Genomic DNA, 51,270 nt, shown 5'->3' on the forward strand with positions numbered 1-51,270 from the left:
TAATCAGCGAGTCAGCTTGGGAAGAAATGACCTGCTTATTCGCACCTTCCTTAGCGATCGCCGTCAGGGGGATTAATGGTCATATCTTTCTGACGTTATTCTCTTTTACCCATAGTTAGGTCAGCTCTCGGCATCCGCGGGATAGCGGATATAATAAGTGGCGTTATGTGTTAGTGCCCATCTGTAAAAAAAGGGCCAGCAAGTGCTGGCCCTTTCGTATTATGCGTCTGTATCCGGCGGTGCGATAAGATGATCCAGTTCGGCAATATCATGCGCGTTCCAGGTCTCTCCACTACCGCCACCCGAGCTTTCAGCCGGTACGTCCTGAACGTGTCCTGCCGCTGGCTCACTGCCCGATGGCCCCGTCACCTGAATGAGCGCGCTAAGATCTTTGGCGTCATCATCATGAATAATGTCGCTGAGATCGATTACGTTCTCGTGATTCGGCTCGTCTGTCTCGGACTGTGCGGATGTCGCCGCCTGTGTCTCCTCTGCCTGCGCGGTATCGGTAGCGTTCAACTGGCTATCGATATCGCCGAGCAGCATGTTGAGCGATGTTTCCGGGCTTTCGTCAGCGCTTTGCGCAAGCGGTGCGTTCTGCTCTACGCTGCTCAAATCAAGGTCATCATGATCTACCAGCAGGATGGCGCCGTCCTGATCCGCCGATGTGTGTTCATCTGCGGTCTCGGCCAGGCTGGCGTCAGCGGTGCGATCGGCTGAGCTATCATCCTCACTATGGTCTATCGCCGTTCCTTTATCGGCTTCTGTACTCTCGTCTAGCGTGTGAGCCGTACTGTCGCTGTCATCAGCGTTATTCGCTAACGCCTCTTGCTGCACGTCATCGTGAGTTTCCTGGGTATCCACGCGATCGTCGAGCGAGTGATGCCCGTCGTCCTCGATGCTCATCAGGCTTACCGTTTCGCTGTCGGCGTGGTTTTCTTCGCCGCCGGTAAGATGGATATCATGATGATCGCCGTTGGCGCTAAGATCGCCAGACGTGTGCGTTGAGCCTTCACCGTTATCGATATTCGTGATGACATCCACTTTAATCGACGTCAGATCGCTTATCTGCGTTTGCGAGGTAAAGGTCAAATCAGCTTTGAGGTCGCTCCCATCGGCTACATCAATAATAATCTGGCCCGTGTTGTCGACGGTATAGCTTTTGCCGTCATAGCTTAACGTGGCGCCCGGCGGCAGGCCGGTCAGTTTAATGGATGTGATGTGATCGCCTTCCGCCGCACCATCAAGGCTGGCATCAAGACTCAGCTTGTACTCCCAGGAGGTGTGGCTATCCGGGTGTGAAGGATCCAGGCCTTCTTTACCATCACCCGAGATCACTTCGCTCACCCGGTTGTTGCCGCCATAGGTTTTGCCGTTGATGGTGACGTTGACGCTTTCGTAATAGTTAATGCTGTTATTGACGTTCGCAGAACCGGCACTTGAGCTCCAGTTCGACGTCCCCGCAACGAAGATATAGTCGTGCGCGTCGCTGGACGTGGGTTCCCGGTTCCCATTGACGGCATTCATGGGCTGCTTATGGCCGTCACTCTGCGTGTAGGTACTTTGATCGTGCAGCACAAAGATATCGGTTTTGCCCGGCGTGCCCTGCGCGTTGCCCTGGTCGTAGACGTGGATATTTTCCGCCGGGATATTACTGGAAACGTATTTCCCTATATCGCCCGCAGAGACCCAAAGCACGACGTTTGAGCCAACGGCGGTGATAACCCCGTTGCTATCGACATCGAAACCGTTCGGATTACCGCTGCCGCCGTTCACCTGCGTGGTTTTAGTCGATTCGGAGGCGGTGAAGTCGACTTTAAGAGTGATGTCGGAATCGGCGTCCGCGTCCGAATCTGCGTCGGCATCGGCATCGGCGTCCGCATCGGCATCGGCGTCCGCATCAGCGTCGGCATCTGCATCCGCATCAGCGTCTGCATCGGCGTCTGCGTCTGCGTCGGCGTCCGCATCCGCGTCAGCGTCGGTATCATCCCGCTCGGCTGCGTTTTCGCTCCGATCAAGAACCGTCAGTTCTTCTTCAATGGGGGTATTCGGGAAGTCGAGCCCCTCGGTGGGGTATCCGGCGGAGGGATCGACGCGCTCGCCGGTGAGGTCCAGAATGACATGCGTATGGGCGCCGCCGGCGCCAGGCTCGCCGCTGCCGGTAGTCGTTTGTGGACCTGCTGCCGTGGCCTCAAGCGTTTGTGTCGGGTCCTGGCCGTCGGCAATTGCCTGCTGGATCGCGGCAATGTCGGTCTGGTCCGTAGCCTGCGGGGTAGCGGCAAGGCTGTGGCTGCCGTCCCAGTGGCTATCGCGGCCGAGATCGAGGTGTTTTCCGTTTGGGAGGGTGAGCGTGACGGCACCGTTTGCGCCGGTTTCAATTTGCTCTCCGGTGAGAATTTTATCGCCTTCTACAAGCAGGCGACGGCTTCCATCTGGTGAAATAGCGAAAACCTGACCGATGATCGCTTTAATTGTCCCGGCTATACCGTTCATCTGGCTCTCCCATTTATCTTGTACCGGCTTTTCCATTGCCGCTGGAGTATGTATTAGATAGGGTCTTTATCTCTGATATTCAGAGTGACAATCAGCTGTATTGATTAATAATACTGATAATTCCTTTTCGGGAATATACCTGTATTTAGTGTGAGTTCACCAATTAACGATACCCTATAACAAATTGAGAATTTATTCTTTGATTTTAATGTCGTTTTAATGCGATGGAACGATAAAAAAACCACCTAATATAGGTGGGTCAATATTAATACTTAGAACGCTAATTATATTTAAGGCGCAGTATTAACATGCCTTAAATAATCAGTTTTCTTGAGGGTTTAAATCAATCTTTCATCGTCATCGCCGATCAGTCCTTCCAGCCCGCTCAGTGCCTGACGCGCCTGAGCACGGTTCAACAGCTTGCTTTGTGCTGCTGGCGGCAGGTCGGTGATGCTAATGATACCTTTGCTCATCAGCACTTCAATCAAGTCTTCCAGTACGCGGACCATATCCAGGTCGCTCTGCTGAAGGCGCTGGAGCGTGGCTGCACGGAGACCTTCAACCTTAAGCCACTCGTTAATTTCTGCCGTGGTCTCCGCACTTTTTTCGGTCATCCCGCTAAACTCCACGGCTTCAACCCTGACGATCCGTCCTTCACCATCGCGTTCAATAAAATGCATGGCCGTTCTCCTGAAAATGATTATAGGGTGCTGGCATCGCTAAAATAGCGGCCCATAGCGCCGTAGAGGCCAATTTTTTCCAGCACTGCCAGTTCGCCTTCGGTTTCAACCCGCTCGGCGATAAGGGGTAAATTAATCTGTCGCGTTGCCCAGTAAATGGCCTCGATAAAGAGCTTTTTGTCTTCTTCTTTATTGATTTGATGGATATAGCCGCCGTCGACTTTAATCCAGGCAAGCCCCCACTGCGGCAGGTTGCCAATCAGGTGGAAGCGGCCGCCGAAGTGCTGGAGCCCCAGGCCACAGCCCAGTTCTTGTAGTTTTTTCACCAGCAGGTTTACGCGGTCTGGTTCCGGAAGTTCGTTCTCGTCCAGCTCAAGCGTCAGACGCGACGCCAGATGGCGTGCGGCTTTGAGCGGTTGGAGCAGCGCGTTCAGGTTGTCATCGTCGGCAACGCTTTCACCGCTGATGCTAAGCGCAAAGGCATGGCTGGTGCTTTCCATGGCGCGCAGCGTCTGTTTGAGCATGACGACGTCCATGCGACGGCCGAGCGACAGGCGGCGAACCCAGGGAATAAAGCGGCCTGCTGGGATGATTTCGCCGTCGGCGGTTTTAATGCGAGCCAGTATTTTTCTATGTAAAACAATGTGTTTAGTATTGCATTCGTAAACCGGCTGCGAGTATAGCTCGAAGGCTTCTCTGTCCAGAATGTCCGTCAGACGCTGATGCCAGTGGTGGTGATCTTCGTCGGTCACCTGCTGTGCGTTGGCGTTAGCATCGACGAACGTGCGCATGTCGGCTTCTGCCGCCACCAGGATTTGATCCGCCTGACGCAGCAGATGTTGTGGGGTATCGCCATAGTGGAAAGCGACTTGGGCAAAGTGCGCCACCGGGGTGACGTCGCTCAGGCCGGTTTCGTTCAGTGATTTTAGCTGTGTGCTGAGGGCGCTGGCGAAGCTCTCCATTTCCGTCGGCAGCACCGGCGCGGTGATGATAGCAAACTCACCGCCGCGCACGCGGGCGACGAAGCCTTCTGCGTGGAAGAAGCGCTGCTGGAGGTTGTTAAGAATATCGGCCACCGCTTTAAGCAGGGTGTCGGTGTTGGCGCCGCCAAGACGCTGGTTGAGGCCCATCAGATCCTGGACGCGCAGCAGGATCAGGTTGCCGTCGGCGTGATCTTCATCGCTCAGGCGGGTCTGGAATTTAATGTCAAAGGCGCGGCGGTTGTTCAGGCCAGTGAGGCTGTCGTTATAGGCTTCCTGACGCAGAGACTCGGTCCGTTTAGCCTGTTCGCTGAACAGTGCTTTGAGCTGCGTGACCATCATGTTTGTGGCTTCTACAACCCGGCGCAGTTCCGGCGTTTTTGGCAGCGCGGGCAGGCTCAGGAACTCGCGACGGCTGATGGCGGTGGCCTGTTCAACGATGTAGTTCAGCGGGCGCAGGCGGTTGCGCAGCAGGAACGTGGCGCCCAGAATACACAGCACGCTACAGCCGGTCAGCCACAGGAAGCTGGCGACGAGGCTGCTCCACAGGCGTGAAAGGGCAAACATCGGGTGGCTAACCACCTCCACGCGCGCGGCCTGCGTCCAGCCTCGCATGACGATGGCTTCCCCCTGGCCGGGGTTCAGGTGCACCATCCGGACAAACCAGCCCGGCACGTTAGCGCTGGGCGGAATGTTCTGGCGTTCGATAATCGGGTGGCCGGTTTTGATATCGACGACCTGAATGCGGTAGAAGTAGCCACTGTCAAAAATCGAGTTCACCATCAGCTCCGTCATGACGGGATCGTCGATGTGCGCGGTCAGCGACAGGCCGAGCGCTGTGGCGGCGTCCTGGGCATGGGCGCTCAGCTGGTTATGGTACTGTTCGCGCGAGCTTTCCAGCGTGGCGAAAAAATTCCCGCAGAAGATCGTCAGCGTAAACAGGCAGATGCCAATCAGTAGCTGTTTATAAAGGGACATGACCGCTTCCTATTCATTAATTACAAATCCTTCTGCACGCATCCTGGTGAGAAGATCCTGCCAACGAGAGAGCCTTTTGCTGTCGCCCACGCGCTTGCTGCCGCTGGCCTGTGGGATCCATAAGCCTTCCCCGTTAAAGGAATACACGGGGAGCAGATCGCTGCGGGCGGTAGCGGGTAAGATGGCGGGCTTAAGGTTATCGAGGACCAGCGGAATTGCATCCGGCGTCGAATACCAGGTGACAACCATATGTGCCTGATTTAATTGTAAGGCTTTAACATAGGTAATGCGCAGCTGGCTGGCCGGAACGCCTAATTCACGTAGGGTGAAATACTTCGCCAGTGCGTAATCTTCACAGTCTCCCGCACCTTTACGCAGCGCCTCTACCGGCGTTGCCCAATAATCTTCTTGCCCCCACACCGTCATATCATCGACGAAACGGATCCGCGAATTAAAAAACTGGTTTACGCGGTTCAGCGTGGCCTGAATATTGCCCTGCGTCGGTTGTTTTAGCAACGCCTCCCAGGCGTCAATATTACGCTGTGCGGCAGGCGTCGCCGGGCCATACAGGCGCTGAGTTCGCTGATTGATGGTATTGAAATCCCAGCCCGCGCCCAGCTCCGGAGGCACAAACAGCAGCAGCGCCAGAAACAATGAGAACCATCGTTTCCAGACAAACGGATGCGCGCGATCCCGCAGGCGCTTCATTCAGCGAACGCTCATCATCAGGAGTTTATGCCGTATAGCCATGTCGATGACGCCAGTGTTTTCGGTAAGCGACATAGCCAGACAGGTAATGTTCTACGTCGTCGATGCGTACCCGGAAGCTGTGATGTCGAATGAAAAAGCTGCCCACGATGCGGGCCGGGTTCTTGAAGAACATGGCCAGTTCTGGCCAGAAAAAGCCGTTGGCCAGGTAGCGCGCCCGTGTTTCCAGCGCGAGGTTGAACTGGTCGAGATCAAAACCGTCGAGCAGATGACGATGTTCTGACTCCGCCAGCCGGGCCAGCATACGGGACGCGGCCATCATCAGCTCAAGCAGCGTGGGGTAGGTGGTGACCCGATGCATGACGAAGTCGAGATGATCGCGCACGTTGTCCAGACCAAACTGATAGTAGCGCTCAAGCGGACGGTACAGCGTGAGCTCGTTTACACAGTAGCTTAGCCAGTGGTCGTGAGCCTGCCAGTGTTTCTGCGCGATAAAGTGATCCATGGCGCGTTCCACCATCGCCAGCCAGCGCGGCGCTTTTGTGAGCCCGTACAGACGCATCAGCGCAAAGGCGGCTTCGCCGTCATAGTAGATGATGCGGTGCTCCGCCTTCAGCGACAGGTCCGACGCGTGCAGGACGTGGTTAAAGCCGCCGGTTTCTGGTTTCTGCATAAAGCCGATGCCGTTGGCCAGCCGCTGCATTTGTGCGAGGTAGCGCTCGTCGCCGGTCAGTTCGGTATATTTCGCCATCGCGAGGATGCAAACCGCATTGCCGCCGAGTTTAATTTCACCGCCGGTGTCGATCAGGAAATCGGCGTCGCTGCCGTCCGGTAGCGTGCGGGTGGCAATCAGCTCGGTAGAGAGATCGTTCAGCGCGCGTTCAATGGCGGCAAACTGCGCGGGGGCCTGGGTAACTTCCCAGCCTTCCAGCAGTGCGTAGGTTGAACTGGCATGGCGCAGGGCATTGTAGGTTGGAATCGCGCGATCGAAGCAGGGAAACCAGCCGTAATCGTAGCGCCCTGAGGGGGTGACCTGACGCGCCAGGTAGTCCGTTGCGGAGCCGATCATCGGATCGAGCGCCTCTTCCTGCCAGTGTGACAGTTGGCGATAGCCGGCGTTGCGCCCCGTTGACTCGATGGGGTAGACCCGCTCGCCGTCGCAGAACAGGCTGCGGGTCGTAAAACGCCAGATTAGCTGCTCGGGCTTTTCCGGCCAGCGTAAGACAGTGGCAAAGCGCCAGCGAGAATAGTGGGCCAGATTGGCGGCATTGGGCGTCGCAACGCCTTCTGCACCGTGGTACAGCAGCGCGTTGGCGTTAATTTCCTGCTCGAGAATCGGGCGCTGGAAGTCGGGCGTCAGGCTCAGGCCAAAGCGGAAATAATTCCGTTTGGTTTTGCCGAGCTTCTCTTGCAGCGCATCCCAGCGCAGCGTCTGAATTTTGTCGACCAGATCGGCACGTAGCCAGATAGGCTGATGCGGCTGTTGTTGCGCCCAGCGCTGTAGGTCATCCTCGGCGCGCTGCCAGGCCTCTTCCAGAGACTCGGCGCTGGCATAGGCGGTATAGCAGCGGCTCTGGCCATTCGAGGCGCTGAGAAACAGAATATAGCCCGGAAAAGGGGACGGCTGCGCGGCTGCGTTAAGCGCTTCCAGCTTAGGGCGCACATGCGCAAGTAGATGGCTCAGCGACATTTAAGCTCCTTGTCATATTGTGACGCCCTGTCTGAGATGAATCGCATTAAAATACCATTACGTATTGCGATTTATGTATTCTACATTTTTACTATATTGCTCTGAGAATAGAAAGTTACCTTACCGGGAACCGTTAATTTGGGCATAACGTATTGAATCATTACGCGTATCTTCTGCCCGTATCGCTGCGTCAGAATAAAATGTATCTGGAGTAAAAAATTAAAAATGGGTCAGACAAATGAAAAAGGAATTTTAGCGGCGAGCTGTTGGACGCGTGAATCCTTTATGGATGCCGCACCGGGGCGCTGGCTGAACCCACCGCCCGATGGTTGGCAAGCTTCGGGGGTTTCCATTTTTGCGCCCGCCATGCAGCCCGGTAATATGGTTTGCGTGCGGCCGGAGAATGAAACCGGTGGCATCCTGGCAGAACGACTCGAGACGTTGCCGTATCCCCCGACGGCCCTTATCGTCGATGATCCACAATGGCCTGTCGATGGAACTACGCCGGTTTATCTGGTTGAAGACCGAAACGAGACGCTGATGCGTTTAGGACGATACGCGCGTGACAGAATGCAGGGTAACGTCGTCGGCGTGACGGGCAGCGCAGGAAAAACAACCTGCGTCGCGATGCTGACAGCCGCACTGGCCGAGTGGGGACCGGCGCTTGGCAGCCAGCAAAATGCGAACCTGCCGCGCGGTATTGCGTGGAATATAGCGTCAATGCCGTGGAATACGCCGCAGGTGGTCGTTGAGATGGCGATTGGTCGTATGGATCTCAGCGCGCGGATGGTGCGCCCGACCGTGGCGGTGGTGACCAATATTCAGGCCGTCCACCTTCGCGATAACCAGTCGCTGCACGATATCGCGCGCACGAAGGCGATGATTTTTCTCGGTATGAAGCCCGGTGATATTGCGGTACTCAATCGCGATATGCAGGAATGGGACTGTATTTATGCGGCGACGGTGAAGCAGGGGCTGCGCATCGTGACGTACGGCCAACGGGAAGGCTGTGATTGCCGTCTGCTGACGCACGATCCGGCAACTAACGGGGTCACGGCGCAGATATTTGGCCAGCCGTTTAGCTATGCCCTCCAGGCGGAGGGCCTGCATATGGCTCTCAACAGCGTCGCCGCGCTCGCCGTTGTTTCTGCGCTTGGCTATGACCCCAACGCTGCGCTAACAAGGTTGACGCGTTTTCAGGCGCTACCGGGGCGCGGAGAGGTGAATCACCTGACCGTGGCCGCCCACCCGATCACGGTGATTGATGATGCCTATAACGCCAATCCGGGTTCGATGATGATGGCGGTATCACAGCTCAGTGACTCTGTTCTGCCGGGGCGAAAAGTGCTGGTTCTGGGCGAAATGGCTGAGCTGGGTGATGGATACGATCAATATTATCGTGCGCTGGTGGCACATATTGCCCGCAGCAAGATTGATACCGTTTATCTGATCGGTCAAACGTATCAGGACTATGCCGGCGCCATTTCCGGTGCCCAGCGTTGCATTCTGCTTGAGGGCGTTGATACGTTCAGAACCTCGTATCTGCGTGATATCCAGGACGGTGATACCGTTTTATTTAAAGGGTCGCATTCGGCAAATATCTGGAAATTAGTGAACTGGCTGAAGCTGCTGGCTTCCCGTTAGCGCCTTCGCCACCGGCTGTGATTCGCCCCTCCTCCGTACGGCAAGAGGGGCGCTGTATTACAGCGGCTGTAGCACGCCGGATGCATTGACCATTTGGTGTTCTTCATGAAGATATTGTTTGTCTAAAATCTTCACGAACGGCAGATAAATGGCGGTCGCGATAATCAAATTCACCGCTTGTAAGATGACCCCGGAAAATCCGGTGGTCAGAAAGCCAGAGACAAAAATCGGCGTCGTCCACGGAATGGAAATGCCGGAGGTCGGCGGTACCCATCCGAGGGCAATAACCGCGTAAGTGATCGTGCACAGAACGATCGGCGTAATCAGAAACGGAATCAGCATCAGCGGATTGAGAACGATCGGCAGGCCAAAAATAATCGGCTCATTGATGTTAAAGATGGCCGCAGGTGCCGCCAGCTTTGAGAGCTGTTTTAACCGCGTGCTTTTGGCCACCATAAAGATGCTGATCAGCAGCGCGCCGGTAAAGCCGGTGCCACCGGCGATTAAATACACGTCTCTGAACTGCTGAGTGATGATATTCGTTGCTGCCAGCCCTTCCTGCGTTTGTGCCAGATTTTGCGCGCTGAGCGTCTGCCAGATTGGCCCCATGACGGAGGTCACGATAGAGTCGCCATGGATGCCGAAGAACCAGAACAGGCTGATCATCGTTTCGGCAACCAGCTGTGAGAAGATCGAGTTGCCTAAATACAGCAGCGGTTCTTGCAGCATGACGCTGATGAATTTACCCGGCGTGCCAAAATGGGTGGCTGCAAACAGCGTTTTGACGATGATCCAGAACAACAGCACCACTAAAATGGGCACCAATGATTTAAACGATTTCGCAATTTCGCTCGGTACGCTCTCCGGCATTTTGATGGTAAAGGCGTGGTTTTCCAGAAACTGAACCATCTTGATGGTGATGACGGTGACGATAATGCCTAAAAACATCGATTCCGAGCTGAAATCAAGCAGCGCGTAGGCATCGGCAACCAGGCCACCCGATTCCGTCGTCACGCTGCCCGGCAGCATCAGGAAGAAAATCGCCACGGGTAAAATCGCGGTACTCTGGCTGAGATTGAGCTTGTCGACCAATTCCTTAGAGAAGGTGATTATCACCAGCAGCGTCATCAAGCCATAGCTGGCGTTGATGCCGTAGTTGAGTTTATCCAGCGTGCCTTTACCCAGCAGCGAGGTCATTAACTCGTTGTAGCCCGCAATGGGAAAGTTGGTGAGCAGCAGGAAAAAAGAACCGACAATCAAAAACGGGATCAGGGCAATAAAGGCGTTCTTAAGCGCCGTCAGGTAGATGTTTGCCGAAATTCTCTCGGCCAGTGGCAACATCTTTTGTTCGAGTAGAGAGGTTATGCTCATCGCCGATTACCCTTCAAGGTTTTTGGTCACGTAATAATGAACGTGCGGGAATTGTTTTAGGTAGATAGCAGGAACCTGAGTCCGTTGAGCATCGCCGTTGACGATAGTCTGATAAATGTCTTTTTTCGCTTCGTGGTTGATGATGACAATCACCTTTCCGGCCTTAATAATTTTGTTCAGCCCTACGGTAATGCCTTCGGTGAGCGTGACCTCTGCCGAGAAATATTTCTGGCTGGCGACGCGAATTGTGACGTCGTCGAGTTGCGTTTGCAGATAATCCGCAGCAAAGGACACGCCCGGTTCGTTTAAGCCGATATGCCCGTTCATGCCCACGCCCAGAATCACATAGTCAAACTCCTGGCCCTCAAGCGCCGCCTGGTAGTGGGCAATATTTTGCGCCGTTGCAGCAAAGGGATCGAAATGCACTAACCGAACCGGATGCGCGCACTTGTGCACAAAGTCCTGATTAATCATGCTTAAGCAGCTGCCGTCAGATTCGCTGGGCACGTTCACCCACTCGTCGAGCGCAAAAAAGGTCAGGCGTTCGGCGATAGGCGTTGCCGCCAGCGCATCGTAAACCCAGCGCGGCGTGCTGCCGGAGGGGATCAGCACGCGGGAATGCGGCTTGAGCGCGGCGAGTTCGCTGACAATCTGAGCGGCCAGCGCGGATTGACTATCAAAAGCTGTAGAATTCATTTGTATCGTCCTGCCGTTAAAGTGTCGCAATCGTGTTGGCAAACAGCGGCAGGTACTTTTTGTTGGCCCGCAGCATATCTTTAACCAGCGCAACGCCCGTGTTATCGCTGGAGCATAATGGGTTGAAAATAAACCCGGCGATAAGCGCCTGATAATCGCCGGTGGCGGCGGCTTTGACGATTTGCGCTTCGTAGTCTTTCATCATGGCGACGATGCCTTTGGCCGGAGACGGGATCTCGCCGGTGCAAATGGGCATGGGCCCATTGCGGGTCAGCACGCAGTTCACTTCCACCACCGCGTCGGTCGGTAAATTGGTGATAGCGCCGTCGTTGCGCACGTTAACGGTCTGAATACTTTTATCGTCCAGGTAGATGGCGCGAATGACGTTCAGCGCTGCGGTGGAATAGAGTGCGCCGCCACGGGCTTCCAGCTCTTTCGGTTTTTCCTCAAGGGAAACATCGCTGTACTTTTTGAACAGTTCCGCTTCGATATTTTTGACGACTTCCCCGCGCGACAGCTCGGCAGCAGCCTGCTCGGCCAGCATTTCAGTGGTTTTGAGGTAGTATTTTAAATACGACGATGGGATCAGGTGGGTTGCAGCCAGCAGCTCTTTATTAAACTGTTCGTTGCTGACGTTTTTAAAACTCAGGGTGTCGACATCCGCCGCGTTGATTAACGCAATAACTTCACGCGTGCGGTCTTCGCCGTTGTGCAGAATTTTGGTAATAAAGTTCATATGGTTGGCGCCCTGAAACTCGACGTATAAATCGTCAATGCTGGCGTTCAGCAGCGCGGCAACCTGATGGGTCATGTTGATAGGGCCATTGCACAGGCCAATAACCCGACGGTTGCGGCTGTATTTGAGCACCGCTTCAGTGACCATTGAGGCCGGGTTGGTGAAGTTAATCAGCCAGGCGTTTGGGCAGATGTCGTGCATTTCATTGGCAATATCAATGATGACCGGAATGGTGCGCAAGGCTTTGAACATTCCGCCAGCGCCGTTGGTTTCCTGGCCGATAAAACCGTATGATTTTGGCAGCTTTTCATCGACGATTCTGGCGTCGATACCGCCAACGCGCAGCTGCGTGACCACGAAATCCGCATCCTGCAGGGCCGTTTTCCGCTCCAGGGTTTGGGTCACGTCGATGGCTAAGCCCGCTTTGGCCAGCATTCGTTGGGTCAGTTGGAAAATGATGTTCATTTTTTCTTTGCCCATCTCTACGTCAACTAACGCAATATGGGAGACGGGGAGCTGAGCGTGGTTTTTAATCACGCCTTCAATTAGTTCTGGCGTGTAGCTGCTTCCTGCGCCAATGACGACGAGTTTAACGGTTTTCATTAATCTTCTACCTTTGAATTAAATTTTAATGATACTTTTCTGACGTTCGATAAATGGAAAAGCATGATATCTATGATGGCTATTTGTATCGGGTAGCTAATATTTTCAAATGCCGTATCTTTAATAATGGCATTTTTATAGAGCAATACGGCATCGGCGTTCAGTGCCAGCGTTGAATTGGAACGACTGGTGATTGCCGCCACTTTTATGCCGTTTTTCCGGGCGTTCAGTATGATTTCTTCCAGCATTTCAGATTCACCACTGTTGGAGACAATCAATACGCAATCATTTTTAGTCAGAAAACGGCTGCGCACATTACAGTTGGTGTAGTCCGTTTCATTAAGAATATTAAAACCCAGCACCATCAGGTTATAGCTGACATATTTAGCTACGCTATCAGAGGTGCCATATCCCCAGGTGATAATTGTGTTGCAGTCGGACAGAAAATCACAAAATGCTTTTACTTTACTTTCAGATATTTTGGTTAAGGCGTCCTGCATCTCCTGCATGTATTCACTGATAAAAGTATTGTGTTGTTGTGAGTGGTTCGCCCTTGAGAACACATGTCGAATGTCGACCTTAAACTCTTGATAATTATTAAAACCCAGCTTTTTTACCAGTTTAGAAATGGAGGGCGCGGTGGTATATACGCGTTCGGCCAGTTCGTGAATCTTCATCTTATAAACGTCAGCAGGGTTTTCCTGGCAGAATTTATAGATACGTAACTCATTGCTGGTTAAATCTTTTCGCATGGAGTGCACCTTTTAATATACCGTGCGGGCACGGCATTGGCTCTCGGAGGGGATCTTAACAAGGTGGTATTGGAAATAGGTTTTATGATTTAGAAATTAATTTCCGTGATCTAAGTTATAAATTTCCTTGCCGCTGGCTTTCTCCTTTGCGGATTTGTGCCAGGGCCGTGTAGCAATGACAACCACGGGGCAGGAGAGGGGACGAGTGTTCAGCAGAGAGAACGTCTGACGGGTGAATGTATTCGATGATTATCGGGTAGCCATTGGATGGTTTTGAGTCATTTTACCTATGGCAGGGGAGCCATCAATCTTATGATTCATAAAATAGGCGTAGAGGTCGTCTTTTTTGATGGGCTTGGCCGGTGATTTTACGTAATTTATCATATATTCTAAGGCGGATAATGCTCGCGAATACGTTAACTATGACATTAATTTACACACGACTTGCAGAACTCTAACTCATCACGACTATAATGCACCGGCGCGAAGGGACGGGCGATTTATTCAGAATTTAATAATGCCATCATCATCACTGTTCAGATGATGACGTTATTTTTAATTTAACCCATGATGCTTATATTTAAAGGACTAAATTAGATGATCAAAATATCCTTCTGGAAGGGTGTTCTGGCTTGGGTGAAGCTATCCTCACTGATGTTCTTTGCCTTCAGTGTTGTGTTGTTGTTGCCACACTTGGGTTTTGAAGACTTCAACATTTCCAGGCGTTTCCTGTCAATGAAGCTGTTTGTTATGGTCGCTATCGCCGCCTACCTGATCTACGTTTTTTCTTACGGAAAATTTCGACTGAAACGGCGTGGATTCCTCCTTGCGGGTCTCGGCCATATTCTCTCCTGTCTGCTATTTGGGTTTATGTTCTATCCGATCGTCGGTTTTGCCATGGCCGTGTTCTACGCGATTGCGGCATATAAATTAGCGCAGACCAGGATAGGCTGTCAGTGCCATCATATGGCATAACCGGTTCACCGTCGTTTTTATCCTCTCAGTAAACGCGACGGTGCGACGTCTTGACCATGGAGGGTTGATGATGACCAGAATCGCGTTTGTTTTCATTTATTCGCTGTTGTTTACCGCTCTTATTATCGCTTTCTCAGAGGTTTACCTCTTTAAGGCACAGCATCTCGATATTTTCAGAGACAACATCAGAGAACTTAGCCAGGTCTTGGATCTGTAATCGCTACGTAAGCTGTGTGTAAATTCCAGACAAAGAAAAGCCGCGGGCTGACGTTTGTTTGATGCATAAGATACGATTCCGGCAGTGCCTTCCTTCTGGGGCTGTATGTAAACTAACCATACGTTCATGTGTGGATACGTCAGTTTTAATTATTGTTCTATAGTAATAATCTTAGCCCTGGTATTAATAATCCTATTTGAAATCGCGTTTCTTATTTTTTATAAAGAATGACGCTATATTTTGAGAGTTTTTTTCCATTTTTATAGGGCGGATAAGATTATTGTCCTATATGTGGTAGAGCCGTTTGTTGTTATGTTTATGTGCAGGGATTTCCGCCTTGACAACTTTTTATGTTGATGAAAATATAAAGTTTTCAGGGGGAGATAGCCGCGGTTCTGCCCTACTATAGCATCGGCAAAATGAGTGATATTAAGCCGGTAGTATCCTATGGTGAGAAAAAATGATGAATACAGGCATCAATGAATATGCTGTCGTTGCCGTCGAGGGTTAATGGCTTAAGCATATATTGTAGATGCATGCATTATATAATGACAAATACGCTGTTTGTACACTGATAACGTTGCTGGTCAGGCATAGTGCTACACCTGAATTTAAGCCTCTGGGCGCGTGAGTGGCAGGATGCCAATAGGCAACACGTTAAAATAAATGGAGATTATGATGCGAGTACATTCCAGCACGCATGTTGGCGACCGCCATTGCCTTATCACCGTCAATCCTTTTTTGCTAATAGCATCGCTTACCCTTCTTATATCAAAAAACAAGTTATGCGCCGTCAATAAGTCCTCAGCACTTTTTGACTGAAAAATTAATTAATTTGGAAATATTTGGAAGGTGCAATATGCGCATGTTATTTAGTAAAAAAATTCTCGCGATGGTGATATCTACGATCCTGTTTCCATCCGTCACATTAGCGAGTAGTGATACCGTAATATTGGATGGTACAGGTTTGCCCGATCGTAACGATTCCATTCTTCAACAGGGTGGCTCAAGCGGTGTGCATAATCTGGTGGTAAAGAATTACAATATTATCGACTTTCAGTCAGGTAACACGTTTAAGGGGATGAATATCCCTAGCATTATTAGTCTGGGGGTAGGTAATAGCACGGAAAGCAATCCCAATTATGGCGATCTGAGTCTTACAGTATTAGATTCCGTCATTAAAGGCCGAATAGATAATGAATGGCTCTGGGGCGGTCTCTACCTGCGCAGCGACACCGAAGGATCGACCATCGTCACCACAAGCAATTCGAATATCGATCTCACGGTGAGTCAAAGCCCCGGCGGTTGGCTTCAGGGGGCGGCGATTTATACCGAACATAAAGGTGAAGAGGGGCATTCAGAGGTTGTTCTGAGTGAAGGGTCTGATATTACCTTGACGCTGGAGGCACCGGGTGTCGCCGCAGACTATAACCCGGCGGTATTGGCTTATGCGAACCTGGGCACCACGGCGGTCACCGCTGAGAAAAACACGTTAATCACGACGCAGGGTCTCGGTGCGACCGGGATTAAAACCTATTCCCGCGATGGCAGCAACATCGTACATGCAGGCACGATCAACAGCCTGGGAGATGCGGGCAACGGGATTTCTGCGCATGCGGCAGAAGATAGCAAGGGCGTCATTTCTATCGCTAACCTGGCCGACGGCGTCATCAATATGGCAGGCAATAGTTCCTCGGGGATAAGAGTTTTTAGCGCGGGAACGGGCGATATCAGCATCTACAATGCCGGGAAGATTACGCTCGAGCAAGGCTACACGGGCGATTACGGTAATACTGAGTCCAGCGCTATCCTCATGCAAACCTATGCAGACCAGATAGCCGCTGAAAATATCACCATGACGGCGGTGAATGACGGCGAGATCGTTGTTAAGGGCGTTACCTCACATGGCATTCATGCTGAAAGTAATATGGATTCCGGGACGATGGATATCCGCAATAACGGACTGCTGACCGTTGATGGCAGCGATTCCTTTGGGATTAAGGCGATGATTGCCGAGCGTCTCAACGTGTCTGGCACTGCGGAAATGCTGATCGTCAACTCGGGAACGCTGTCGCTGGGTGCGGGAGCGGCAAATTCCAAGGGTATCTTTGCCCGTAACTCAGAAATGCTGGGTGATGCGACGGTATGGAACCAGGGTAAGCTGACCATCGCGGGCAGCAACTCCGATGCAATTTCTATGTTTGGCGGCAATAATGCCACCGTGATCAACCAGGGGCTGATCGCGACCGCTGACGGTAGTGCGATACTGGCGGAAAGTAACCACGGCGAAACGCTGGTGGTCAACCAGGGCGATATTCTTGCGGCGTCGCTCACCGGCAGCACGCCGGTATATGGCATTAATGCCATCAGTTACTATGGCACGGCGGGCGTCTACTATGAGACCGGCACGCTGAAGGTCAGCGGTGAAAACAGCACGGCCATTGCCGTCAGCGGGTCGAACGGTCAGTCCGTTCAGCTTGCATCCGGTACGCATGTGGATGCGGCCGCCGGGTTAGGCGGGGTGGCGATGACGGGCAGCGGCGAAGGGGTGATTGCCATTGCCTCCGGGGCCACGGTTTCCGGCGGGGCAAAACAGGGTTACGGCGTGAAGTTTGCCGATACCACCTCCACGTATGCACTCGGCTCTGGCGCGCAGTATACGCTGGAAAACGCTGGCAGCATTGGCGCGCTGAGTGATTTGGCTATCGCCATTGACGACACCAACGGGCGTCAGGTGACGCTGAACAACTACGGCGATATCACCGGCTATCTGAACGCCGTCAACAGCAATACCACGCTGAACAACTACCACACCCTGAACCTGCGCAGTTTTTCCGATACCAACGGCGATGGCGAACGGGATACCAAACAGGTTGCCCTGCTGCAGTTCGGTGAGGGGGATAATCAGGTCAATAACGCGGCGGGAGCGCTGATTCAGCTGGCTGCCGTGCAGAATGCCGGTGCGGTCGATACCACCGGGATGTACAGCGCGCAGGGCACAAAATCCATCGCCACGGCGGGGATTAATCAGGCGCAGCTGCTGAACGTGGACACCTTCCACAATGCGGGCACGCTGAACCTGGCGGTGAATCAGCTGGCGGGTGACCTGCTGGCGATCACGGCGAACAGCGAGCTGAGCGGCCAGTCGGCCCACGCCGGGGGGGCGGTGACATCCGGGGGCGGCAGCTTCATCTCTGACGGCGGCTTCCTGCTGGTCGATACGGTGCTCAACGAAGGCGGCAGCGCCTCGCAAAGTGACGTACTGGTGGTCGACAATGCGCAGACCGGCAGCGCGGCGACGCGGATTCGGGTGAACCAGGTGGGCGGTAAAGGGGCCGTGACCAGCGAAGACGGGATCCTGGTGGTAGACGTGCTCGGGGCGTCTGAGCAGAACGCCTTTACGCTGGCGGGCGGGCCGCTGAAAGCGGGGGCCTATGAATACACGCTGGAGCAGGGCTCACTGCTGGATCCGAACAACCAGAGTTTCTATCTGCGTACCAGCCAGCAGCAGCTCAACCCGGATATCGGCAGCTACCTTGCCAACCAGGCGATGGCGACGGGGTTGTTTATGCACTCGCTGCATGACCGTCTGGGGGAGCCGCAGTACCTGGAACGCTTTAAAGGCGACGAGCGCGCTGAGCCGGGGATGTGGATCCGTGCGGTGGCGAGCAATACCAAATCGGATGCGGCCGGACGGTCGCTGAGCGTCGACAGTAATAACCGGGTGGTTCACCTGGGCGGCGATCTGACCCAGTGGGACACTGAGCATGGCGATCGTTATCACTTTGGTCTGATGGGCGCATGGGGCCGCGCGGACAGCGTCAGCCGTAGTAAAAGCACGGGGTCTTCGGCGCGCAGTAAAGTTGAAGGCTACGGCGCCGGGGCGTATCTCACCTGGTACGACAACGCAGAGCAGGCGGAAGGCTGGTACAGCGATCTGTGGAGCATGTACAGCTGGTTTAATAACAGCGCGGAAAATACGAAAGATTACCGCAGCCGCGCCTGGACCACGTCGCTGGAAACGGGCTATGCGAGTACGGTGAAGCCGTTTGAGAAATGGCGCTGGATGGTGGAACCGCAGGGGCAGATCAGCTACACGCACTACAGCGCATCGACCATTAATGACCGCAACGGCCTGCTGGTGAACAACGATGACGCCAGCGGCGTGGCGACGCGGCTGGGCATTCGTACCTACCTTCAGCCGACGGACGGCAACGAGAAGGCGCAGTTCCAGCCGTTCCTGACGGTGAACTGGTTATGGTCAGACGCGAACAACAGCATGAGCTTCAACAATACGACCTATTCAAGCGATATCCCGAAAAACCGCTTTGAAGCCAAACTGGGTCTGCAGGCGGAAGTGCGTCAGAACACCCACATTTATGGTCAGATTTCCGGGCTGGTGGGCGAGAATAACTACACGCACAAAGCGGCTCAGCTTGGGCTGCGCTACGAGTTCTGAGTGTGTTAAGGCGAAAAATCGGCGCGTTGCGCCGATTTTTTTTGCCCGTTCCGCCATTGAGGGCGCTGAAAACAAACGGCGAAGGCGATCTTTGCCAACCACAGGCAGCCATAAGCGCGATGCTGACTTAGATGAAGTTCAACAATACAAAGCCGTAGGATGGCAAAAGGCGAGGCGTATAGCGCCTTTTGTGGCTGAAAATACAGCAAATTAGCGCTTTGATAGCCATCAACCCCTCTGCACGACTAAACGTCTTTCCATCCACATGGCTAAATAGCAGGTCATATTCCAATTCGCGCTAACGGGCAGATAAAGGTTCTTTATCATCCATTTTTTGCAGTCCTACACTCTGGCTATTCCCTCTATATCAGGATGAAAGTGTATGACCGTTTACCATTCCGTCACCGAGCTGATCGGCCAGACGCCGGTACTGCAGCTGCATAAGTTGGATACCGGCCCGTGTGACCTGTTTCTGAAGCTGGAAAATCAGAACCCCGGCGGCTCCATCAAAGATCGGGTGGCGCTGTCGATGATCGACGAGGCGCAAAAGCAGGGGCTGCTGCTGCCGGGCGGTACCATTGTCGAAGCCACCGCGGGCAACACCGGGCTTGGGCTGGCTTTGATCGCCGCCCAGCGCGGGTACAAGCTTATCCTTGTTGTGCCGGACAAAATGAGCCGGGAGAAGATTTTCCACCTCCGTGCCCTTGGCGCTCAGGTGGTGCTGACCCGTTCGGACGTTGGCAAAGGCCACCCGGCCTACTATCAGGACTACGCCCAGCGGCTGGCGAAAGCGCTCCCCGGCGCGTTTTACATTGATCAGTTCAATAACGCCGCCAATCCGTTGGCGCACTCGGCGACCACCGCGCCGGAGCTGTATCAGCAGCTCGACGGACAGATTGATGCCATCGTGGTCGGCGTGGGCTCGGGGGGGACGCTTGGCGGACTGCAGGCATGGTTTGCCGAACACTCACCGCAAACCGAGTTTATCCTTGCCGATCCGGTCGGATCGATCCTCGCCGATCGGGTTGAGAGCGGTCGCTATCAGGAAGCTGGATCGTGGCTGGTTGAAGGCATTGGTGAAGACTTCATTCCCCCGCTGGCGCACATTGACAGCGTGCATCAGGCATTACGTATCAGCGATCGGGAGGCCTTCACGACCGCACGCGAGCTTCTGTTGGTGGAAGGCATTCTGGCGGGCTCTTCAAGCGGCACCTTGCTGGCGGCAGCGCTGCGCTACTGTCGTGCACAGACTACGCCTAAGCGGGTGGTGACTTTTGCCTGTGATAGCGGCAACAAGTACCTGTCGAAAATGTTCAACGATGACTGGATGCGCCAGCAGGGTCTGCTCACCCGCGAAAATCGCGGCGATCTGAGCGATTTTATCGCGCTGCGTCATGATGACGGCGCTACCGTCACCGCCGCGCCGGATGACACTCTGGCCACCGTGCTGGCGCGGATGCGCCTTTACGACATCTCGCAGCTACCGGTACTGGAAGCGGGGCGGGTCGTGGGCATCGTTGATGAGTGGGATCTGCTGAGCCACGTGCAGGGCGACAGCCAGCGCTTTGGCCTGCCGGTTCGTGAGGCGATGACTCATGAGGTGGAAACCCTCGATATCACGGCCCCCGAAAGCGCGCTAAAACCGATTTTTGATCGCGGCCAGGTCGCGGTGGTCGTGGATAACGAGCGTTTTCTTGGCCTCATTACCCGCAGCGATCTTCTCACAAGCTGGCGCAATCGTCTTGCGCAGTAAGGAATAAATGATGAAAACCTTCGATACGCTGAGCGTACACAGCGGCACCTTCACCGATAGCCACGGCGCGGTGATGCCACCGATTTACGCGACCTCGACCTATGCCCAACCTGCGCCGGGACAGCACAACGGCTATGAGTATTCGCGTAGCGGTAACCCCACGCGCAGCGCGTTAGAGACCGCGATTGCCGAACTGGAAGGCGGCAGCCGCGGCTATGCTTTCGCTTCCGGGCTGGCGGCTATCTCTACGGTGCTGGAACTGCTGGATAAAGACAGCCATATTGTCGCCGTAGACGATGTCTATGGTGGGACGTACCGGTTGATTGAAAACGTGCGTCGCCGTAGCGCCGGGCTGCAGGTGAGCTGGGTCAAGCCTGGCGCGCTGTCGGAACTTGAAGCCGCTATTCGCCCGGAAACCCGCATGATTTGGGTCGAAACGCCGACCAATCCATTGCTGAAGCTTGCCGATCTGGAGGCGATCGCCAGGATCGCCCGCCGCCACAATCTGATCAGCGTGGCGGATAACACCTTCGCCTCGCCGGTTATCCAGCGCCCGCTGGCATTCGGCTTTGATATTGTGGTGCACTCCGCCACCAAGTACCTGAACGGCCACTCCGATGTGGTCGCCGGTCTTGCGGTGGTGGGCGATAATCCGGCGCTGGCCGAGCAGCTCGGCTATTTGCAAAACGCCGTTGGCGGCGTGCTCGATCCGTTCAGCAGCTTCCTGACCCTGCGCGGGATCCGTACGCTGTCGCTGCGTATGGAACGTCACAGCAGCAACGCGCTGGCGCTTGCCCAGTGGCTTGAGCAGCAGCCACAGGTGGAAAAGGTCTGGTTTCCGTGGCTGGAATCTCATCCCGACTATTCGCTTGCTCGCCGTCAGATGGCGCAGCCGGGTGGGATGATCTCCATCGTGGTCAAAGGGGATGCCGAACGGGCAGCGGCGGTGATCAAAAAGCTGCGGCTCTTTACCCTCGCCGAAAGCCTTGGTGGTGTGGAAAGTCTGGTAAGCCAGCCGTTCAGTATGACCCATGCTTCTATTCCGCTGGCACAGCGGCTGGCCAACGGCATTACGCCGCAGCTGATTCGCCTCTCGGTGGGCATTGAAGGCGTGGAAGATTTGCGCGCCGATTTGCGCCAGGCGCTGGCAAAATAACGAGATTAATCGCCGTCAGTCTGACTTAAGTATATACATCATATCGAAAATCTAAGCGACTGAAATAACGTCACTTATAATATGACATAGCGGCTGACGGCGCACCGGAACGAGTGCTACTCTGCCATCCATTCCGACGGTCAGGACGCCGAGCACACGCCCCATGAGTAAACCCATCAAGCGGCTGGAAATCATCAAGAATGCCATTGAACTGGAAGATGATGAGATCATTGCCAGTCAGATTTCACACCTGAAATACGACATTGACGATCCCGCCATTGACGCCATTATCCAGGCGCTGGAGACCCGGCGCTACGGCGAGGCGATGAACGCTATCGTCAGCTGGTTGCAAAGTCAGCGGACGATGACCCACTGGCAAGATCCGCGCATTGCGGCCAGCAAGCTGGAGCTAAAAGCGCTGGAAACGCAGCTGCAGGCGCTGATTGATGCCAGAAACGCGCGCCTGAGCAGGCTTGATGAGTTTAACGATCTCTATATGCAGCATCTGGGACATCTGATGGCCGAGGTGTTGAGGCTGCGCAAGCTCCTGGCCGAAGCCTCACTGCGCAGGCAGGCCGAAATGAACCTGCACGACGATGCCAGTGAACGCCGTGCGCGTGATGAAGCGCGCGAACAGTATGAAACCTGGCGCGATCAGCAGCAAAAAGCAGAGAAACGCCGCGAGCGTCAGGAAAATATGGCGCAGGAGGATCGTCAGGAACTCAAACGGCTGTGGCGTCAGGCAAGTAAACTTTGCCACCCCGATTTGGTGGACGATGCGTTAAAGGCAGAAGCGAACGAGATGATGGCCCAGCTCAATCAGGCCAGGCAACGCGGTGACCTCACGGCTATCCGTAATCTACTTGCCCAGCTGATGCGCCAGCACGAACCGATGATGGCGAGCGAGAGGCTCAACGATCTGACGCTGCTGCTGCGCAAAATCAGCGCCACCCAGCAGCAAATTGCCAGCCTGCAGGCCGAAATGCTCGCGCTTGAGAAGGAGAAATCCTGGCTGCTGGTATCCACGCTTGCCGATCCGCAGGCCTATTTCCGCCAGCAGGAGAAAGCGCTGTCTAACACCATCGCCACGCTGCGCAAGCGAATCATTGAGTCAGGGCTGGATGAGGTGGCTTAGCAGCCGCATGATGATGATCAACAAATCATGGCCGTGAGCGGCGTCGCTTGTGGGATATTTCGGTAAGATAAAAATAAGAGCGGATCTACGCAGAATGAAAATATCGGAGTTTTAATATGTTCCCGAGCAAGCAAGTGATTGTGGTTTATCCAGAAGATTACGAAGAGCTGGCGATTGCACTGCAGCATGAAATATCGAAGGTAGAGGGGTTTGATAGCGCAGCCTGGACCATTGAAATTTACAAACAAAATATGCCAACCCTTTCCGGACGTAGCTATGTGATATTCATTGGTGATGCGGAAGAAAATAAATTCTCAAAGATGTACCTGCCACAGATTTCCAATATTGTGAATATCAACGGTGTCTGTTTTGGGCATGATGGGAGTAAAGCCGTCGTATTCGGAATGGGTAATCTGGCACAGAAACAAGATTTTGAAGCCTATCGACATGATTTAGGTTATGGGCTAAAGCCTTCAGGAAAGATTGGCGCTTCGGTTAATGCCGCATTGCTTCTTTCCGTCCCGTTCATTCCCCTCGGCGGCGCCTTAGGCATTATTGGGTATAAAGTCGTCAATTTTTTTAAGGGCAAGAGTGAAGTAAAAGAATTGCGTTACGAGCAAACAAAGCTCGCCATTTACCATTTTGTTTTTACTGAACTGGATGCCTGGGTTGGCAATGAGGGCTGTTCATAATGACTGATTTTGCCGATGCCTATTACAGCGCGAGCCGTGATTTTTCTGGGGTAGCGGGTGCCCAGGAATCGGCAGAATTCGTCAATGATGTTCAGTCTGCGATAGATAAGGCTGTTGAAGCACTTAAAACGGAGGCTGAGCGTCGTGCCAATGTGGATGCAAACTACGTTAAAGGTCACATTGCTGAGCTCTGGCATTCGGAAACACTAAAGATTTCCGCCACGGCGAAAGGTCATGATGACATATGGGCTAACGTACCAGGGAACAATAAGACAGGCCAGGATATTCATTACGGCGATTCCGAAACCGCCTCTTACGCAGAATTAAAATACTACAAAACAGCGAAAGACACGGCCAGGGAACTGGGTGAGCCTGCCTATTCCGGCAGCCAAAAAATTGTACCGAGCGATCAGCTTGACGGTGTTATTGCAGAGTCGCAAAAACAAGCGGCGCGAAACCAGGCGATTTCCCCTGAACTGGCGGATGCATATCAAAACACGGCTGATACGGCGAGGGATCGTATTGAAGTGGATGGCATTTCGTCTAAGCCTCAAAGTGAAAATGAAGCCAGAGAAATGGCATCAGACTTTAAACGCGAGGGCGAAATTGATCCCGATGCGTACGGGCTGAATACCGAGAGTTTCATTGCGTGGTCAGATATTCTTAGAGAGTCCGGGAATGCGGCGCTAAATGCGGCCGCTTTTTCTGCGGCGTTGACTGCCGCCCCTCACGTATATCGTCTCGTGGTTCAGTACATTCAGTCCGGTCAATGGGATGCCAGGCTCATTCGTGAAGGCGCAGGTCAGGTGCTTTCCAGCTCCTCTGGCGCGGGATTACGAGGCGGTCTTGCGGCGCTCATTACGGCCTCATGCAAAACGGGGCTAATGGGACAGTCTTTTAAAGGTATCTCCCCCACTGCGGTTGGCATGGCGACCGCCATCGCGCTGAATTCCATTGAAAACTCCTGGCGATATGCTCAGGGGCAGATCACCGGCAAAGAACTGGCCTTTCAGTCCTCAAGAGATGCTGTAGCGCTTATTATGGGAAGCGGAGGGGCATTACTGGGACAGATGATTGTTCCGGTACCGGTATTGGGGGCTTTGCTCGGCAATCTGGTTGGTTTAACGCTGGGCGCAGTCAGCGTCAGCTACGCGAACAGCAAGATACTTGGAATTTGCGTTGAATCTGGCTGGACGTTTTGGGGGTTAGTCGATCAATCGTATCAGGTTCCTGAAGAGGTCCTCAGGGAGGTCGGATTCGATCTTTTTGCGCGCCAAACCTTCAAGACTCAGCGGTTCGCCATCGCGCGCTTCCATCCGCAATCTTACCAACATGCTCATCCGGGGTTTAGCGTGCTGAGGAGGGGAGTGATTTCATTTAATAATGTAGGGTATCGGTGATAAGCAGTGTATCGCCTCATTTGGCATAAGGCTGGCGTGGCATAAATGGAGAATACCCAAAAGCAAAAACCCAGCCATAGGCTGGGTTCTTTAAATAGTGGTGCCCGGACTCGGAATCGAACCAAGGACACGGGGATTTTCAATCCCCTGCTCTACCGACTGAGCTATCCGGGCAACGGGGCGCATTAAACCGCAATCAGTCACGGCCGTCAACCAAATTTCGGCGAAAATGGTTCAACTGCTTACTATTACGGCAATTTTGCGGTTTCTGTCGTGGAAACGCGTAGCCATGCCCGGTGGGCTCAGGTGAGCGCGCCGCCCTGGCGGCACTGCGCGAAGCGCAAAATATCTTCCGCCAGCCGGTGGGCGGTATCAACATCGACCTGGCTACGGTTGACTAACATGCGGCTCAGGCAGCCCTCCAGTACCAGCTCCATCTGTTTCGCCACCATCGATGGGTCGTCGACTTCCAACTGGGTCAGCAGCGTATGGCTGAACTGGAATGCGGCCTGCTTCTGCTGGTTAGCGAGCTGATGAATCGGGTGCTCGGCGTCCGGGTAGAAGGTACAGGCGGCGATAAACAGACAGCCGGGATAGCGGTTTTTGGTGACGCAGTCGGTTAGCGCGCTGTAGCGGGCGAGCAGCTTCTCTTCTGCCGTCAGCGCATCGTTTAGCATCAGCTGGCGACGCCAGGTTTCCACCTGCTGACTCAGATAGCGCAGGGCGTCATACTGCAACGCTTCGCTGTCAGGCCAGTAGCGGCGCAGCTCTTCCAGCGGGCGGTCCACGCGCTCAGCAACCATCTCCAGCGTTGTGCTGGCCATCCCTTTTTGTTCAAGGAGCTGCAGAGCTTCTCCCAATACGTCTTCGCGTTGCACGGTATTCTCCTCCGTTCCCGACGGCTATTCGTCTAAAAGTGTTGTCTACGGTTGGCGATCGCGCAAATGTGCGCGGAACGCGGTGGCGTCCATAAAGCCGGTCACCCGTAAAGCGGGCAGCTCGTTGCCGTTTTCATCAAAGAAAAGGATTGTCGGCAGACCGAGTACCTGCAAATGTTTCAGCAGCGCCACGTCCCGGGCGCTGTTGGCGGTAACATCTGCTTGCAGCAGGACGGTGTTTTGCAGCGCCTGCTGTACCTGCGGGTCGCTAAAGGTGTACTTCTCAAACTCTTTGCAGGCCACGCACCAGTCGGCGTACAGGTCGAGCATCACCGGTTTACCGCGGGCGTTAGCCAGCGCGCTTTCCAGCGTTTCGACGCTGCTGATGCGGGTAAAGGCGAGGTGCGATGGGTTCTGCGCCACGGTGGTGCCAAAGGCCCAATCCTGAAGCGGGCGCACGCTAATCAGCGCGGCGGCCAGCAGGATAATTTGCCCGATGCGCTGCCAGGGTTTTTTCAAGCCGAGGCTGCTAATAAACGCCCAGCTGAAGAAGGCCACGCCGAGCATCGACCACAGCCGCAGCCCCCAGATATCGCCAATAATACGCTCCAGCAGGAACACCGGCAGCGCAAGGATCACAAAGCCAAAGGCAGTTTTGACGTGCGCCATCCACGGCCCGCTTTTTGGCAGCAGGCGGTTGCCGAACACCGTTACCAGGATCAGCGGCAGGCCCATGCCCAGCGCGTAGAGGTACAGCGTGCCGCCGCCGAGCCACAGGTTACCGCTTTGGGCGATATACAGCAGAATAGCGCTCAGCGGTGCGGTGGTACACGGCGAACAAATCAGCCCTGCAATCGCGCCCATCGCAAACACGCCGCCCACAGAGCCGCCCTGCTGGCGGTTGCTCATCAGGGTCAGACGGGTTTGCAGCGATGACGGTAGCTGGAGCGAAAAGGCACCAAACATCGACAGCGCCAGCAGAATAAAGACCGCCGACAGGCCGATCAGTACGTAAGGATGCTGCAGCGCGGCCTGGAACTGCATCCCGGCAGCGGCAACGACCAGGCCCAGCGCGGTATAGGTGAGCGCCATGCCCTGCACGTAGATGAATGCCAGCAGCAGCGCGCGGCCGGTGGCAAGACGCTGTTTGCCGCCGAGGACGATGCCGGAGATCAGCGGGTACATCGGCAGTACGCACGGAGTGAAGGCGATACCAATACCGATAAGTAAGGCCCAAAGCGCACTGAAGGGGAGGGCGGCGCTAGCATCGCCCCTTACCCCGGCGGCCTCCCCGGAGGATGGGAGGGCAGAGACCGCGTTCAGCGGTACGGTTCGGGTTTCCGGTGGGTAGCAGAAGCCCGCGTCGGCGCAGCCCTGGTAGGTGACCGTCAAGGTGGCGCCGTGGCTGGCCTCGGTCAGCGTGACGGGTATGGTCAGGCTTTGGCGGTAGATTTCGCTGTTGCCATAGAACTCGTCGTGATGCGGCTGACCTTTGGGCAACGCGAGCGGGGCGATGCTGGCGTTGGCCGGGTTAATCTTGATCTGCTGGCGGTAGAGGTAGTAGCCCTCTTTTACCTGCCAGCGGAGATTCACGTCATGCTGTTTCTGCTGAAAATCGAAGGCAAACGCCCGATCAGCGGGAACGAAATTTGTCTTGCCGGGGCCGTCAAACAGCCCGGCGGCGAAGGCTGAGGTGCTGCACAGCAGCAGAATCAGCGTAAGGATGCGTTGAGCCATGAGAGATAATCAACATCTGCGTGAGTAACGGGTAATACTAACAGTTCTGGCGTTTGGTACGGGTGGTGCGCCTTGAGGCAGTCCAGCAACGCCTGCTGGTGGGTAAGGTCGGTTTTGAGCAGCATTTGAACTTCATACTCTTGTTCGAGCTTCCCCTCCCAATAGTATAGCGATGTCGCGCCGGGTAGCAGGGTCACGCAGGCGGCTAATTTTTCCGCCAGCACTTTGGCCGCCAGATCCTGGGCGGTCGCTTCATCCGGAGCAGTACAGAGAACCACTACAGCGTCGGGAGTGCTCATTGTAAACCTCGTTATCGATGAAAAGAGGCACTATAGCACGGCGGTTGGAGCGGGTTGAGTGAATCGGGCCGCAGAGCGGCCCGACTTTAAGGATATTTACAGGCGGTTAGAGGATTAACCCACCGAAGATAAACCCAAAAATCACGCACAGGGCGATGGCAATCACGCCCGGGATCAGGAACGCGTGGTTGAAGACGTATTTACCGATACGGGTCGAGCCGGTGTCGTCCATTTCTACCGCTGCCAGCAGCGTTGGATAGGTTGGCAGAACGAACAGCGCAGACACTGCCGCAAAGGACGCAATCGCGGTCAGCGGCGTAACGCCCAGCATCAGCGCCGCAGGCATCAGGGCCTTGGTGGTCGCCGCCTGGGAATACAGCAGAGTGGCCGCAAAGAACAGCACCACCGCCAGCAGCCACGGGTAGTTTTGCAGCAGGTCGCCCGCAATACCCTGAATATCAGCGATGTGCGCCTTCACGAAGGTATCGCCAAGCCACGCGACGCCCAGCACGCACACGCAGGCGCTCATGCCGGATTTAAACGTGCTGGCGTTGAGGATTTCACCGGTGTCCACTTTACAGGTGACGCAAATCAGCGTGGCGATAGTCAGCATAAACACCACAATGGCTTCGTTACGCGGCAGCACCGGGTTCTGAATCAGACCGACGGTATCGCTGATGGCCGTTGCGTAGAACATCACCGCCACAATACCGATCAGGAACAGCAGCACCGAACGTTTAGCGTGCGGCTTCAGCTCAAACACCTTGCTGCCACGCAGGCGCACTTCGCCTTTTGCCAGACGTTCCTGGTACACCGGGTCGTCTTTCAGTTCGCAGCCCAGGAAGTTACAGACGATCGCGGTGAGCATTACGGCAATCAGGGTGACCGGAATACAGATGGCCAGCAGGGTCAGGTAGCTCACGCCCATTGGCTCAAGGATGCCGGCGAAGAACACAACCGCAGCGGAAATCGGCGAGGCGGTAATCGCAATCTGCGAGGCGACCACGGCGATAGACAGCGGGCGGGAAGGACGGATGCCCTGTTCTTTTGCTACTTCGGTGATCACCGGCAGCGTAGAGAATGCGGTATGCCCGGTACCGGCAAGGATAGTCATAAACCAGGTGACCAGCGGCGCGAGGAACGTAATGTATTTTGGGTGCCGACGCAGAAGGCGCTCGGCGAGGCTGACGAGATAGTCCATACCACCGGCAATTTGCATCGCGGCAATTGCGGCGATAACCGCCATGATGATCTCGATAACGTCAAAGGGTATCGCGCCCGGTTTAATTTGAAAAATAAGCGTCAGCACCAGCACGCCGAAGCCGCCGGCAAAGCCGATGCCTATCCCCCCAAGTCTTGCCCCTAAATAGATGGCAAGAAGCACAATGACCAGTTCTGCTCCAAACATATTAGCCTTCCTTGTTTAACAAGTTGATATGTAATTGTTGTGTTTTCGTGAATTATAGAAACAAAAAAGGCATGTCATCATGACATGCCTCAGTTTATTAGTCAGAAAGATTACTGTTCGCTTTCATCGGTATAACGTTTTGCTTTATAGGCCGGGTGCATCAGGTTCTGCGGCGAGAAAATATCGTCCAGTTCTGCCTCGGTCAACAGGCCACGTTCCAGCACCACTTCACGCACGCTCTTACCGGTTTCGGCACAAATTTTACCGACGATATCGCCGTTGTGGTGGCCGATGAACGGGTTGAGGTAGGTGACGATACCAATCGAGTTATAGACGTAGTTTTCGCAGACTTCTTTGTTCGCGGTGATCCCGTCGATGCATTTTTCCAGCAGGTTGTAGCAGGCGTTGGTCAGGATATGGATAGACTCAAACAGCGCCTGACCAATGACCGGTTCCATCACGTTCAGCTGCAGCTGACCGGCTTCGGAGGCCATGGTGACGGTGGTATCGTTGCCGATGACCTTGAAGCACACCTGGTTAACCACTTCCGGTACGACCGGGTTAACTTTTGCCGGCATGATGGAGGACCCTGCCTGCAGTTCCGGCAGGTTGATTTCATTCAGGCCAGCGCGCGGGCCGGAGGAGAGCAGGCGAAGGTCGTTACAGATCTTCGACATTTTCACCGCCAGGCGTTTCAGCGAGCTATGAACCATTACGTACGCGCCACAGTCAGAGGTGGCTTCAATCAGGTCTTCCGCCGGGACGACGGCCAGATTGCTGACTTCCGCCAGTTTCTGCACCGCCAGCTGCTGATAGCCATCCGGGGTGTTCAGGCGAGTACCGATTGCGGTTGCGCCGAGGTTCACTTCCAGCAACAGCTCCGCAGTACGCAGCAGGTTTTTGGTTTCTTCATTGAGCAGTACGTTAAAGGCATGGAATTCCTGGCCCAGGGTCATTGGCACTGCGTCCTGCAGCTGGGTGCGACCCATTTTCAGCACGTCCTGGAATTCAGCCGCTTTACGCTGGAAGCCTTCGCCCAGCTGGTGGATAGCATCAACCAGCTTAACGATAGAGGTGTAAACCGCGATGCGGAAACCGGTTGGGTAAGCATCGTTGGTGGACTGGCATTTATTAACGTGGTCGTTCGGGTTCAGGTACTGGTATTCACCTTTCTGGTGGCCCATCAGCTCCAGACCGATGTTTGCCAGCACTTCGTTGGTGTTCATGTTTACGGAGGTACCCGCGCCGCCCTGGTAGACGTCTACCGGGAACTGATCCATGCACTTGCCGTTATTCAGAACTTCATCGCAGGCTGCAATGATGGCGTTGGCTACGCCTTTAGGAATGGTTTGTAATTCTTTGTTCGCCAGGGCCGCTGCTTTCTTCACCATCACCATCCCACGTACGAACTCTGGGATGTCGCTGATTTTACTGTTACTAATGTAAAAGTTTTCAATCGCTCTCAGAGTATGAACGCCGTAGTAAGCGTCAGCAGGAACTTCCCTGGTACCCAACAGATCTTCTTCGATACGAATGTTGTTTAGCATGTGAACCTTCTTTTTGCGAGCTGCCAATGATTTCACCCAAATACGCAGGATTTTTATGGTCATGCGTTTTTCTGACCGCAGATTATTTCCTTAATCGGCCCGGTGTCCATGATCATATGCTGATAATAGCGGATTGCAGTAATCTGGATCACTTATTATCAGAAGCAATGGATAAGAATTATTAATTTGTGAAATGAATCACCGCTTGACGATTGTTGACAAAAATCTCAATAACCGCTGATTGAAAAACGGCGATTAATCACCACTTCACTGTAGTGCAGAGAAACATGAATCGCTGCAGGCGCGTGATACGCGTTATTTACCTCACAGGAGATGCCAGTGCGCTGGATACCGTTAATTGCCATATTTCTCTATGTTTACATTGAGATATCCATTTTTATCCAGGTCGCCCATGTGTTTGGCGTCCTGATGACGTTGATTCTGGTTATTTTTACTTCCGTGATCGGCATGTCGCTGGTGCGTAACCAGGGCTTCAAAAACCTGATGCTAATGCAGGAAAAAATGCAGGCGGGTGAAAGCCCGGCGGCTGAGATGATTAAAAGCGTATCGCTGATCCTCGCCGGCCTGCTGCTGCTGTTGCCGGGGTTCTTTACCGATTTCCTGGGTCTGGTGCTGTTGCTGCCGCCGGTGCAGAAGCATCTGACCGTGAAGCTGATGCCGCACCTGCACTTTGGGCGCATGCCGGGGGGCGGTTTTGGCGGCGGGACAACCAGCGGCCAGACCTTCGACGGTGAGTATCAGCGTAAGGACGAACGCCCTGACCAACTGGATCATAAAGACGATAATCGCCCGTAAGTTATGGCGATAATAAAAAGCCGGAGCGCGTTAAGCCTCCGGCTTCAGATTACTGACAAACCGCCGGATGGCGTCGCAAGCGAGTTATCCGGCCGACAAGGGATGTATACCCACGTAGGCCCGATAAGCGTAGCGTCATCGGGCAATGAATGCGCCTACCCACGCCTTTTTGGCAGCAGCATCCACAGTGCGGCCAGCATGACTACCGCGTACAGACTTTTCCATCCCACCATCGCCAACAGCAGCAGGCACAGCGCCACGCCAATCATCGAGAGCGCCCGGTAGCGGCCTGCCAGCAGCCGGCAACCCGCCAGCATGCACAGCAGATAAATCATGATAAAAATGCCGTTGGCATAGATGATGAGCGCATCCAGATTGATGTTCAGCCAGTAGCTGGCCAGCGTGCTGACCATGCAGCTGCCGATGACCACGCTGAGCGCGTTGCGCGGCACCAGCCCCGGCGAAAGCCGCGCCAGGAAGCTATCGGGTTTATGCTGCGCCTGCGACCACACCAGCCGGGCAAAGCTTTGAATGTAGATGTTGGTGCTGGCAAAACAGGCGAGGAAGCCGACCACGCTGGCAACCCACAGCGCCTTCACACCGAACAACTGCACCACGATGGTTGGCAGCGACGCGGCGGCGGTGTTGGCGGCGCCGTAGGCGTGAAAATGCAGCACCAGCACCGTACAGGCCCAGTAAACCATGCCCGCCAATAGCAGCCCAATCATCAGCGCGCGGGGAAAATCGCGTTCCGGGTGGCGAAACTCAGACGCCATGTGGGCGAACGCCTCCAGGCCGACAAAACACCAGAACATGACGGAAAGCGCCGCGAAAAGTGGCGACATTTCGATATCTGCCAGCGCCGGGAAGGGAATTTCCTTCACGGCGATATCGCCATACACCCAAACGGCGGCCAGCAGGGCGACGATCAGCACCGCGACCAGGGTTTGTAAGTTAGCGCTCGAGCTGGCGCCGCGCAGGCCCAGCCACCAGATGACGGCGAGGGTCGCCATCTCGGCCATGAGCAGCTGCCAGCCGTGCCAGCCGAACAGCGCCTGGGTAAAACCAGAGGCAATATGTAACGCAGCGGGCAGGCCCACCGGAATGACGGAGAGAAAGAGCCAACCGGTGACGCGCGCCAGTCTTGGGCCAAAGGCCTGCTCTACAAAGTGTGCCACGCCGCCCGCGCTGGGGTAGTGTCTTCCCAACAGCGCGAAGACAATCGCGACCGGGAAAACCAGCACGATCAGCGCTGGCCAGGCCCACAGACTGTTATCTCCGGCAACAATCGCACCCAGCGCCGGAACGGCAAATACGCCGGTGCCCAGCAGCGATGTCGACAATAACCCAACGCCCTGAGCCAGCCCCAGCTCCTGTTTCAGACCTGACATGACATGCTTCCATACCCTTGCAAAGAGGCGAATGTTACCACACCAGCACGGCGCATGGCCCCGCGTCATTGTGCTGTTCTCAGCCGCTATTTCAGCGATTTATCGCGATTAACGGCGTGCGAAAAATTTTTTTTAGGGTGCCCCCTTGAAGGCCAAAATAACCATCCCCATCTCTCTGGCACTAGCCGGAAAACCCTACGTGGCCCGGCGTCACCCATAACTGATAATGACTTTCTCGAAGGAGAGCTATCAATGAGTATTCGTCCGTTACATGATCGTGTGATCGTCAAACGCAAAGAAGTTGAAACTAAATCTGCTGGCGGCATCGTCCTGACCGGTTCTGCGGCAGCAAAATCAACTCGTGGCGAAATCATCGCTGTCGGTAAGGGCCGCATCCTGGAAAACGGGACCGTGCAGCCGCTGGACGTTAAAGTTGGTGACATCGTGATTTTCAACGATGGCTACGGCGTTAAATCTGAGAAGATCGACAATGAAGAAGTGTTGATCATGTCTGAAAGCGACATCCTGGCAATTGTTGAAGCGTAAGAAACGCGCGAACGAATTTGAGGAATAGAAGAAATGGCAGCTAAAGACGTAAAATTTGGTAACGACGCACGTGTAAAAATGCTGCGCGGCGTTAACGTACTGGCAGATGCAGTTAAAGTGACCCTGGGCCCGAAAGGCCGTAACGTTGTTCTGGACAAATCCTTCGGCGCGCCGACCATCACGAAAGACGGCGTATCCGTAGCGCGTGAAATCGAGCTGGAAGACAAGTTCGAAAACATGGGCGCACAGATGGTGAAAGAAGTTGCCTCTAAAGCGAACGACGCTGCAGGCGACGGTACCACCACCGCAACCGTACTGGCTCAGTCCATCATCACTGAAGGTCTGAAAGCCGTTGCTGCGGGCATGAACCCGATGGATCTGAAACGTGGTATCGACAAAGCTGTCGCTGCTGCCGTTGAAGAACTGAAAGCGCTGTCCGTACCGTGCTCCGACTCTAAAGCGATTGCTCAGGTTGGTACCATTTCCGCTAACTCCGACGAAACCGTAGGTAAACTGATCGCTGAAGCGATGGATAAAGTCGGTAAAGAAGGCGTGATCACCGTTGAAGACGGTACCGGTCTGGAAGACGAACTGGACGTGGTTGAAGGTATGCAGTTCGACCGTGGCTACCTGTCCCCGTACTTCATCAACAAGCCGGAAACCGGTGCTGTTGAGCTGGAAAGCCCGTTCATCCTGCTGGCTGACAAAAAAGTATCTAACATCCGCGAAATGCTGCCGGTTCTGGAAGCCGTTGCGAAAGCAGGCAAACCGCTGGTTATTATCGCTGAAGACGTTGAAGGCGAAGCGCTGGCTACTCTGGTGGTCAACACCATGCGCGGTATCGTGAAAGTCGCTGCTGTTAAAGCTCCTGGCTTCGGCGACCGTCGTAAAGCGATGCTGCAGGATATCGCTACCCTGACCGGCGGTACCGTTATCTCTGAAGAGATCGGTATGGAGCTGGAAAAAGCGACCCTGGAAGACCTGGGCCAGGCTAAACGCGTTGTGATCAACAAAGACACCACCACCATCATCGATGGCGTGGGTGAAGAAGCGGCAATTCAGGGCCGTGTTGCTCAGATCCGCAAACAGATTGAAGAAGCCACTTCTGACTACGACCGCGAAAAACTGCAGGAACGCGTAGCGAAACTGGCTGGCGGCGTTGCCGTTATCAAAGTCGGTGCTGCTACCGAAGTTGAAATGAAAGAGAAAAAAGCACGCGTTGACGATGCCCTGCACGCGACCCGTGCTGCGGTAGAAGAAGGTGTGGTTGCCGGTGGTGGTGTTGCCCTGGTTCGCGTTGCAGCGAAACTGTCTGGCCTGACCGCTCAGAACGAAGATCAGAACGTCGGTATCAAAGTTGCGCTGCGCGCAATGGAAGCACCGCTGCGTCAGATCGTCCTGAACGCCGGTGAAGAACCGTCTGTTGTGGCTAACGCGGTGAAAGCCGGTGAAGGTAACTACGGTTACAACGCGGCGACCGAAGAATACGGCAACATGATCGACTTCGGTATCCTGGACCCAACCAAAGTGACCCGTTCTGCTCTGCAGTACGCGGCTTCCGTTGCGGGCCTGATGATCACCACCGAGTGCATGGTGACCGACCTGCCGAAAGGCGACGCGCCTGATTTAGGTGCTGCTGGCGGTATGGGCGGCATGGGCGGTATGGGCGGCATGATGTAATCGTGCGCTATACCCCATAGAAATAAGAAACCCCCGGGCAGAAATGCTCGGGGGTTTTTCTTTTGGTCATCTTTTTAGTATAAGGTTTACACACGGACGACATGCGTCCAGCTCATTGATTATGGGGAATAACATGCAGGTAAAATATTTAGCAGGGATTGTCGGCGCAGCGCTGCTGCTTGCGGGCTGTAGCTCTACGACCGAGCTGACCGCATCGGGGCAGAATGTTCGCTTTGTTGAAGACAAACCGGGCGCTGAGTGCCAGCTGTTGGGGACGGCTAACGGCGCGCAGAGCAACTGGCTTTCCGGCCAGCAGGGCGCCGAAGGCGGCTCCATGCGCGGTGCGGCCAATGCACTGCGTAACCACGCGGCCGAAATGGGCGGCAACGTCATTTACGGCGTCAGCAGCCCAACGCAGGGTATGCTCTCGAGCTTTGTGCCGACCGACAGCGAAATGAACGGCCAGGTTTATAAATGCCCGAACTGATTGCTTTTGCCGGATAGCGTCTTGTTTATCCAGCGAACGGATTCTGGCCCAGGGCAGGCCGCTGCCTGCCCTGGGTCGCTTACCGTTGACGCAGCTGAAGATCCAGCGGCGTCTTACTCGGTTCCCCGCCGATTTCACGCGCCAGCTTCGGCACCATATAGCCGGATACCAGCGTCAACAGTTCCCGCATAATTTCCCGCGCCTCATCGTCGCTGACGAGGAAGTGGGCCGCGCCCTGAACTTTATCCAGCACGTGCAGGTAATACGGCATGACGCCGGCATCAAACAGCGCGTTGCTAAGGTTCGCCAGCGTTTGCGCATTATCGTTCACGCCGCGCAGCAGCACGCTCTGGTTGAGCAGCGTGACGCCAGCGCGGCGCAGGCGTGACATCGCCTGGCAAAACGTTGCGTCAATCTCATTGGCGTGATTGATGTGGTTCACCAGCAGAATTTGCAGTGAGGATTGCTCGAAGCGAGCGACCAGCGTATCGGTAATGCGCGCTGGGATAACGATCGGCAAACGGCTGTGGATGCGCAGGCGCTTAATGTGCGGGATAGACTCCAACTGGCTAAGCAGCCAGTCCAGTTCGTGGTCTTTGGCCATCAGCGGGTCGCCGCCGGAGAAGATGATTTCATCGAGCTCCGGATGTGCGCTTACGTAGTCGAGCGCCGCCTGCCAGTTACGCTTATTGCCCTGGTTTTCGGCATACGGGAAGTGGCGGCGGAAACAATAGCGACAATTTACCGCACAGCCGCCTTTCACCAGCAGCAGCGCGCGGTTGTGGTACTTGTGCAGTAAACCGGGCACAACGCTGTGCTGTTCTTCCAGCGGATCGGTGGAGAATCCCGGTGCAGCGATAAACTCTTCCTGCGAGGTAAGTACCTGACGTAAAAGAGGATCGTTCGGGTTGCCTTTCTCCATTCGCGCCACGAATGCGCGCGGAACGCGCAGGGCGAAAAGGCGCTTAGCGTCACGGCCTGCGAGCAAATTTTCATCGGCGTCTATATTCAACAGACGGAATAGTTCATCCGGATCGGTGAGAACATCGGCAAGTTGCATCAACCAATCTTCTCTGGATGGGGTATTTAGGGTTACAATATGCGCCATTTTGTGGCTTAGCTACCATTTAACAATTTCAGAGGGCCTTATGGCGACTTACTATAGCAACGATTTTCGTGCTGGTCTTAAAATCATGATGGACGGCGAACCGTACGCGGTTGAAGCCAGTGAATTCGTTAAACCGGGTAAAGGTCAGGCATTCGCACGCGTTAAGCTGCGCCGCCTGCTGACCGGCACTCGCGTAGAGAAAACCTTCAAGTCTACTGACTCCGCTGAAGGCGCTGACGTAGTGGATATGAACCTGACTTACCTGTACAACGATGGTGAGTTCTGGCACTTCATGAACAACGAAACCTTCGAACAGCTGTCTGCTGATGCGAAAGCGATCGGTGACAACGCGAAATGGCTGCTGGATCAGGCTGAGTGCATCGTCACCCTGTGGAACGGCCAGCCGATCGCCGTGACCCCGCCGAACTTCGTTGAGCTGGAAATCGTGGAAACCGATCCAGGTCTGAAAGGCGACACCGCAGGTACTGGCGGCAAGCCGGCAACCCTGTCCACTGGCGCTGTGGTTAAAGTTCCGCTGTTCGTTCAGATTGGCGAAGTGATCAAAGTGGATACTCGCTCCGGCGAATACGTATCCCGCGTGAAATAATTCGTGCGTTGATCCGTTCGGCGCAGCAGCGATGCTGCGCCAGCCTACCTTCTGATTTGCTCCCACCCGCTTCGTCTTCGTCTGAAAAAAATCGCCGAGATCCCGCATCCTGTATGAAGTTGTCTATGCTTATGAAGCAAGATAACGATAACTGACACAAAGGATGACATTATGGTGAAAAAAGCGATTGCAGCGTTTTTTACAGTTCTGGCACTTTCCTCTGTACTCACGGCCTGTAATACCACACGCGGTATTGGGCAGGATATTTCGGACGGCGGTAGCGCGATTTCAGGGGCAGCGACGAAAGCGCAGCAATAAATCCGGACCGACGGTATGGCGCTCTGTTGTACCGTCGTTTTTTGTCACCTATACTGACGGCATTTCATTTCAACACCTTGCGGGACGACCCGTAAGCGTATCGCATCCGGGGACGGCCCCATGATTATGGAGCCTGTTATGCCTTGGCTAATTCTGTTTATTGCCGGCCTTCTCGAAGTCGTCTGGGCCGTTGGCCTCAAATACACCCATGGTTTTAGCCGCCTGGTACCAAGCGTTATCACCGCTGTGGCGATGATTGCCAGCATGGCGTTGCTATCGTGGGCAATGAAAAGCCTGCCGGTGGGGACTGCCTATGCGGTGTGGACGGGGATTGGCGCGGTGGGTGCGGCGATTACCGGCATTTTGCTGTTAGGCGAATCCGCCAGCCCAATGCGCATTGCGAGCCTCGCGTTGATTGTGCTGGGAATTATTGGCCTGAAGATGAGTGCACATTAACAATCAACAGGCCCCGGAGAGAGGGGCCATGTAGGCCGGATAAGGCGTAGCCGCCATCCGGCAATGTGCTCTGCGTGCCTGATGGCGCTGCGCTTATCCGGCCTACAAGCCCCGCACAGCGCCAATGGGTTAAATAAACAGTACGCCGACCAGCGTAACGACCGTCAGAATGGCCGCCAGACCGTAGAATACCCACTTACCGTTCGGCACATGGATTTTCAGGTCGTGCATTGCGTGGTGAATACGGTGTAAACCGCACCACAGCGGCAGAACAATCATCAGGAACAGAAACGCGCGGCCAATCAGGCTATGCGCGAACGCGTACACGCGTTCATAGGTGAAGGCGTCGCCAGAGGCCATCAGCGGCAGCAGAATGCCCACCAGCAGCACCATGACCGGTGCGACAATTGCGCTCCACATACCGCCCGCGCCGAACAGGCCCCAGAATACCGGCTCATCGGAACGTTTTGGATTAGGGTTAATCATGCCAGTCTCCTTACCAGAACAGGGCGATAAACAGAATCACCACGCTGACCACCGCGGTCACCACCCAGAGCCCCTTGATAATTGGCTCCGGCCCCATTTTTTCGCCTTTCACGATGATATTGGCGGCTTTAGGCGCCAGCTCAAACCAGGTTTTAGTATGCAGCAGCGCGGCGGCCAGGGTAATCAAGTTCAGCACAACCACGATCGGGTTTTGCAGAAAACCGACGTAGCCGGCCCAGCTTTCGGCGCCGTGCTTAAGCGCAAACAGGCCGTAAATCAGCACGATGCTGAACCACACCGTTGGCACCGCGGTGCCTTCACGCAGCATATAGAAGCGATAAAACGGCAGCTTTTTCCACCAGGTGGACGGCATTGGCCGTACATAGGGTTTGCGTTTAGTCGTCATCATGCACTCCTTAGCGTGGTTTCAGGGTTGCGATAAGAAAGTCTTTCGAGCTTTCTACTTTACCCTGCTGAATAGCGGCGGCCGGATCGACGTGTTTCGGGCACACTTCGGAGCAATAGCCGACGAAGGTACAGGTCCAGACGCCATTCTGGCCGTTCAGCTGCGCCATACGTTCCTTCTTGCCGTGGTCGCGGCTGTCTTCGTTGTAGCGATGCGCCAGGGTAATCGCCGCTGGGCCAATGAACTCTGGATTCAGGCCAAACTGCGGGCAGGCGGCATAGCACAGACCGCAGTTGATGCAGCCGGAGAACTGGTGGTACTTCGCCATCTGCGCCGGGGTCTGGGTGTTTGGCCCCTGATCCGGCGTGCGCGGGTTGCCGATGATGTACGGCTTAATCGCTTCCAGACTCTCGATGAAGTGGGTCATGTCGACCACCAGATCGCGCTCGATAGGGAAGTTCGCCAGCGCCTCGACCTTGATTCCTTTGGTGTATTCACGCAGGAAGGTTTTACAGGCGAGCTTCGGCACCTTGTTGACCATCATGCCGCAGGAGCCGCAGATAGCCATACGGCAGGACCAGCGATAGCTCAGGTCCGGCGCGAGGTTATCTTTGATGTAACCCAGCGCATCGAGCAGCGAGGTCTGCTCATCGTAAGGCACTTCATAGAAGGCGCTGTGCGGTGCGCTGTCCACTTCCGGGTTATAGCGCACAATCTCAATTTTTAAATTCTTCATCTCAGCCATTCGCCGTCTCCTTCTTCTCGGCCGCTTCAGCTTCTGCGCCGTACACGCGTTTTGCCGGTGGCAGGCTCGTGATCTTCACATCGCTGTAGTCGAGGCGAGTGGTGCCGTCGGCGTCGCGGAAGGCGAGGGTATGCTTGAGGAAGTTAACGTCGTCACGCTCGGTGCAGCCTTCGTCCAGACGCTGGTGCGCGCCGCGGGACTCTTTACGCGCCATGGCGGAATGCGCCATACATTCGGCAACGTTCAGACCGTGGCCCAGCTCGATGGTGTAGAGCAGGTCGGTATTGAACACGCTGGAAGTGTCGGTGATGCGTACGCGCTTGAAGCGTTCCTGCAGCTCGGCCAGTTTATCGATGGTTTTCTGCATCAGCTCTGGCGTACGGTAGATACCGCAGCCTTCTTCCATCGACAGACCCATTTCGTCGCGTATTTTCGACCAGTTTTCATTACCTTCCTGGTTCACTAGCGCTTTCAGGCGGTTTTCGATGTCGCTGACCTGCGCGTCCAGCGCGCTGCCGTTGGCTTCACCGACCGTGGCCGCGCGGGCCATCGCCTGTTCACCGGCCATGCGGCCAAACACCACCAGCTCCGCCAGCGAGTTGGAGCCCAGACGGTTGGCGCCGTGCAGACCCACGGAGGAACATTCGCCGACGGCAAACAGCCCTTTGATGCGGGTTTCGCACTGCTGATCGGTTTCGATGCCGCCCATGGTGTAGTGCGCGGTTGGACGTACCGGAATTGGCTCTTTCACCGGATCGACACCCACGTAGGCTTTCGCCAGCTCGCAGATAAATGGCAGACGCTCCAGCAGCTTTTTCTCGCCAAGGTGACGCAGGTCGAGATAGACCACATCGCCGCGCGGCGTTGGGATGGTGTTGCCTTTGCGCCATTCGTGCCAGAAGGCCTGGGAAACTTTGTCGCGCGGACCCAGCTCCATATATTTGTTCTTCGGCTCGCCCAGCGGTGTTTCCGGGCCCATACCGTAGTCCTGCAGATAGCGGTAGCCATTCTTGTTGACCAGAATACCGCCTTCACCGCGGCAGCCTTCGGTCATCAGGATACCGGAGCCCGGCAGGCCGGTCGGGTGATACTGAACGAATTCCATGTCGCGCAGCGGTACGCCGTGGCTTAATGCCATGCCCATACCGTCACCGGTGACGATGCCGCCGTTGGTGTTGTAACGGTACACGCGGCCTGCGCCGCCGGTCGCCATGACCACCGCGTTGGCGCGAATCTGCACCAGCGTGCCTTCCATCATGTTCATCGCGACCAGGCCACGGGCCTGACCGTCATCGACCAGAATGTCAAGGACGAAGTGTTCGTCAAAGCGCTGAATTTGCGGGAACTGTAAGGAGGTCTGGAACAGGGTGTGCAGCATGTGGAAGCCGGTTTTATCGGCGGCGAACCAGGTACGCTCTATCTTCATCCCGCCGAAGCGGCGGACGTTCACGCTGCCGTCGGGACGACGGCTCCACGGACAGCCCCACTGTTCAAGCTGGGTCATTTCTGTCGGGCAGTGGTGAACGAAGTAATCAACGACATCCTGTTCGCAAAGCCAGTCGCCGCCGGCGACGGTGTCGTGAAAATGGTAGTCGAAGCTATCATGATCCTGTGCGACGGCAGCGGACCCGCCTTCAGCAGCAACCGTGTGGCTGCGCATAGGATAGACTTTTGATATCAAAGCAATTTTGGCTTTCGGGTTGGCCTGAGCGGCTGCGATTGCAGCGCGTAGTCCCGCTCCGCCTGCGCCTATAATGGCTAGATCGGCTTGAAAGGTTTGCACGACATTCCTCCAGATTTTTGTTATTTCACAACACGCTACGTGGGGGGATATCACGTGGCCTGCGCAAAAACGTTTCCACTGCTCCTTTATGGGTAAGGCAGTATACCCGTCGGGTTAATAAGGAAATTTGATGTGTTCGATTTTTTTGTCGTTAAGTGCGGTTTATTTATCACTGTAGCTGATGAATTAGGTTCTCGAATTACATAAAAAAATCTTCTTTCCTGCTCGACGAGAAATTACTGAGCAATATTTGTGTCGTGTGCGGCTTGCGGGTAGACTTCGTGCCCTTGTCTGTAATCGGAGAAAAAACCATGAGCGAGACGGCAACCTGGCAGCCGAGCGCATCCATTTCTAACCTGTTGAAGCGTGCGGCACTGATGACGGAGATCCGTCGTTTCTTTGCTGACCGCGGCGTGCTGGAAGTGGAAACGCCCTGTATGAGCCAGGCGACGGTGACTGACGTACATCTGGTCCCGTTTGAAACGCGTTTCGTCGGTCCGGGGCATTCTCAGGGAATGAACCTCTATCTGATGACCAGCCCGGAATATCATATGAAGCGCCTGCTGGCAGCAGGATGCGGCCCCGTTTTCCAGCTGTGCCGTAGCTTCCGCAATGAAGAGATGGGCCGTCACCATAACCCTGAATTTACGATGCTGGAGTGGTATCGTCCGCACTTCGATATGTATCGACTGATCAACGAAGTTGACGATCTGCTGCAGCAGGTGCTCGAGTGCCAGCCGGCGGAAAGCCTCTCTTATCAGCAGGCCTTCCAGCGTCATCTGGAAATTGACCCGCTGTCGGCGGATAAAACCCAGCTGCGTGAAGCCGCGGCGAAGCTCGACCTGAGCAACGTGGCTGATACGGAAGAAGACCGCGATACCTTGCTGCAACTGCTGTTTGCTTTCGGCGTAGAGCCGCACATCGGCAAAGAGCGTCCGACGTTTGTCTACCACTTCCCGGCAAGCCAGGCATCGCTGGCACAGATTAGCGCTGAGGATCACCGTGTGGCCGAGCGTTTTGAGGTTTACTTCAAGGGAATGGAGCTGGCTAACGGCTTCCATGAGCTGACCGATGCCCGCGAACAGCAGCAGCGTTTTGAGCAGGATAACCGTAAGCGCGCCGCGCGCGGCCTGCCGGTGCAGCCGATCGATCAAAACCTGCTGGACGCGCTGGCGGCTGGCCTGCCTGACTGCTCCGGCGTGGCGCTGGGCGTTGACCGTCTGGTCATGCTGGCGCTGGGCGTTGAAACCCTGGCCGAAGTCCTGGCGTTTAGCGTCGATCGGGCATAAGTCTGATTTCGTACTTTTTTACAAAATAAAATGGCGCTAAATGCGCCATTTTCCAATTTTATATCCACAAACCACTCTTCTAGCCACAATATTTGTCTGGTTGTTTGCTATCATCCGGCCCGCATTTCTACGCGTCGATTTTCCGCTGCCTTGTCGCTGACGAGCTCGCAGCGCGCTGTCCTGTCGACGGGAAAAACGATTCAGAGTTAGGGAAGGTTACATGACCCAATCAATAAAAAAGATGAGCCTGATGGGCCTCATCCTGATGATATTTACTTCAGTTTTTGGTTTCGCTAATAGTCCGTCAGCGTTTTATCTGATGGGCTATAGCGCGATCGCCTGGTATATTTTTTCCGCCTTATTATTCTTCATTCCATTTGCCTTAATGATGGCTGAAATGGGCTCCGCCTATCGCAAAGAAGAGGGCGGCATTTATTCCTAGATGAATAACAGCGTCGGGCCGCGTTACGCCTTTATCGGCACGTTTATGTGGTTCTCTTCGTACGTTATCTGGATGGTCAGCACCTCAGCAAAAGTGTGGGTGCCGTTTTCAACCTTCCTGTTTGGTGCGGATATGACGCAGCGCTGGAGCATGGCCGGCCTGCAGTCGACGCAGGTGGTCGGGCTGTTGGCGGTGGTATGGATGGTGCTGGTGACCACGATCGCGGCGAAAGGGATTAATAAAATCGCGCGTATTACCGCCGTTGGCGGTATTGCCGTGATGTGCCTGAATCTCGTTTTACTGTGCGTCAGTATCGCGATTTTGTTATTAAACGGCGGCCAGTTCGCTCAGCCGCTGAATTTCACCGCGTCACCTCACCCGGGCTATCAATCCGGTCTGGCGGTATTGTCGTTTGTGGTGTTTGCTATTTTCGCGTACGGCGGTATTGAAGCCGTTGGCGGGCTGGTGGATAAAACCGATAAACCGGAAAAGAACTTCGCAAAAGGCATTGTCTTCGCCGCGATCGTCATTTCGATTGGCTATTCGCTGGCGATTTTCCTGTGGGGCGTAAGCACTAACTGGCAGCAAATTCTCAGCGACCGCTCGGTGAACCTTGGCAACATTACCTACGTGCTGATGACCAGCCTTGGCTCAACGCTGGGTCAGGCGCTGAACCTGCCGCCGGAAGCGGCGGCTGCCGTGGGGGTATGGTTTGCCCGTATTACCGGCCTGTCGATGTTTCTCGCCTATACCGGTGCGTTCTTTACGCTGAGCTATTCGCCGTTGAAGGCGATTATTCAGGGCACACCGAAGGCGCTGTGGCCGGCGTCCATGACTCGCCTGAACGAAAACGGGATGCCGTCGACGGCGATGTGGATGCAGTGCGCGCTGGTGAGCCTGTTCATCCTGCTGGTGTCGTTCGGCGGTGATACCGCCTCGGCGTTTTACAACAAGCTGACGCTGATGGCGAATGTCTCGATGACCCTGCCGTATCTGTTCCTGGCGCTGGCCTTCCCTTTCTTTAAAGCCAGGGCCGATCTCGAACGCCCGTTCGTGATTTTCAAAACCCGGCTGTCGACCCTGCTGGCCACGACCGTGGTGGTCCTGGTGGTGAGCTTTGCGAACCTGTTTACCGTTATTCAGCCGGTAATCGAAGCGGGAGACTGGAGTAGCGCGCTGTGGATGATTGGCGGGCCAATCTTCTTCTCGCTGCTGGCGATGAGTATCTATGAGCGCTATAGCCGCCGCGTGAACGGTCAGCCGAGCCTGGCGGAATGCCCAACCAGCGAATAAGCACCTAATGGCCCCCTCACCCTTAAAAAGGGAGAGGGGGAGACCGAACCCGCTGTTACAAGCTTCCCGGCTTGCGGCTAGCGCGGCCAGTGGAGGTCAGAGTGGTCGATGACTTCTTGCCGTTCATGCTCTCCAGACGCATCTGGAACGGTGGGAACGGCATATCAATACCGTGCTCGCGGAAGCCTGCCAGAATCAGCTGATGCAGCTCGTGGCGCAGCGGCATGCGGTGGCCCATCTCGGCGGCGTAGATACGCAGCTCGAAAATCTGAATGCCCTGCTGTAAATCCACAAGGAACGCTTCTGGCGCAGGTGTATCAATCACCAATGAACAGCGGTGCGCGGCGGTTAGCAGAATCTGTGCTACCTCCTCACTGTTGGCGTCCGACGGCGCAGGGATGCTTAGCACCACGCGAGTTACCGAATCCGACAGCGACCAGTTGATGAACTGTTCGGTGATAAAGGCCTTGTTCGGCACGATAATCTCTTTGCGATCCCAGTCACTGATGGTGGTGGCGCGGGTGTTAATACGCGTGACGCTGCCGGTTAAATCACGAATCGTCACCGTGTCGCCGATACGAATCGGTTTCTCAAACAGGATGATCAGGCCGGAGATAAAGTTGGCAAAGATCTCCTGTAAGCCAAAGCCGAGACCGACACCGAGCGCGGCGACCAGCCACTGTAGTTTCGACCATTCGATTCCCAGCAGCGAGAAGCCCATCAGGCCGCCAATCATCATCAGAATATACTTGGTGATGGTGGTAATAGCGTAGCCGGTGCCCGGCGTCAGCGACAGGTGTTGCAAAATAGCCAGTTCCAGCAGCGCTGGCAGATTGCGCACCAGCTGAGTCGTGATGATAAGCACCAGAATGGCAATCAGCACGGCGCCCAGAGTGATCGGCTCAATGCTCTCTACGCCTTGTACCGTTGAGGTAACGTCCCACAGCGAAATATTTTCCAGGAAGCCAAACGCCGAGTGGATTTCAGACCACAGGATAATGACCGAGACCAGCGCAACCAGCATCAGAATCGAGCGTACCAGGCGCAGCGACTGTTCGCTGATGGTATCGAGGTTGACTTCGCTCACCTCCATCTCGGCCGATCCTTCGAGGCTGGTTGCATGCGGTTCTTCTTCCCCACGGGCGCGGTGCGCCAGCATCTCCGCGCGCTTGTGCTTAGCACGATCAAAGGCCAGACGACGGCGCTGAATCAGCATCCAGCGGCGGATGACGTGATAAATGACCAGCAGCAGGAACCAGATAGCGACCGAGGTTTCCAGTCGCGCCAGCAGAGCCTGAGCGGTTGCCAGATAGCCTACGGCGGCGGCGAAAATGGCGACCAGCGGGGCGCCGATCATCAGGTTCCACAGCAGCAGGTTGATACGGTTTTCGCCGCTGCCTTCTTTGTCGAGATACAGTGGAATTCCGGCGCGCTTGAGGCTCAGCGTGACGATCGCCAGCGCGCCGCAGATCAAGATAAAACACAGCCTGCCGAGCGATGCGGAGAATTCACGATCGTTGAGATTATCGAACATGATCAGCGCCATAATCAGCGGCACGATAAAGCCGATGCTCATCAGGTAGTAGCGCATAGCGCGCGCGACGCGGTGCTGTGGCCAGCCAAAGTGCACGATAAACAGGCCGTTGGTGCGGGCAAAGGCGGCGCAGATCATGACAACCCACAGCAGCGGGACGGTGGCGGTGACGCCGTCGCCAATCGCTACGGCGAGCGGATAGGGCCACGCCTCCTGAAGGCCGTAGCCGAGCGTAGCCCACAGCACCGGCAGCGGCGAGGCGACCAGAATCGACCAGAATACCGTGCGCATGGTCAGCCAGAAATGGTCCTGAGTGACTTTCCCGACGCGGGCGCTGGAGCGCTCGAGGAAACGCGTGAAGTGCTTTCTGGAGCTGATACTAAAGCCAACCAGCAGCAGCGCGGCAAACAGTGGGATCAGCGTCTGACGGCTGGTGAGCATCATCATGCTGGCTTTGCCTAACTGGCTGAAGGTATCCAGTGAAATCAGACGCCGCAGGTCCTGCACGATTTCAAGCGGCCAGTTGAAATCGATCGGGCGGACGTCGGAGGTCCAGAACAGATAGCGGTGGGTGGCTTCGTTGACCTCTTTCAGCGCGTCTTCCAACTGGCTGTTGGAGACTTTCAGCTTGGTCAGTTCGAGAATCAGCGTATCTCCGCCCTGAAGCAACGAGTTCAGCAGCTCGCGCTGGGTCCGCAGCTGGGCTTCGAGAATACGGTTTTCTTCAGTGGTCAGCGGCTGACCGTCGGCCTGGCGAATTTGCCGCAGCTGCGGCTGTTTGTTAAGGAGATCCTCGTAGCGCAGGCGGTGGACACGCAGCTGCGCCATTTCCGTATCGAGCTGCTGAGGTTTAGGCATCTCTGGCAGCCTGGCGACCTGCGCGCGCAGGGCTTCGCCCAGCAGGTTTGATGAGCCCAGCCATTGAGACTGCTCGCGCAGCGTGTTCAGCGCCTGACGCACCTGTAGCGTCTGGTTAGCGGCCTGGCGTTGCTGAGAGGCGACCAGGTCCATTCGCTGGGCCTGCTGGTTCAGCGCCTGCGACAGCTCGCGGTTAATTCTGAATTGCTCCACGATACCGGCTGGCAGATTTTCGCTGTTTTCCGCCAGCAGTTCGGTGCTTTCCAGCGCGCGCTCGGCTTCACGCTGGCGCTGGCTGTTGAGCTGGTTACGTAGCGCCTGCAGATAAGCATCGAGCTGCTCGCTTTGCTTCTGTGCGAGCTCGGAGCGCATTCGCGCGAGTTCCTGGCGGTTGTTGGCGGACAGCTGCGCCAGCTCCAGTTCATCGACCAGCGCTTTAAGCTTGCTGGCGTCGGCCTGCAGGCTAAGGGCTTGCGCTTGCGCCAGCGGCGTATTGCCGGTCTGCGTCCCCATACGGCGCTCCACATCGTTCAACTGACGGCGTGCGTCGGTCTGCTGTTGCGGCAGCTGGTTTAGGGAGTCGGCGATATCGCGGGCGCGTTCCTGCTCCTGCTGGGCCAGACGGCTCTTCTCCAGCAGCTGGCTGCTGATCTGTAAAATTTCCTGATTCAGCGCGTCGGTGGTGATGCCTTCCGGCACCTGGCGCGGGTCATCGCGCAGGTTGTTGAGCTGATTGCGCAGCGTCTGGGAGAGCTTGGGAAAGTTGTCGATAACCTGCTGGTACTGCGCGGCCCGCTCGCGCGAGCCTTTTTGCTCTTCAAGCGCGGTGAGGGCGCTTTGCAGCGCCTCGACGGTTTCAGGCTGGGCGGGCTTAGCCGCCTTCGCCTGTTCTAATTCCTGGGCAATTTGCCGGGCGTTGGGGGCCGTCGCTGCGTACGCCCCCTGGCTGAGGCACCAGGCCATCAGTAAAGTGATAATCAGGCGCACGTCAGACCCTTATTCAGTAATTAGCTTTTTTCTTGCGTATCGTCGGCCTGCGGCACAACGTCCTGCTCAACCACCGTTTCGACGACTGGCTCAGCGACCACCTCAGCGGCGGGCTCAGCGACGGCTTCAGTCGAAACGGCCAGCGGCTCACCCAGACGGGTGACGGAGAGGTTTTGCAGATGTTCAACCAGCGTCACTTTGCCCGGCGCGAACAGGTTAATCACCGTTGAGCCCAGCTTGAAGCGACCCATTTCCTGGCCTTTGAGCAGCGCGATGGAGCCTTCCCGATCGCCCGCTGGATAGGTCCAGCGCTTGATGATGCCGTCACGCGGCGGGGTCACGGTGCCGGACCAGACGGTTTCGATGCTGCCGACGATCGTCGCGCCGACCAGAATCTGCGCCATCGGGCCAAATTCGGTATCGAACAGGCAGATAACGCGTTCGTTGCGGGCAAACAGATTCGGTACGTTCTGCGCGGTCAGGTGGTTCACAGAGAACAGATCGCCCGGTACGTAGATCATTTCACGCAGGATACCGTTGCACGGCATGTGGACGCGGTGGTAGTCACGCGGCGACAGGTAGGTGGTGGCAAACGTGCCGTTACGGAACAGGTCGGCCATGATGTAGTTACCGGCCAGCAGCGCTTCCAGCGTGTAGTCGTGGCCTTTCGCCTGCAGAATTTTGTCGCCTTCAATCGCACCCAACTGGCTGATAGCGCCGTCGGCCGGCATCACCAGCACGCTTGGGTCGGTGTTGATCGTGCGGACATCTTCACGCAGCGGGCGAACGAAGAAATCGTTAAAGGTGCGATAGCTGGCGGTATCCGGCTTCTGCGCCTCTTTCATATCCACCTTGTAGAACTTCACGAACAGATCGATAACCAGTTTGGTCAGCCATCCCGCTCGTTTGCTCGCACCCCAGCCTGCGAGACGCGTAAGCCACAGTTTAGGCAGAATGTATTGCAGTGAAAGTTTAAACGAGTTTAACAAGGTAGCCTCCAGGCCATTATGTGTCGATCCTGATACAACGCCAGGCGTTGGATCTTTCAAGAAAAGCGGCCGATTCTAGCGAGTGTTGACGAAAATGTCAGTCGGCAAAATCATAGATCTCAATTATCTATGTCTGAAAAGTTTTTACGCGTTTTTACCTGCGCCATGGTTTCCAGAATGCGGTGATAATTTTCAAAACGCGTCTCGGCGATCTTTCCTTCCTCTACGGCCGCACGGATGGCGCAGCCCGGGTCTGTGTCGTGCTTGCAGTCGCGATATTTGCAATGACCAAGGTAGTCATGGAATTCGACAAACCCGTTGGTGATTTGTTCCGGGTCGAGGTGCCACAGGCCAAACTCACGCACGCCGGGGGAGTCGATCACGTCGCCGCCGTGCGGGAAGTGATACAGGCGCGCCGCCGTAGTGGTGTGCTGACCCAGGCCGGAGACGTCGGAAACGTCGTTAGTCAGAATACGGTCATCGTTCAGCCCCAGCAGGGCATTCAGCAGGCTGGACTTGCCCACCCCGGACTGCCCGGCAAAGATGCTGATGCGGTTGGTCAGGGCTTCTTCCAACGGCTTTAAGCCATCCTGGGTATGGCTGGACGCCATCAGGACGGTATAGCCAATCTTACGATAGATATCCATCTGCTCGTTGACGAACGCCATGCCTTCATCGTCCAGCAGGTCGATTTTATTCAGCACCAGCAGCGGCTCAACGTTGAGCGTTTCGCAGGCGACGAGATAGCGGTCGATAATGTTCAGCGAGAGCTCGGGTAAAATGGCCGAGACAATAACGATTTGATCGATATTGGCTGCGATCGGCTTCACGCCGTCGTAGAAATCCGGGCGGGTCAGTACCGAGGTGCGCTCGTGCACCGCTTCGACAATCCCTTTGACGTTGACGCCTTCTGCGGCGGCTTTACCCGGACGCCAGACGACGCGGTCGCCAGTGACCAGCGAACGGATGGTGCGGCGAATGTTGCAGCGGTGGGTTTCGCCATCGGCGGACTCCACGTCGGCATGCATACCAAAGCGGCTGATGACGATACCTTCGGCGGCTTCGCCAAACAGGTTATCGTCGTAATCTGGCTTCTCCGCGGCCGTCGTGAGGCGGCGCTGGTGGTTGGCCTTAACGCGGCGCTGCTGACCTTTGGAGAGTTTATTTTTACTCAATCGTGCTGGCTCCTGGTCGCCCATGTCGGGCAAAACCTCTATGATACACGCTAATTAATACTAGTTAACCTACCGCGGCAGGTATGACAAGAAGGGTGGAAAATAGCATGAGTGCAGATGAAAACAACCTGATTTGGATCGATCTGGAGATGACGGGTCTGGATCCCGAGCGCGATCGCATTATTGAAATCGCCACGCTGGTGACCGATGCACAGCTGAATATTCTGGCAGAAGGGCCGACCATTGCCGTTCACCAATCCGACGCGCAGCTGGCGCTGATGGATGACTGGAACGTGCGTACCCACACCGGCAGCGGCCTGGTAGAGCGCGTGAAGGCGAGTACTATGGGCGATCGCGAAGCCGAGTTGGCGACGCTGGAATTTCTCAAGCAGTGGGTGCCGGCAGGCAAGTCACCCATTTGCGGTAATAGCATCGGCCAGGACCGCCGTTTCCTGTTTAAATATATGCCGGAACTGGAATCCTACTTCCATTATCGCTATCTGGATGTCAGCACCCTGAAAGAGTTGGCGCGTCGCTGGAAGCCGGAAATTCTGCCGGGCTTTAAAAAACAGGGTACGCACCAGGCGATGGACGACATCCGCGAGTCGGTAGCGGAACTGGCTTACTATCGCGAGCATTTTATTCAACTTTAAGGTGAAATGAGAATGAATCGGCGTTAAAGTAATCAACCTGCCGATTTATCCAGCAGTTGAACGAAATTTTTAAAAAATCGCTTCAGGGGGGGTTGCAGGAGAAAAGAATTCTCGTATAATGCGCCTCCCGTAACGAAGCAGAAATGCGAATTACGACAGCAACAAAAATTGCCAGATTTTGCGGGAATAGCTCAGTTGGTAGAGCACGACCTTGCCAAGGTCGGGGTCGCGAGT

At 55.1% G+C, this 51,270-nt stretch carries 39 protein-coding genes, 1 tRNA gene and 2 pseudogenes; 18 read left to right on the top strand and 24 right to left on the bottom strand.

Features of this window, described 5'->3' with window-relative positions; genetic code table 11:
- Positions 1-219: 219 nt before the first annotated feature.
- The 5 genes and pseudogenes from V6942_RS21585 to V6942_RS21605 form a co-directional block, all read right to left on the bottom strand.
- On the bottom strand, positions 220-2,493 hold the full coding sequence (locus V6942_RS21585; protein WP_333501789.1) for a retention module-containing protein: 2,274 nt from the start codon (positions 2,491-2,493) through the stop codon (positions 220-222).
- Positions 2,494-2,831: 338 nt separating this feature from the next.
- Positions 2,832-3,173, bottom strand: coding sequence for a tryptophan synthase subunit beta (locus V6942_RS21590; RefSeq protein ID WP_106927363.1), 342 nt, complete (start codon positions 3,171-3,173; stop codon positions 2,832-2,834).
- A 20-nt stretch (positions 3,174-3,193) separates the two neighbouring features.
- Positions 3,194-5,131: a cyclic di-GMP receptor LapD gene (gene lapD / locus V6942_RS21595; RefSeq protein ID WP_333501790.1), complete on the bottom strand. Its 1,938-nt coding sequence runs from the start codon at positions 5,129-5,131 to the stop codon at positions 3,194-3,196.
- Between the two features lie 9 nt (positions 5,132-5,140).
- A complete protein-coding gene (gene lapG / locus V6942_RS21600; RefSeq protein WP_106927367.1) occupies positions 5,141-5,839 on the bottom strand; it encodes a cysteine protease LapG in 699 nt (232 codons plus the stop codon).
- A 55-nt stretch (positions 5,840-5,894) separates the two neighbouring features.
- Positions 5,895-7,529: pseudogene (locus V6942_RS21605) on the bottom strand (Mur ligase); the annotation flags it as partial.
- A gap of 225 nt (positions 7,530-7,754) precedes the next feature.
- On the opposite strand from V6942_RS21605, the gene V6942_RS21610 reads away from it, so the two are divergent.
- A complete protein-coding gene (locus V6942_RS21610) occupies positions 7,755-9,173 on the top strand; it encodes a UDP-N-acetylmuramoyl-tripeptide--D-alanyl-D-alanine ligase (RefSeq protein WP_333501791.1) in 1,419 nt (472 codons plus the stop codon).
- A gap of 57 nt (positions 9,174-9,230) precedes the next feature.
- Here the strand turns inward: V6942_RS21610 and V6942_RS21615 are convergent, their stop codons facing one another.
- The 4 genes from V6942_RS21615 to V6942_RS21630 are packed head-to-tail and all read right to left on the bottom strand — an operon-like array spanning position 9,231 to position 13,331.
- A complete protein-coding gene (locus tag V6942_RS21615) occupies positions 9,231-10,544 on the bottom strand; it encodes a PTS sugar transporter subunit IIC (RefSeq protein WP_182966444.1) in 1,314 nt (437 codons plus the stop codon).
- A gap of 6 nt (positions 10,545-10,550) precedes the next feature.
- The gene (locus V6942_RS21620) at positions 10,551-11,240 is read right to left on the bottom strand and encodes a 6-phosphogluconolactonase (protein WP_106927375.1); all 690 of its coding nucleotides are present in this window, start codon (positions 11,238-11,240) and stop codon (positions 10,551-10,553) included.
- Between the two features lie 16 nt (positions 11,241-11,256).
- A complete protein-coding gene (locus V6942_RS21625) occupies positions 11,257-12,579 on the bottom strand; it encodes a 6-phospho-beta-glucosidase (RefSeq protein WP_333501792.1) in 1,323 nt (440 codons plus the stop codon).
- On the bottom strand, positions 12,579-13,331 hold the full coding sequence (locus tag V6942_RS21630; RefSeq protein ID WP_333501793.1) for a MurR/RpiR family transcriptional regulator: 753 nt from the start codon (positions 13,329-13,331) through the stop codon (positions 12,579-12,581). Before V6942_RS21630 ends, V6942_RS21625 begins: the two co-directional genes overlap by 1 nt.
- Positions 13,332-13,928: 597 nt before the next feature.
- Between V6942_RS21630 and V6942_RS21635 the strand changes: the two genes are divergently transcribed.
- The 7 genes from V6942_RS21635 to V6942_RS21665 all read left to right on the top strand — a co-directional run bounded on the left by V6942_RS21635 (position 13,929) and on the right by V6942_RS21665 (position 25,118).
- Positions 13,929-14,306: a hypothetical protein gene (locus tag V6942_RS21635; RefSeq protein ID WP_182929622.1), complete on the top strand. Its 378-nt coding sequence runs from the start codon at positions 13,929-13,931 to the stop codon at positions 14,304-14,306.
- A 1,298-nt stretch (positions 14,307-15,604) separates the two neighbouring features.
- Positions 15,605-18,982: an autotransporter outer membrane beta-barrel domain-containing protein gene (locus tag V6942_RS21640; protein WP_333501794.1), complete on the top strand. Its 3,378-nt coding sequence runs from the start codon at positions 15,605-15,607 to the stop codon at positions 18,980-18,982.
- Positions 18,983-19,364: 382 nt separating this feature from the next.
- The gene (locus V6942_RS21645; protein WP_106927385.1) at positions 19,365-20,735 is read left to right on the top strand and encodes a pyridoxal-phosphate dependent enzyme; all 1,371 of its coding nucleotides are present in this window, start codon (positions 19,365-19,367) and stop codon (positions 20,733-20,735) included.
- A gap of 10 nt (positions 20,736-20,745) precedes the next feature.
- Positions 20,746-21,891: a PLP-dependent aspartate aminotransferase family protein gene (locus tag V6942_RS21650; RefSeq protein WP_333501795.1), complete on the top strand. Its 1,146-nt coding sequence runs from the start codon at positions 20,746-20,748 to the stop codon at positions 21,889-21,891.
- A 163-nt stretch (positions 21,892-22,054) separates the two neighbouring features.
- Positions 22,055-23,026, top strand: a complete 972-nt coding sequence (locus V6942_RS21655) for a J domain-containing protein (RefSeq protein ID WP_182966436.1) — start codon at positions 22,055-22,057, stop codon at positions 23,024-23,026.
- A gap of 116 nt (positions 23,027-23,142) precedes the next feature.
- Entirely contained in the window at positions 23,143-23,718 is a 576-nt protein-coding gene (locus V6942_RS21660) for a hypothetical protein (protein WP_106927391.1), read from the top strand.
- A complete protein-coding gene (locus V6942_RS21665; protein ID WP_333501796.1) occupies positions 23,718-25,118 on the top strand; it encodes a hypothetical protein in 1,401 nt (466 codons plus the stop codon). The genes V6942_RS21660 and V6942_RS21665 overlap by 1 nt, the downstream gene beginning before the upstream one ends.
- 98 nt (positions 25,119-25,216) lie before the next feature.
- Here V6942_RS21665 and V6942_RS21670 read toward each other — a convergent pair.
- From V6942_RS21670 to aspA, 6 genes are all read right to left on the bottom strand, one after another.
- Positions 25,217-25,292, bottom strand: a tRNA-Phe gene (locus tag V6942_RS21670).
- Positions 25,293-25,420: 128 nt separating this feature from the next.
- Positions 25,421-25,996 carry a transcriptional regulator gene (locus V6942_RS21675; RefSeq protein WP_106927395.1) on the bottom strand — a complete coding sequence of 192 codons (576 nt, stop codon included), beginning with the start codon at positions 25,994-25,996 and terminating at the stop codon, positions 25,421-25,423.
- Between the two features lie 45 nt (positions 25,997-26,041).
- A complete protein-coding gene (locus V6942_RS21680; protein WP_106927397.1) occupies positions 26,042-27,733 on the bottom strand; it encodes a protein-disulfide reductase DsbD in 1,692 nt (563 codons plus the stop codon).
- Positions 27,709-28,032: a divalent cation tolerance protein CutA gene (gene cutA, locus V6942_RS21685; protein ID WP_182928424.1), complete on the bottom strand. Its 324-nt coding sequence runs from the start codon at positions 28,030-28,032 to the stop codon at positions 27,709-27,711. The genes V6942_RS21680 and cutA overlap by 25 nt, the downstream gene beginning before the upstream one ends.
- 106 nt (positions 28,033-28,138) lie before the next feature.
- Complete coding sequence (locus tag V6942_RS21690; protein WP_106927401.1) at positions 28,139-29,440, bottom strand: anaerobic C4-dicarboxylate transporter; 1,302 nt, start codon at positions 29,438-29,440, stop codon at positions 28,139-28,141.
- A 110-nt stretch (positions 29,441-29,550) separates the two neighbouring features.
- A complete protein-coding gene (aspA, locus tag V6942_RS21695) occupies positions 29,551-30,987 on the bottom strand; it encodes an aspartate ammonia-lyase (protein WP_333501797.1) in 1,437 nt (478 codons plus the stop codon).
- Positions 30,988-31,326: 339 nt separating this feature from the next.
- Between aspA and V6942_RS21700 the strand changes: the two genes are divergently transcribed.
- Positions 31,327-31,803: an FxsA family protein gene (locus V6942_RS21700; protein WP_106927407.1), complete on the top strand. Its 477-nt coding sequence runs from the start codon at positions 31,327-31,329 to the stop codon at positions 31,801-31,803.
- A 155-nt stretch (positions 31,804-31,958) separates the two neighbouring features.
- Here V6942_RS21700 and yjeH read toward each other — a convergent pair whose 3' ends face one another.
- Positions 31,959-33,194, bottom strand: coding sequence for an L-methionine/branched-chain amino acid transporter (gene yjeH / locus V6942_RS21705; RefSeq protein WP_182966423.1), 1,236 nt, complete (start codon positions 33,192-33,194; stop codon positions 31,959-31,961).
- A gap of 252 nt (positions 33,195-33,446) precedes the next feature.
- On the opposite strand from yjeH, the gene V6942_RS21710 reads away from it, so the two are divergent.
- The 3 genes from V6942_RS21710 to V6942_RS21720 all read left to right on the top strand — a co-directional run bounded on the left by V6942_RS21710 (position 33,447) and on the right by V6942_RS21720 (position 35,907).
- Positions 33,447-33,740, top strand: coding sequence for a co-chaperone GroES (locus tag V6942_RS21710; protein WP_003855929.1), 294 nt, complete (start codon positions 33,447-33,449; stop codon positions 33,738-33,740).
- A gap of 33 nt (positions 33,741-33,773) precedes the next feature.
- On the top strand, positions 33,774-35,420 hold the full coding sequence (gene groL / locus V6942_RS21715; protein WP_106927411.1) for a chaperonin GroEL: 1,647 nt from the start codon (positions 33,774-33,776) through the stop codon (positions 35,418-35,420).
- A gap of 133 nt (positions 35,421-35,553) precedes the next feature.
- A complete protein-coding gene (locus V6942_RS21720; protein ID WP_106927413.1) occupies positions 35,554-35,907 on the top strand; it encodes a DUF4156 domain-containing protein in 354 nt (117 codons plus the stop codon).
- Positions 35,908-35,986: 79 nt separating this feature from the next.
- Here V6942_RS21720 and epmB read toward each other — a convergent pair whose 3' ends face one another.
- Positions 35,987-37,015, bottom strand: coding sequence for an EF-P beta-lysylation protein EpmB (epmB, locus tag V6942_RS21725; RefSeq protein ID WP_106927415.1), 1,029 nt, complete (start codon positions 37,013-37,015; stop codon positions 35,987-35,989).
- A gap of 40 nt (positions 37,016-37,055) precedes the next feature.
- Here epmB and efp point away from each other — a divergent pair, with 40 nt between their 5' ends.
- From efp to sugE, 3 genes are all read left to right on the top strand, one after another.
- The gene (gene efp, locus V6942_RS21730) at positions 37,056-37,622 is read left to right on the top strand and encodes an elongation factor P (protein WP_003855940.1); all 567 of its coding nucleotides are present in this window, start codon (positions 37,056-37,058) and stop codon (positions 37,620-37,622) included.
- Between the two features lie 171 nt (positions 37,623-37,793).
- Positions 37,794-37,940: a lipoprotein toxin entericidin B gene (ecnB, locus tag V6942_RS21735; protein WP_106927417.1), complete on the top strand. Its 147-nt coding sequence runs from the start codon at positions 37,794-37,796 to the stop codon at positions 37,938-37,940.
- 138 nt (positions 37,941-38,078) lie between these two features.
- On the top strand, positions 38,079-38,396 hold the full coding sequence (gene sugE, locus V6942_RS21740) for a quaternary ammonium compound efflux SMR transporter SugE (protein ID WP_106927419.1): 318 nt from the start codon (positions 38,079-38,081) through the stop codon (positions 38,394-38,396).
- Between the two features lie 129 nt (positions 38,397-38,525).
- On the opposite strand, the gene frdD is transcribed toward sugE, so the two are convergent.
- Genes frdD through frdA form a run of 4 tightly spaced genes read right to left on the bottom strand, consistent with a single transcriptional unit; the run spans position 38,526 to position 41,816 of the window.
- A complete protein-coding gene (gene frdD / locus V6942_RS21745) occupies positions 38,526-38,882 on the bottom strand; it encodes a fumarate reductase subunit FrdD (RefSeq protein WP_106927421.1) in 357 nt (118 codons plus the stop codon).
- A gap of 10 nt (positions 38,883-38,892) precedes the next feature.
- A complete protein-coding gene (gene frdC, locus V6942_RS21750; protein ID WP_106927423.1) occupies positions 38,893-39,288 on the bottom strand; it encodes a fumarate reductase subunit FrdC in 396 nt (131 codons plus the stop codon).
- A 10-nt stretch (positions 39,289-39,298) separates the two neighbouring features.
- Positions 39,299-40,033 carry a fumarate reductase iron-sulfur protein gene (frdB, locus tag V6942_RS21755; protein ID WP_106927425.1) on the bottom strand — a complete coding sequence of 245 codons (735 nt, stop codon included), beginning with the start codon at positions 40,031-40,033 and terminating at the stop codon, positions 39,299-39,301.
- Positions 40,026-41,816, bottom strand: coding sequence for a fumarate reductase (quinol) flavoprotein subunit (gene frdA, locus V6942_RS21760; RefSeq protein WP_106927427.1), 1,791 nt, complete (start codon positions 41,814-41,816; stop codon positions 40,026-40,028). The genes frdB and frdA overlap by 8 nt, the downstream gene beginning before the upstream one ends.
- Before the next feature lie 311 nt (positions 41,817-42,127).
- On the opposite strand from frdA, the gene epmA reads away from it, so the two are divergent.
- Entirely contained in the window at positions 42,128-43,105 is a 978-nt protein-coding gene (epmA, locus tag V6942_RS21765) for an elongation factor P--(R)-beta-lysine ligase (protein WP_106927428.1), read from the top strand.
- A gap of 220 nt (positions 43,106-43,325) precedes the next feature.
- Positions 43,326-44,840: pseudogene (yjeM, locus tag V6942_RS21770) on the top strand (glutamate/gamma-aminobutyrate family transporter YjeM).
- A 55-nt stretch (positions 44,841-44,895) separates the two neighbouring features.
- On the opposite strand, the gene mscM reads toward yjeM, so the two are convergent.
- From mscM to rsgA, 3 genes are all read right to left on the bottom strand, one after another.
- Entirely contained in the window at positions 44,896-48,219 is a 3,324-nt protein-coding gene (gene mscM, locus V6942_RS21775; protein WP_182929605.1) for a miniconductance mechanosensitive channel MscM, read from the bottom strand.
- 20 nt (positions 48,220-48,239) lie between these two features.
- Positions 48,240-49,208, bottom strand: a complete 969-nt coding sequence (gene asd, locus V6942_RS21780; RefSeq protein ID WP_106927434.1) for an archaetidylserine decarboxylase — start codon at positions 49,206-49,208, stop codon at positions 48,240-48,242.
- 119 nt (positions 49,209-49,327) lie between these two features.
- On the bottom strand, positions 49,328-50,383 hold the full coding sequence (gene rsgA / locus V6942_RS21785) for a small ribosomal subunit biogenesis GTPase RsgA (protein WP_181358009.1): 1,056 nt from the start codon (positions 50,381-50,383) through the stop codon (positions 49,328-49,330).
- 107 nt (positions 50,384-50,490) lie between these two features.
- Between rsgA and orn the strand changes: the two genes are divergently transcribed.
- Complete coding sequence (gene orn, locus V6942_RS21790; protein WP_106927437.1) at positions 50,491-51,036, top strand: oligoribonuclease; 546 nt, start codon at positions 50,491-50,493, stop codon at positions 51,034-51,036.
- Positions 51,037-51,270: the final 234 nt, after the last annotated feature.

The sequence above is a fragment of the Kluyvera genomosp. 2 genome, assembly GCF_036759865.1.
GTDB classification, from domain to species: Bacteria; Pseudomonadota; Gammaproteobacteria; order Enterobacterales; family Enterobacteriaceae; genus Kluyvera; species Kluyvera ascorbata_B.

Bases quoted from the DNA above. Each gene is read 5' to 3' on its own strand.
- V6942_RS21585 (WP_333501789.1), bottom strand. From the start codon at position 2,493: ATGAACGGTATAGCCGGGACAATTAAAGCGATCATCGGTCAGGTTTTC.
- V6942_RS21590 (WP_106927363.1), bottom strand. From the start codon at position 3,173: ATGCATTTTATTGAACGCGATGGTGAAGGACGGATCGTCAGGGTTGAA.
- lapD (WP_333501790.1), bottom strand. From the start codon at position 5,131: ATGTCCCTTTATAAACAGCTACTGATTGGCATCTGCCTGTTTACGCTG.
- lapG (WP_106927367.1), bottom strand. From the start codon at position 5,839: ATGAAGCGCCTGCGGGATCGCGCGCATCCGTTTGTCTGGAAACGATGG.
- V6942_RS21610 (WP_333501791.1), top strand. From the start codon at position 7,755: ATGGGTCAGACAAATGAAAAAGGAATTTTAGCGGCGAGCTGTTGGACG.
- V6942_RS21615 (WP_182966444.1), bottom strand. From the start codon at position 10,544: ATGAGCATAACCTCTCTACTCGAACAAAAGATGTTGCCACTGGCCGAG.
- V6942_RS21620 (WP_106927375.1), bottom strand. From the start codon at position 11,240: ATGAATTCTACAGCTTTTGATAGTCAATCCGCGCTGGCCGCTCAGATT.
- V6942_RS21625 (WP_333501792.1), bottom strand. From the start codon at position 12,579: ATGAAAACCGTTAAACTCGTCGTCATTGGCGCAGGAAGCAGCTACACG.
- V6942_RS21630 (WP_333501793.1), bottom strand. From the start codon at position 13,331: ATGCGAAAAGATTTAACCAGCAATGAGTTACGTATCTATAAATTCTGC.
- V6942_RS21635 (WP_182929622.1), top strand. From the start codon at position 13,929: ATGATCAAAATATCCTTCTGGAAGGGTGTTCTGGCTTGGGTGAAGCTA.
- V6942_RS21640 (WP_333501794.1), top strand. From the start codon at position 15,605: ATGAATATCCCTAGCATTATTAGTCTGGGGGTAGGTAATAGCACGGAA.
- V6942_RS21645 (WP_106927385.1), top strand. From the start codon at position 19,365: ATGACCGTTTACCATTCCGTCACCGAGCTGATCGGCCAGACGCCGGTA.
- V6942_RS21650 (WP_333501795.1), top strand. From the start codon at position 20,746: ATGAAAACCTTCGATACGCTGAGCGTACACAGCGGCACCTTCACCGAT.
- V6942_RS21655 (WP_182966436.1), top strand. From the start codon at position 22,055: ATGAGTAAACCCATCAAGCGGCTGGAAATCATCAAGAATGCCATTGAA.
- V6942_RS21660 (WP_106927391.1), top strand. From the start codon at position 23,143: ATGTTCCCGAGCAAGCAAGTGATTGTGGTTTATCCAGAAGATTACGAA.
- V6942_RS21665 (WP_333501796.1), top strand. From the start codon at position 23,718: ATGACTGATTTTGCCGATGCCTATTACAGCGCGAGCCGTGATTTTTCT.
- V6942_RS21680 (WP_106927397.1), bottom strand. From the start codon at position 27,733: ATGGCTCAACGCATCCTTACGCTGATTCTGCTGCTGTGCAGCACCTCA.
- cutA (WP_182928424.1), bottom strand. From the start codon at position 28,032: ATGAGCACTCCCGACGCTGTAGTGGTTCTCTGTACTGCTCCGGATGAA.
- V6942_RS21690 (WP_106927401.1), bottom strand. From the start codon at position 29,440: ATGTTTGGAGCAGAACTGGTCATTGTGCTTCTTGCCATCTATTTAGGG.
- aspA (WP_333501797.1), bottom strand. From the start codon at position 30,987: ATGCTAAACAACATTCGTATCGAAGAAGATCTGTTGGGTACCAGGGAA.
- yjeH (WP_182966423.1), bottom strand. From the start codon at position 33,194: ATGTCAGGTCTGAAACAGGAGCTGGGGCTGGCTCAGGGCGTTGGGTTA.
- V6942_RS21710 (WP_003855929.1), top strand. From the start codon at position 33,447: ATGAGTATTCGTCCGTTACATGATCGTGTGATCGTCAAACGCAAAGAA.
- groL (WP_106927411.1), top strand. From the start codon at position 33,774: ATGGCAGCTAAAGACGTAAAATTTGGTAACGACGCACGTGTAAAAATG.
- V6942_RS21720 (WP_106927413.1), top strand. From the start codon at position 35,554: ATGCAGGTAAAATATTTAGCAGGGATTGTCGGCGCAGCGCTGCTGCTT.
- epmB (WP_106927415.1), bottom strand. From the start codon at position 37,015: ATGGCGCATATTGTAACCCTAAATACCCCATCCAGAGAAGATTGGTTG.
- efp (WP_003855940.1), top strand. From the start codon at position 37,056: ATGGCGACTTACTATAGCAACGATTTTCGTGCTGGTCTTAAAATCATG.
- ecnB (WP_106927417.1), top strand. From the start codon at position 37,794: ATGGTGAAAAAAGCGATTGCAGCGTTTTTTACAGTTCTGGCACTTTCC.
- sugE (WP_106927419.1), top strand. From the start codon at position 38,079: ATGCCTTGGCTAATTCTGTTTATTGCCGGCCTTCTCGAAGTCGTCTGG.
- frdD (WP_106927421.1), bottom strand. From the start codon at position 38,882: ATGATTAACCCTAATCCAAAACGTTCCGATGAGCCGGTATTCTGGGGC.
- frdC (WP_106927423.1), bottom strand. From the start codon at position 39,288: ATGACGACTAAACGCAAACCCTATGTACGGCCAATGCCGTCCACCTGG.
- frdB (WP_106927425.1), bottom strand. From the start codon at position 40,033: ATGGCTGAGATGAAGAATTTAAAAATTGAGATTGTGCGCTATAACCCG.
- epmA (WP_106927428.1), top strand. From the start codon at position 42,128: ATGAGCGAGACGGCAACCTGGCAGCCGAGCGCATCCATTTCTAACCTG.
- orn (WP_106927437.1), top strand. From the start codon at position 50,491: ATGAGTGCAGATGAAAACAACCTGATTTGGATCGATCTGGAGATGACG.